The 57,671-nt window shown below is 38.3% G+C and carries 44 protein-coding genes, 1 other RNA gene and 2 pseudogenes (2 of these 47 cut by a window edge); 27 read left to right on the forward strand and 20 right to left on the reverse strand.

The window, feature by feature from the left end:
- The 12 genes from ACFINS_RS06420 to ligA form a co-directional block, all read left to right on the forward strand.
- Nucleotides 1–904, forward strand: partial view of an FtsW/RodA/SpoVE family cell cycle protein gene (locus ACFINS_RS06420; protein WP_375638336.1) — the 3' portion only. Its footprint begins 251 nt before the window's first position; only the last 904 of its 1,155 coding nucleotides appear in the window; its start codon lies beyond the left edge, outside the window; it ends in the stop codon at nt 902–904.
- On the forward strand, nt 897–2,033 hold the full coding sequence (murG, locus tag ACFINS_RS06425; RefSeq protein ID WP_375638335.1) for an undecaprenyldiphospho-muramoylpentapeptide beta-N-acetylglucosaminyltransferase: 1,137 nt from the start codon (nt 897–899) through the stop codon (nt 2,031–2,033). Before ACFINS_RS06420 ends, murG begins: the two co-directional genes overlap by 8 nt.
- Nucleotides 2,017–3,444, forward strand: coding sequence for a UDP-N-acetylmuramate--L-alanine ligase (murC, locus tag ACFINS_RS06430; protein WP_375632331.1), 1,428 nt, complete (start codon nt 2,017–2,019; stop codon nt 3,442–3,444). Before murG ends, murC begins: the two co-directional genes overlap by 17 nt.
- A complete protein-coding gene (gene murB, locus ACFINS_RS06435) occupies nt 3,422–4,399 on the forward strand; it encodes a UDP-N-acetylmuramate dehydrogenase (protein WP_375705995.1) in 978 nt (325 codons plus the stop codon). The genes murC and murB overlap by 23 nt, the downstream gene beginning before the upstream one ends.
- A gap of 238 nt (nt 4,400–4,637) precedes the next feature.
- Nucleotides 4,638–5,558 (forward strand): D-alanine--D-alanine ligase, encoded by a 921-nt coding sequence (locus ACFINS_RS06440; protein ID WP_375628832.1) that lies wholly within the window; start codon nt 4,638–4,640, stop codon nt 5,556–5,558.
- A complete protein-coding gene (locus ACFINS_RS06445; RefSeq protein WP_375646507.1) occupies nt 5,546–6,457 on the forward strand; it encodes a cell division protein FtsQ/DivIB in 912 nt (303 codons plus the stop codon). Before ACFINS_RS06440 ends, ACFINS_RS06445 begins: the two co-directional genes overlap by 13 nt.
- Entirely contained in the window at nt 6,454–7,755 is a 1,302-nt protein-coding gene (ftsA, locus tag ACFINS_RS06450) for a cell division protein FtsA (RefSeq protein ID WP_375646510.1), read from the forward strand. Before ACFINS_RS06445 ends, ftsA begins: the two co-directional genes overlap by 4 nt.
- Before the next feature lie 63 nt (nt 7,756–7,818).
- The gene (gene ftsZ, locus ACFINS_RS06455) at nt 7,819–9,591 is read left to right on the forward strand and encodes a cell division protein FtsZ (RefSeq protein WP_375681982.1); all 1,773 of its coding nucleotides are present in this window, start codon (nt 7,819–7,821) and stop codon (nt 9,589–9,591) included.
- 214 nt (nt 9,592–9,805) lie between these two features.
- A complete protein-coding gene (gene lpxC / locus ACFINS_RS06460; protein WP_375705996.1) occupies nt 9,806–10,690 on the forward strand; it encodes a UDP-3-O-acyl-N-acetylglucosamine deacetylase in 885 nt (294 codons plus the stop codon).
- A 157-nt stretch (nt 10,691–10,847) separates the two neighbouring features.
- Entirely contained in the window at nt 10,848–11,741 is an 894-nt protein-coding gene (locus tag ACFINS_RS06465) for an outer membrane protein assembly factor BamD (protein WP_375612003.1), read from the forward strand.
- 6 nt (nt 11,742–11,747) lie between these two features.
- On the forward strand, nt 11,748–13,409 hold the full coding sequence (gene recN / locus ACFINS_RS06470; RefSeq protein ID WP_375705997.1) for a DNA repair protein RecN: 1,662 nt from the start codon (nt 11,748–11,750) through the stop codon (nt 13,407–13,409).
- A 112-nt stretch (nt 13,410–13,521) separates the two neighbouring features.
- A complete protein-coding gene (ligA, locus tag ACFINS_RS06475) occupies nt 13,522–15,681 on the forward strand; it encodes an NAD-dependent DNA ligase LigA (RefSeq protein WP_375650987.1) in 2,160 nt (719 codons plus the stop codon).
- 597 nt (nt 15,682–16,278) lie between these two features.
- On the opposite strand, the gene ACFINS_RS06480 is transcribed toward ligA, so the two are convergent.
- From ACFINS_RS06480 to ACFINS_RS06490, 3 genes are read right to left on the reverse strand one after another with little or no spacing between them, the layout of a single operon-like run.
- A complete protein-coding gene (locus ACFINS_RS06480) occupies nt 16,279–18,105 on the reverse strand; it encodes an aminopeptidase P family protein (RefSeq protein WP_375675612.1) in 1,827 nt (608 codons plus the stop codon).
- Nucleotides 18,106–18,127: 22 nt separating this feature from the next.
- Nucleotides 18,128–18,997: a 50S ribosomal protein L11 methyltransferase gene (locus ACFINS_RS06485; RefSeq protein ID WP_375705998.1), complete on the reverse strand. Its 870-nt coding sequence runs from the start codon at nt 18,995–18,997 to the stop codon at nt 18,128–18,130.
- Nucleotides 18,998–19,023: 26 nt separating this feature from the next.
- Nucleotides 19,024–19,605: an SCO family protein gene (locus ACFINS_RS06490; protein ID WP_273790767.1), complete on the reverse strand. Its 582-nt coding sequence runs from the start codon at nt 19,603–19,605 to the stop codon at nt 19,024–19,026.
- A 136-nt stretch (nt 19,606–19,741) separates the two neighbouring features.
- On the opposite strand from ACFINS_RS06490, the gene ACFINS_RS06495 reads away from it, so the two are divergent.
- On the forward strand, nt 19,742–20,371 hold the full coding sequence (locus ACFINS_RS06495) for a DapH/DapD/GlmU-related protein (RefSeq protein ID WP_375612008.1): 630 nt from the start codon (nt 19,742–19,744) through the stop codon (nt 20,369–20,371).
- 56 nt (nt 20,372–20,427) lie between these two features.
- Here the strand turns inward: ACFINS_RS06495 and ACFINS_RS06500 are convergent, their stop codons facing one another.
- The 5 genes from ACFINS_RS06500 to ssrA all read right to left on the reverse strand — a co-directional run bounded on the left by ACFINS_RS06500 (nt 20,428) and on the right by ssrA (nt 24,427).
- The gene (locus ACFINS_RS06500; protein WP_375705999.1) at nt 20,428–22,767 is read right to left on the reverse strand and encodes an ATP-dependent helicase; all 2,340 of its coding nucleotides are present in this window, start codon (nt 22,765–22,767) and stop codon (nt 20,428–20,430) included.
- Nucleotides 22,768–22,886: 119 nt separating this feature from the next.
- Entirely contained in the window at nt 22,887–23,138 is a 252-nt protein-coding gene (locus tag ACFINS_RS06505) for a ribbon-helix-helix domain-containing protein (protein WP_273788067.1), read from the reverse strand.
- Nucleotides 23,139–23,148: 10 nt separating this feature from the next.
- Complete coding sequence (locus ACFINS_RS06510) at nt 23,149–23,331, reverse strand: DUF4169 family protein (RefSeq protein ID WP_375612011.1); 183 nt, start codon at nt 23,329–23,331, stop codon at nt 23,149–23,151.
- Nucleotides 23,332–23,339: 8 nt separating this feature from the next.
- Nucleotides 23,340–23,891: an SspB family protein gene (locus tag ACFINS_RS06515; protein ID WP_375650975.1), complete on the reverse strand. Its 552-nt coding sequence runs from the start codon at nt 23,889–23,891 to the stop codon at nt 23,340–23,342.
- A gap of 179 nt (nt 23,892–24,070) precedes the next feature.
- Nucleotides 24,071–24,427: a transfer-messenger RNA gene (ssrA, locus tag ACFINS_RS06520) on the reverse strand.
- Between the two features lie 96 nt (nt 24,428–24,523).
- Between ssrA and ACFINS_RS06525 the strand changes: the two genes are divergently transcribed.
- Complete coding sequence (locus tag ACFINS_RS06525) at nt 24,524–24,829, forward strand: DUF2853 family protein (protein WP_375706000.1); 306 nt, start codon at nt 24,524–24,526, stop codon at nt 24,827–24,829.
- A gap of 69 nt (nt 24,830–24,898) precedes the next feature.
- On the opposite strand, the gene ACFINS_RS06530 is transcribed toward ACFINS_RS06525, so the two are convergent.
- The 3 genes from ACFINS_RS06530 to ACFINS_RS06540 form a co-directional block, all read right to left on the reverse strand.
- Nucleotides 24,899–26,206 carry an MFS transporter gene (locus tag ACFINS_RS06530; protein ID WP_375612014.1) on the reverse strand — a complete coding sequence of 436 codons (1,308 nt, stop codon included), beginning with the start codon at nt 26,204–26,206 and terminating at the stop codon, nt 24,899–24,901.
- A gap of 652 nt (nt 26,207–26,858) precedes the next feature.
- Nucleotides 26,859–28,169: an MFS family transporter gene (locus ACFINS_RS06535; protein WP_375612015.1), complete on the reverse strand. Its 1,311-nt coding sequence runs from the start codon at nt 28,167–28,169 to the stop codon at nt 26,859–26,861.
- A gap of 952 nt (nt 28,170–29,121) precedes the next feature.
- Nucleotides 29,122–30,429 (reverse strand): MFS family transporter, encoded by a 1,308-nt coding sequence (locus tag ACFINS_RS06540; protein ID WP_375612016.1) that lies wholly within the window; start codon nt 30,427–30,429, stop codon nt 29,122–29,124.
- Between the two features lie 213 nt (nt 30,430–30,642).
- Between ACFINS_RS06540 and ACFINS_RS06545 the strand changes: the two genes are divergently transcribed.
- The 7 genes from ACFINS_RS06545 (at nt 30,643) to ACFINS_RS06575 (ending at nt 39,463) form a co-directional block, all read left to right on the forward strand.
- Nucleotides 30,643–31,437, forward strand: a complete 795-nt coding sequence (locus ACFINS_RS06545) for a thymidylate synthase (RefSeq protein WP_375612017.1) — start codon at nt 30,643–30,645, stop codon at nt 31,435–31,437.
- Entirely contained in the window at nt 31,434–31,943 is a 510-nt protein-coding gene (locus tag ACFINS_RS06550; protein WP_375612018.1) for a dihydrofolate reductase, read from the forward strand. Before ACFINS_RS06545 ends, ACFINS_RS06550 begins: the two co-directional genes overlap by 4 nt.
- 119 nt (nt 31,944–32,062) lie before the next feature.
- On the forward strand, nt 32,063–33,202 hold the full coding sequence (hflK, locus tag ACFINS_RS06555) for an FtsH protease activity modulator HflK (protein ID WP_375612019.1): 1,140 nt from the start codon (nt 32,063–32,065) through the stop codon (nt 33,200–33,202).
- A 2-nt stretch (nt 33,203–33,204) separates the two neighbouring features.
- The gene (hflC, locus tag ACFINS_RS06560) at nt 33,205–34,143 is read left to right on the forward strand and encodes a protease modulator HflC (RefSeq protein ID WP_375638326.1); all 939 of its coding nucleotides are present in this window, start codon (nt 33,205–33,207) and stop codon (nt 34,141–34,143) included.
- 151 nt (nt 34,144–34,294) lie between these two features.
- Nucleotides 34,295–35,818: a Do family serine endopeptidase gene (locus tag ACFINS_RS06565; RefSeq protein WP_375638325.1), complete on the forward strand. Its 1,524-nt coding sequence runs from the start codon at nt 34,295–34,297 to the stop codon at nt 35,816–35,818.
- Nucleotides 35,819–36,523: 705 nt separating this feature from the next.
- A complete protein-coding gene (gene miaA, locus ACFINS_RS06570) occupies nt 36,524–37,396 on the forward strand; it encodes a tRNA (adenosine(37)-N6)-dimethylallyltransferase MiaA (protein WP_375706001.1) in 873 nt (290 codons plus the stop codon).
- A gap of 267 nt (nt 37,397–37,663) precedes the next feature.
- Nucleotides 37,664–39,463, forward strand: a complete 1,800-nt coding sequence (locus tag ACFINS_RS06575; RefSeq protein ID WP_375706002.1) for an acetolactate synthase 3 large subunit — start codon at nt 37,664–37,666, stop codon at nt 39,461–39,463.
- 1,194 nt (nt 39,464–40,657) lie between these two features.
- Here ACFINS_RS06575 and ACFINS_RS06580 read toward each other — a convergent pair.
- The 3 genes from ACFINS_RS06580 to ACFINS_RS06590 all read right to left on the reverse strand — a co-directional run bounded on the left by ACFINS_RS06580 (nt 40,658) and on the right by ACFINS_RS06590 (nt 43,498).
- A complete protein-coding gene (locus ACFINS_RS06580) occupies nt 40,658–40,879 on the reverse strand; it encodes a hypothetical protein (protein ID WP_375612023.1) in 222 nt (73 codons plus the stop codon).
- Between the two features lie 1,035 nt (nt 40,880–41,914).
- Nucleotides 41,915–42,343 (reverse strand): MFS transporter, encoded by a 429-nt coding sequence (locus tag ACFINS_RS06585; protein ID WP_375638323.1) that lies wholly within the window; start codon nt 42,341–42,343, stop codon nt 41,915–41,917.
- Nucleotides 42,344–42,571: 228 nt separating this feature from the next.
- Complete coding sequence (locus tag ACFINS_RS06590; protein WP_375613391.1) at nt 42,572–43,498, reverse strand: D-2-hydroxyacid dehydrogenase family protein; 927 nt, start codon at nt 43,496–43,498, stop codon at nt 42,572–42,574.
- A 1,039-nt stretch (nt 43,499–44,537) separates the two neighbouring features.
- Here ACFINS_RS06590 and ACFINS_RS06595 point away from each other — a divergent pair.
- From ACFINS_RS06595 to ilvC, 3 genes are all read left to right on the forward strand, one after another.
- Entirely contained in the window at nt 44,538–45,659 is a 1,122-nt protein-coding gene (locus tag ACFINS_RS06595) for an ATP-dependent RecD-like DNA helicase (protein WP_375613392.1), read from the forward strand.
- Between the two features lie 86 nt (nt 45,660–45,745).
- Complete coding sequence (locus ACFINS_RS06600) at nt 45,746–46,480, forward strand: pyridoxine 5'-phosphate synthase (protein ID WP_375706003.1); 735 nt, start codon at nt 45,746–45,748, stop codon at nt 46,478–46,480.
- A 1,069-nt stretch (nt 46,481–47,549) separates the two neighbouring features.
- Entirely contained in the window at nt 47,550–48,569 is a 1,020-nt protein-coding gene (gene ilvC / locus ACFINS_RS06605; RefSeq protein ID WP_375612028.1) for a ketol-acid reductoisomerase, read from the forward strand.
- A gap of 115 nt (nt 48,570–48,684) precedes the next feature.
- Here ilvC and ACFINS_RS06610 read toward each other — a convergent pair whose 3' ends face one another.
- From ACFINS_RS06610 to ACFINS_RS06625, 4 genes are all read right to left on the reverse strand, one after another.
- Nucleotides 48,685–50,076, reverse strand: a complete 1,392-nt coding sequence (locus ACFINS_RS06610; protein WP_375612029.1) for an amino acid permease — start codon at nt 50,074–50,076, stop codon at nt 48,685–48,687.
- A gap of 1,004 nt (nt 50,077–51,080) precedes the next feature.
- On the reverse strand, nt 51,081–52,481 hold the full coding sequence (locus tag ACFINS_RS06615) for an amino acid permease (RefSeq protein WP_375612030.1): 1,401 nt from the start codon (nt 52,479–52,481) through the stop codon (nt 51,081–51,083).
- Between the two features lie 782 nt (nt 52,482–53,263).
- Nucleotides 53,264–53,743: a LysE family translocator gene (locus tag ACFINS_RS06620; protein WP_375612031.1), complete on the reverse strand. Its 480-nt coding sequence runs from the start codon at nt 53,741–53,743 to the stop codon at nt 53,264–53,266.
- Nucleotides 53,744–53,893: 150 nt separating this feature from the next.
- Nucleotides 53,894–54,502: a fumarylacetoacetate hydrolase family protein gene (locus ACFINS_RS06625; protein WP_375612032.1), complete on the reverse strand. Its 609-nt coding sequence runs from the start codon at nt 54,500–54,502 to the stop codon at nt 53,894–53,896.
- A gap of 51 nt (nt 54,503–54,553) precedes the next feature.
- On the opposite strand from ACFINS_RS06625, the gene ACFINS_RS06630 reads away from it, so the two are divergent.
- The 3 genes and pseudogenes from ACFINS_RS06630 (at nt 54,554) to ACFINS_RS06640 (ending at nt 56,833) form a co-directional block, all read left to right on the forward strand.
- A complete protein-coding gene (locus tag ACFINS_RS06630; RefSeq protein ID WP_375706004.1) occupies nt 54,554–54,688 on the forward strand; it encodes a hypothetical protein in 135 nt (44 codons plus the stop codon).
- 422 nt (nt 54,689–55,110) lie between these two features.
- Nucleotides 55,111–55,541 (forward strand): annotated as a pseudogene (locus ACFINS_RS06635) (DEAD/DEAH box helicase family protein); the annotation flags it as partial.
- Nucleotides 55,542–55,567: 26 nt separating this feature from the next.
- The gene (locus tag ACFINS_RS06640; protein ID WP_375612033.1) at nt 55,568–56,833 is read left to right on the forward strand and encodes a hypothetical protein; all 1,266 of its coding nucleotides are present in this window, start codon (nt 55,568–55,570) and stop codon (nt 56,831–56,833) included.
- Nucleotides 56,834–57,077: 244 nt separating this feature from the next.
- On the opposite strand, the pseudogene ACFINS_RS06645 reads toward ACFINS_RS06640, so the two are convergent.
- Nucleotides 57,078–57,507, reverse strand: a pseudogene (locus tag ACFINS_RS06645) (phage antirepressor KilAC domain-containing protein); the annotation flags it as partial.
- Nucleotides 57,508–57,560: 53 nt separating this feature from the next.
- Nucleotides 57,561–57,671, reverse strand: partial view of a hypothetical protein gene (locus tag ACFINS_RS06650; protein WP_375612034.1) — the 3' portion only. The gene runs 75 nt beyond the window's last position; 111 of the gene's 186 nt are visible here — the last part of the coding sequence; its start codon lies off the right edge, out of view — the gene reads right to left on this strand; the stop codon is at nt 57,561–57,563.

Below are 57,671 nucleotides of genomic sequence, written 5' to 3' on the forward strand. Positions count from 1 at the left end.
ATGTGCTCTTTTGCTCATTGTAACGCTTGCTCTTATGGTTGCAACCTTATTTTGGGGTCCAGAATTAAAGGGAGCACGGAGGTGGATTCTACTATTTGGTTTTTCTGTACAGGCTTCAGAGTTTATGAAGCCAGCTTTTGTGGTTATGTCCGCTTGGCTTTTTTCGGAACAGATACGCAAGAGGGGCATTCTGGGTTATACGTTAGCGATTCTACTTTATGCCATTTGTTGTGTGCTTCTGGTTTTGCAGCCTGATATTGGACAAACAGTTTTAATAAGTGCAACATGGGGGGGGCTGTTTTTTATTGCTGGTGTCCCTCTTACTATTATTTTTCTCTTTCTCATTTTAGGCGTTGTAGGAATTATTTTAGCTTATCTTTTTCTGCATCATGTGCGCGAGCGGATCAATGGTTTTTTGACAGGTGAAGGGGATACGTTTCAAGTGGATGTGGGACGTGAGGCTATTTTGAATGGTGGTTGGTTTGGGCAAGGTCCTGGGGAGGGCACAGTAAAACGTATCATTCCTGATAGCCATACAGATTTTGTATTTTCCGTTGCTGCTGAAGAATATGGTATTATTCTTTGTTTATTAATTATGATGCTGTTTGGCTTTATCGTTATGCGTTCATTGTATATAGCCATGAATACACGTGATTCCTTTATACGTCTTGGTATTACTGGCATAGCAATGATGATTGGCTTTCAATCAGCTATTAATATGGCCGTTAATCTTCACTTAATTCCTCCAAAAGGTATGACATTGCCTTTTATTTCTTATGGTGGTTCTTCGATGGTGGCGATTGCGTTTTCAATGGGCATTTTGCTTAGTTTAACACGTCGTTGGCCAGAAGCGCGCCTTTCAGCTTTTTCTTCCTCTTCTGTCTTGGATACCCCTTATGAATGATAAAAAAGTTATTATTTTGGTGGCTGGTGGTACAGGTGGACATCTTTTTCCTGCTGAAGCCCTTTCTGTTGAATTAAGGCAGCGTGGATATGATGTTCATTTAATAACAGATGAAAGAGCACGCCCTTTTGTTCGGTGTTTTGATGAAGAGCATATTCATATCGTTTCATCGGCAACATTTACACGACGCCATCCTTTTGCTCTGATAAAGACGTTTTGGTCTTTGCTAAGGGGTATGGGGCAATCGTTGGCGTTGTTTTATAAATTACGTCCTGTTCTTGTTGGAGGATTTGGGGGGTATCCGAGCTTTCCTCCTCTTTTTATTGCGGCTTTAACGAGGCGTGTGACATTTATTCATGAACAAAATGCTGTTATGGGGCGTGCCAATCGGGTGTTGGCAATTTTTGTGCGTGCAATCGCTGGTGGTTTGTTGTCGCCAAATGGCGCTTATGCTCATAAAATACTTTTGACGGGGAATCCTGTCCGTGAGGCTGTGTTGAAGGCGGCCAAAATTCCTTATCATTCTTCAGAGGGAGAAAAGCCATTTAATTTTTTGATTTTTGGAGGTAGTCAAGGGGCTTCTGCTTTTTCACATATTGTTCCAGAAGCTATTGCTTTATTTGATGATAAGAACCGTAAACGTTTACGAATTGTACAGCAAGTCCGCGGTGAAGCAGGAAGGTTGATCAAAATCTATCGTGATATGGGGGTACAAGCAGAAGTTGCTCCTTTCTTTGATGATATGGCTGAACGTATGGCACATGCTCATTTTATTTTGTCGCGCGCTGGGGCTTCGTCCGTTTGTGAGATAGCGGTGATTGGTAGACCTGCTCTGCTTGTTCCCTATCCCCATGCTTTAGATCATGATCAGGCTGCCAATGCAGCTTTGCTTGCTCGTGTGGGGGGAGCACAAATTATATCAGAAAAAGATTTAAATGCACAAAAGCTTTCTTCTCTTTTAATGCACGCTTGTTGTGCGCCCCATTTATTGGAAAAACAAGCGCTTGCTGCAAAAAAAGTTGGACAACCTCATGCAACCCGTCGCCTTGCTGATATGGCTGAATCCTTAACTGCAGGGCGATTGTTGTCAGATATAAAAGAGGAGCTTTTTAATGAAAATGCCACTTGATATAGGCGTTATCCATTTTATCGGAATCGGGGGGATCGGTATGAGTGGAATTGCGGAGGTTTTTTATAATCTTGGCTATAAAGTTCAAGGGTCAGATCAAGTTGAAAGTGCAAATGTTGAACGTTTGCGGAAAAAAGGAATTAACGTTCATATAGGTCATTGTGCTGAAAACTTAGGGAATGCAGAGGTTGTTGTTTTTTCTACTGCCGTTAAAAAAACAAATCCTGAGTATATTGCTGCAAAGGAAAGACATTTGCCGCTTGTCAGACGTGCAGAAATGCTGGCGGAGCTGATGCGATTTCGGCGTGCAATTGCAGTGGGTGGTACACATGGTAAAACAACAACCACATCAATGGTCGCAGCCCTTCTTGATGCTGGTCATTTTGATCCAGTGGTGATTAATGGCGGTATTATTAATGCTTATGGTACGAATTCTCGTACGGGAGATGGCGATTGGATGATTGTTGAAGCTGATGAAAGTGATGGTACATTTTTAAAGCTGCCTGCTGATATTGCTGTTATTACTAATATTGACGCTGAGCATTTGGATCATTATGGAAGTTTTGATGCTGTGCGTGAGGCTTTTCGGCAATTCGTAGAAAATGTTCCTTTTTATGGTTTTGCTGTTTTGTGTCTTGATCATCCAGAGGTTCAGTCATTGGCGGGCCGTATTGATGATCGTTGGGTGATCACTTATGGTGCAAATCCACAAGCGGATGTTCGTTTTCTTAATCTTTCGATGGATGGTCAAAAAACGCATTTTGATGTTCTTGTTCGCTCACGCAAAACAGGAAGAAAGATTGAGTTGAAAAATTTGCTTTTGCCCATGGCAGGGCAGCATAATGTTGCCAATGCAACGGCGGCGATTGCTATTGCGCATGAACTTGGCATTTCAAATGAAGCTATAAAAAGGGGCTTAGCAGAATTTGGCGGAGTAAAACGGCGTTTTACGCGAACAGGAAGTTGGCGTGGCATTGAAATATTTGATGATTATGGACATCATCCTGTTGAAATAAAGGCTGTTTTGCGTGCTGCACGTGAGAGTGCAAAAGGGCGTGTTATTGCGATTGCACAACCCCATCGGTATTCGCGTTTGTATCATTTATTTGATGATTTTGCTGCTTGTTTTAATGATGCAGATACAGTGTTGATTACGCCCGTTTATGCGGCTGGTGAAGAGCCTATTGTAGGATTTGGTTCTCAAGAATTGGTAGAGCATATTAAAATGGCGGGTCATCGTGATGTGCGCTTGATACATGGTTTGGAAGATGTTGTGTCTCTTGTCTCAAAATTTGCTCAGGCAGAGGATTATGTTGTTTTTCTTGGTGCTGGCAATATCACACAATGGGCTTGTGCTTTGCCTCATCAGTTAGCGGTATTGGATGGTCATGATAAATTTTCAGCACATTGATGGTGAGGCGCTATTGGCGCAATTGCAACCACTGTTAGGTGGCGTGAGAGGAAAGCTTACACCTAATGTTGAGATGCGTAAGGTAACGTGGTTTCGCACGGGCGGGTTGGCAGAGCTTTTTTATCAGCCTGTCGATGAAGAAGATTTGGCTCTCTTTCTTCAAAATTTGCCTGAATTTGTTCCTGTAACAATTGTCGGTATTGGTTCTAATCTTCTGGTGCGTGATGGGGGGGTTCCTGGTGTTGTGATTCGTCTTTCGCCAAAAAAATTTGGGCAAGTGAAGCAGGTTTCTCCAAAAGGCTTTTTAGTTGGTGCTGGTGCGGCGGACAAACATTTAGCTGCTGCCGCTTTAGAAGCTGAGATTGCAGGTTTTCATTTTTATCATGGCATTCCTGGAGGTCTTGGAGGAGCTCTCAAAATGAACGCGGGTGCAAATGGTGTTGAAACCGCAGCACGTGTTGTTGAGGTTTATGCGTTGGATCGTAAAGGGCAACGTCATATCTTGAGTGTGAAAGATATGCATTATTCCTATCGCCAGTGTGATATTCCTGAAGGTTTTATTTTTACTGCTGCTTTATTGGAAGGGGAGCCTGGTAATAAAGATAATATTCGTGCTGCTATGGATGAAGTTGCCCTCCATAGGGAAACAGTGCAACCTATTCGTGAAAAGACCGGTGGATCAACTTTTAGAAATCCTGAGAATGGATCTGCGTGGCGCGTGATTGATGAAGCAGGGTGTCGTGGTTTACGGATTGGTGGCGCTCAAATGAGTGAAATGCACTGTAATTTTATGATCAATACAGGGCAAGCAACAGGATATGATCTTGAAGCATTGGGAGAAACAGTGCGTGCGCGTGTTTTTGCAAATTCAGCCCACCTTTTACAATGGGAAATAGAGCGTATTGGTCAATTTGAGCGTGGTCGAAGTGTTCCTCCTTTTGATCCATTTCATTGATTTATTGTTCACTAAAAAAGTGAAAATAAAAAATTGAGTCATTTCAAAGAGATAATAAAAAATTTCTATTAAGAATCAATAAATTAACAAAGAATCTCTTGCATCAAGCTTTTGAGTCTGATTCATTATGCAAAATGCTAGGTTATTGATTCGCAAGGATAAACTTTGTTTTTCCTGTATGTAGTGCTGATGTATTCTATATAGACTACATATAGTATGCGAAAGAGGGTGATTTATTATGAAAGATAAACATATAGCTGTGTTAATGGGAGGTTTTTCTTCTGAACGGTCTATAAGTTTATCTTCAGGGGCGGCGTGTGCTGATGTTTTAGAGGTGCAGGGGTATCGCGTGAGCCGCGTGGATGTTGATGCTCATATTGCTTCTGTTCTTGAACAGTTGCAGCCCGATATTGCCTTCAATGCGTTGCATGGTCCATTTGGTGAAGATGGCCGGATTCAGGGGATTCTTGAATATTTAAAAATTCCTTATACTCATTCTGGCGTGATGGCATCTGCTTTGGCAATGGATAAGGGACGTGCAAAAATTATCGTTGCAAATGTTGGGGTTTGTGTTGCTCCTTCTCGTATCATGAGCCGCTTTGCTTTGGGTCGAACGCATCCCATGGAGCCTCCTTATGTAATTAAACCTGTGTGTGAAGGATCAAGTTTTGGTGTTGTCATTGTTCAAGGAAATGAAATTGCACCGCCACATAATATTGGGGGAGCTGAGTGGGGGTATGCCGATGAGGTGATGATTGAAAAATATATTCCTGGTCGTGAATTGACTTGTGCTGTTTTGGGGAACGAAGTGCTGGATGTGTGTGAAATTCTTCCCGATAAACACTTTCCATTCTACGATTATGACTCAAAATATAAAACGGGTGGTTCTCTTCACATTTGTCCTGCACAACTTTCACTAAATATTTACCAAAGTGTGCAAAGAATGTCTTTAGCAGCCCATCAGGCGATAGGGTGTCGAGGTGTTAGCCGTTCTGATTTTCGTTTTGATGAAAAAACGGGAGAATTGGTTTGGCTTGAAATTAATACGCAACCAGGTATGACCTCGACGTCTCTTCTTCCTGATATTGCAAAAGCGAGCGGCCGTACTTACGGCGATATTGTTCAATGGATGGTGGAGGACGCATCATGTATGCGTTGAATGTTAATAAAACAAATGTTCCGATGGAGGTGCTTTCAGTGCCGGCTTTGCCACGTCTTTATCGTCGTTTTCTTCGGTTTATGTTTGAGTTTGTTTTTGTCAATATTCATATTCCACGCCATTTTGGCTCTTTTGCTGTTGTGTGGTTTTTCTTTGTTACGGCTTTTTATGGACTTTCATCAAGTGGTCAGATGGCTGTGATCGTAAATACGATCATATTGGATAGTAGTTTTGTGGTCACTCATGTCGATATAAGCGGTAATAAGCGCTTGGCAAAGCAGGATATTTTTAAAATTTTAAAACTTGATGTTGCGCCTTCTATATTCACTTTTGATGTTGAAAGAGCGCGTTCTCTGTTGGAAAAACAGGCTTGGGTGCAATCGGCTAATGTTCAGAAAATTTATCCCAATAGAATGCGCATTTCCATCGTGGAGCGTGAACCCTATGCCATTTGGCAACATGATGGCATAATGGATATTGTTGATAATACAGGTCGTGTCATTGTGCCTTTTAAAGGAGAAATTGTTCGGGATTTACCTCTTGTGGTTGGGCAGGGTGCACAAAATGCTGCTAAAGTGTTTATTCAAGCGCTGTCAGTCTATCCGGAAGTATATGATCGTATTCGTGCTTTTGTGCGGGTAGGTGATCGACGTTGGGATCTTGTTTTGAATAATGGAATGCGCGTTATGTTGCCTGAAAATGGTGCTCTTGAAAGGCTTTCTTCTCTTTCTTCGTCCGGTACAATGCAAGATCTTTTATCTCGCGATATTCTCAGTGTTGATTTACGTCTTGCTGATCGAATTACTATTTCTTTATCAGATGAAACGTTGGAGCGTTATCATGCTACTGTAGCAGAAGAAGAACGTATTTTAAAAGCGCGAAAGGCAGGAAGCCTATGATGCTACTCAGATCACATCATTTGAAGGGGCGTAAAACACGTTTTTTAACGGTACTTGATGTCGGTTCAAGTAAGATTGTTTGTCTTATTGCTTGTTTGCGTCCTTTGAAGCATGCACACTATTTACATGGTCGTACACATTCTACGGAAATTCTAGGCTTTGGAGTGCAGCGTTCACGTGGTATTAAATCCGGTGTTGTCATGGATATGTTTGCAGCAGAACAATCCATAAGATTGGCTGTTGATGCGGCAGAAAAAATGGCGGGTTTGGTGGTGGATTCAGTGATTGTGAATTTTTCCTCAAGTCGATTACAAAGTGCTTTGATTAATGGAAAGGTTCATTTGAATGGTCGTGAAGTCACCAAGCGTGATATGCGTATGGCCTTTTCAGATGTTTCGCGTAAAGCCTTTAATGCTGAACGTCATGTTATGCACTCAGTTCCAGTTTCGTATGTATTGGATGGAGATAAAGGAATTTTTGATCCTATTGGCATGGCAGGGGAAACATTTGGTGTCGACGTGCATGTGGTAACAGCAGAAACAGCCTCTTTGCGTAATTTGGAAACTTGTATTAATCGTGCACATTTGAGTGTTGAAGCAATGGTTGCTACTCCCTTTGCAAGTGGTCTTGCTGTCTTGATGAATGATGAGGCGCGTTTAGGGGCTGCATGTATTGATTTTGGTGGTGGAACAACAACATTTTCAGTGTTTTTTGAGGGGAAATTTATTCATGCAGATGCTCTTGCTGTTGGGGGGCATCATGTCACTCTTGATGTTGCGCGCGGATTTTCTATGTCTTTAACAGAGGCGGAACGTTTAAAAGTTGTTTATGGTTCAGCACTTTTAACAAGTGCTGATGAGCGGCAAATGATTAATGTAGCAGAAATTGGGAGTGAACAGCGTGAAACTCAATATCCTCGCGCGGTTCTTGGGCGTATCATTCGTGCGCGTGTTGAAGAAATTTTAGAAATGGTCCGTGATTGTTTAAATCGTTCTGGTTTTGGTCACATCATTGGTAAACGTGTTATTTTGACTGGGGGAGCAAGCCAGTTAACAGGATTGCCAGAAATGGCACGTACTATATTAGGAAGAAATGTTCGTATCGGGCGGCCTTTAGGTATTTCGAGGCTTCCTTCTCTTGCAAAAGGGGCGGCGTTTACATCTGCTGTTGGGTTGTTAATTTATCCGCAATTGGTGGGTTTTGAAGAAAAAACAATGCAGGCGGCAGGAAATCATTTATCGATGGGCACGCGTGGATATTTTCAGCGTGTTGGTCAGTGGTTGCGTGAGAGTTTTTAGTTAAGTCTAGTTGGATAAATTTCATCGCTTTGGCTTGCGGTGTCTTATGAGAAGGAAAAGAAAATGACGATTAATCTGCATCGGCCAGATATCGCGGAATTGAAGCCACGCATTACCGTTTTTGGTGTTGGAGGTGGTGGCGGGAATGCCGTGAATAATATGATAAATGCTGGTCTTCAGGGAGTTGACTTTGTTGTTGCAAATACGGATGCACAGGCTTTGGCTATGTCAAAGGCTGAACGTGTTATCCAACTTGGGGCAGCTGTGACAGAAGGTTTGGGTGCTGGGGCTTTGCCTGAAGTTGGACAAGCGGCGGCGGAGGAATGTATTGATGAAATTATTGATCATCTTGCAGACTCTCATATGGTTTTCATTACTGCTGGTATGGGGGGAGGAACTGGAACAGGGGCTGCTCCCGTTGTTGCTCGCGCAGCGCGTGAAAAAGGTATTTTGACTGTTGGTGTTGTGACAAAGCCGTTTCAGTTTGAAGGCGCACGTCGTATGAAAACGGCAGAGGCTGGTATTGAAGAATTACAAAAGTCTGTCGATACATTGATTGTTATTCCCAATCAAAATCTTTTCCGTATTGCAAATGATAAGACAACGTTTGCTGATGCTTTTGCTATGGCTGACCAAGTGCTTTATTCTGGTGTTGCTTCCATTACGGATTTGATGATTAAAGAGGGTTTGATTAACCTTGATTTTGCTGATGTTCGTTCTGTTATGCACGAAATGGGTCGAGCCATGATGGGAACGGGTGAGGCATCTGGTGATGGGCGTGCTTTGGCTGCGGCTGAAGCTGCTATTGCAAATCCATTGTTGGATGATACCTCTATGCGTGGGGCGCGTGGTTTATTGATTTCTATTACGGGTGGTCGTGATATGACTCTCTTTGAGGTTGATGAAGCTGCTAATCGTATTCGTGAAGAAGTAGATGCTGATGCGAATGTGATCTTTGGCGCTATTGATGATGAGTCATTGGAAGGTGTTATTCGTGTTTCTGTGGTTGCCACCGGTATTGATCGTGAAGTTAGTGATGTGGTTCAGTCCTCTCATCCTCAGATTCAAAGACCTGCTTCTTCAATACGCAAGAGCGATCCTGGAACGTCACACAGTTCTTTTCATGTTCAGTCATCGCCTCTGCGTTCTGAGTCAATGGTAGAAGTGATCGAATCACTTGAAATAGAGAAGGGTAAATCAACCGGAGAACAGTTCCGTCCCAAAAGTCAAATTTTTGCACAACCTGCAGAAGCAATGACGACACGAAGTGCCACGAATGCTGTTGCGTATGGTTCAAATGCTGTTCAGGAACAGAGATCCAATGTGCCTCGTATGCAAGTAAGCCGTGGTTCTCAACAGGCGATGACGGCTCCTGTGAGTATGGAGGCAACAGCACATGTTCTTGATGAGATGACAGGGGTTGTGAAGCAAAAAGAAAAGCCAGTGCAACCAAAACAAATGCAACAAATGCAAGCGCGCGCTCCAATGCGTATGCCTGAGTTAAAGGATTTTCCACCTGTTGCTCATGGACAAAGTCAAAGAACATTTGTGACTGATCAAGGTCCTCGTAATCTTTGGCAGCGTTTGAAACAGAGCTTGACACATCGTGAAGAAGCTGAGCCAGAAGCGAGGCTGGAGCCTGCTGTTAGATCGTCTCAGCAGAAAGATTCTCATGTTTACAATAAAAACTCTCAGGCGCTTTCTCAAGATGCTTCTGTTTATGTTCCACGTCGTTCTGGTGAGCTGCATCCTCAGGTACCACAAGATCAGCGTACTTTTATAAGTGAAGAAGATCAGTTGGAAATACCAGCATTTTTACGTCGTCAGGCAAATTAATTGATGAAAAATGAGGTAAAGTAAGAAATTTTATTATTTCTTTAATGCTCAGTCAAAAATTATACAGTAAAATATATTACTGTTTTTTGGATAAAATACTTTGTTTTAAAAAGACCGCTTACAATAAGCGGTTTTTTTTTATTATTTACTATGAATATTTTTTATAGTTTTATAAATTTTGTTAAAAGATGTACAAGCAATTTAATAAAATGATATGATGAATTTAGTACCAAAATATCAGTCTACTCTTAAAAAAGCAGTAACATTTAAGGGGATTGGCGTTCATAGTGGCTGTTTGTCAGTGGTAAAGGTTTGTCCAGCGGATGTTGGGTGTGGTATTGTTTTTAAGCGTTGTGGATTAGACGGAACAGAGAAAATATTTCAAGCCCATGCATCGCAAACAGGAGAAACTGAATTATCAACAGTACTTGGAGATGGAGATGTAAGGGTTGAAACAATTGAACATTTGATGGCGGCAATTGCTGCTTATAATTTGGATAATCTTGTTATTGAAGTGTCACATAATGAGATTCCTATTTTGGATGGTTCAGCGTGGCTATATTGCCAAGCTTTTGAAGATGTTGGTATTGTACAGCAAAATGCGTTGCGTTCTTATTTCATTATAAAAAAGCCCGTGCGGGTTGAAGGAGCTCATGGTGTTGCAGAGCTTTTGCCATTCGATGGACGTCGTTTTGATATAACGATCTCTTTTCCTTCTTCTGCTATTGGTAAGCAACATTTCAGTTTTGATCTTACCACACGAGGGTTTAGGGATGATTTGTCACGTGCGCGCACTTTTGGTTTTATCAAAGACGTGGAAGAATTAAGGCTTTCTGGAAAGGCGAGAGGCGCTTCTTTGGAAAATTCTCTTGTTATCGACCTTAATGATAAAATTTTAAATCCCAATGGTCCTTATTGGGAGAATGAATGTGTTCGGCACAAGATGCTTGATGCGATTGGTGATACTGCTTTGCTTGGGGCACCTTTTATTGGATTATTTCGTTCTTATTGTAGTGGGCATAGAATTAATGCGCAATTGGTGAAGGCTGTTTTGGCAGACGAATCATATTATGAAAAAAGCTTTTTAGAGAAAAAGTAAAAAAATTGGCAAGATTTTTTTATCGTTTATTTGATTTTTAAGGGGATGATTGACCTAAACTGCTAAATTGGTTATGTGGATTTTAAAGTGATATGGTATAAACCTTTGATAAATTGTTTTTGCTACAAGGTGATATTCTGTGGAGGCCGGAAAAACTATGAAAAAATCTCATGTGTGCATTGGAAATATGACATATAGAAAATCTAACATTGTACGCAAGATATTGGGGGTGGTGCTTTTGGGAAGCACCTGTATGTTAGCGGGATGCCTCTTTAAAGAGAAAAATACCCTTGATCCATCTGCTTATGTTTTGAAAATAGAGCCACCAGATGTTTTATATAATCAGGCGCTTGCTAGCCTTGAAAGTGGGCGGCTTGGGGATGCATCGAAGAAGTTTTTGAAGATTGAAAAACAGTACGCTTATACAGACTGGGGACGTAAATCTTTGGTCATGGGTGCTTTTACTAATTATCGACTCGGAAAGTATGATGATTCAATTAGTATGGCTCAACGCTATATTACTCTTTATCCAGGGTCGACTGACTCGGCTTATGCATACTATATTATTGGTCTTTCTTCTTTCCGTCGGATTCCTGATGTTACGCGTGATCAACGTGACACGAAACGTGCTATTGCTGCTATGCAGCTTCTTATAGAGCGTTATCCTAATTCTGAGTATGTCAAGGATGCTAAGGATAAAATCCGTTTTGGTCGCGAACAACTGGCTGGTAAAGAAATGCAGATTGGCCGTTATTATGAAGAGGGGCGGCGCTATCTTGCGGCAAGTAGACGGTTTCGTACCGTAGTTGAAGAGTATTCTGATACAAATCAAATTGAAGAAGCACTTTTCCGCTTGACTGAGGTTAATCTTGCTCTCGGCTTAACGGCGGAAGCACAGACGGCAGCAGCTATTTTAGGACGTAATTATCCCAAAAGTGAGTGGTATAAATTTTCTTATAATCTCTTGCAGAAGAATAAAATATCACCACGTGAGCATAAATCTTCTTGGATCTCAAATGCTTTAGGTGGTGACAAGAAGAGGGTACGTTGATTCTCTATGTTGGTACAGCTTTCGATTCATAATATTGTTTTGATCGAAACGCTCGATATTCATTTTACAGCGGGGTTGACGGTTTTAACTGGAGAAACGGGTGCGGGGAAGTCTATTCTCCTTGATGCTTTATCACTTGCTCTAGGGGGGCGGGGTGATGCTTCGCTTGTGCGTCATGGGGCTGACCGCGGGCAGGTCACAGCTGTTTTTGATGTGTCTGTTTCACATCCTGCACGTCAACTTATTCGTGAGAATGGTCTTGATGACGAGGGTGATATTATTTTACGGCGGGTACAATCAAGTGATGGACGTAGCCGTGTCTTTATCAATGATCAGGTGTCTAGTGTTGCATTGATGCGAAGTGTTGGCCGTTTGCTGGTTGAAATCCATGGACAACATGATGATCGTGCACTGATTGATGTTGCTACACATCGCCAATTATTAGATGCCTTTGGTGGACTTGAGAATGAAGTGGAAAATTTGCGTCAGTGTTATCACACATGGCGTGAATTTGAGGAGCGTTTGCAACGGCAGCGTCTTAAAGTAGAGAGTGCTGTACGGGAGGTTGATTATCTTCGTGCGTGTGTAGAAGAGCTTGAAAAGCTTGATTTTAGAGTTGGTGAAGAGGAAGCTCTTTCTCTTCGTCGTGCTGATATGCTTAAATTAGAAAAAATAGCGACAGATATTAAAGAAGCGGATGATCTTTTAACAGGTCAAAAATCACCAATCCCAGTGCTTTCTAATTTGGTGAGGCGTTTGGAGCGGAAAATTCCTGAGGCGCAAGAACTTATTGCACCAGTGGTGAAATCTATTGATGAGGCATTGCATGCACTTGCAACAGCACAAGAAGGTATTGAGACGGCAATACGAGCATTAGATTTTGAACCTGATGAATTGGAACGGATAGAAGAGCGTCTTTTTGCTCTTCGGGGTTTTGCTCGTAAATATCAAGTTTCTGCGGATGAATTGGTTCAGTTACGCGATAAAATGGATGCTGAACTGGCTGACTTTGAAGAGGCTCAGACCATATTGACACGTTTTGAAGATGAGGCAGAGCAGGCAAAGAAAAATTATGATACATTGGCGCAAGCCTTAACAATAAAGCGTCGGGAGACAGCAAAGCATTTATCTGAAAGTGTTATGGCTGAGTTGCCGGCATTGAAGTTAGAGAGGGCTGAATTTATTGTTGAAATGCAAAGTGATATGGAAAAGCGGAGTGCAGAGGGATGTGATCGTATTGAATATTGGGTGCGGACAAATCCTGGAACACGTGCAGGGCCGATGCTTAGTGTGGCTTCTGGCGGTGAATTATCCCGTTTTTTGCTAGCATTAAAAGTTGTTTTATCTGATCGAGGATCAGCACCGACGCTGATCTTTGATGAAATTGATACAGGCGTTGGGGGGGCTGTTGCAGCTGCTATTGGACAACGATTGCAACGCTTATCAGAACGTGTTCAGGTTTTTGCTATTACACATGCACCACAGGTTGCATCGAAAGCGCATGGTCATTTTCTTATTTCAAAAATTGAGAGTCATGATAAAGGACGCTTTGTTACTGCGATTCATAAAATGAAAGAACATGAGCGTGCAGAAGAAATTGCCCGTATGTTGGCTGGAGAACAGATTACTGAAGAAGCGCGTGCAGCGGCTCAAAAGCTTCTAGCATAAAGGTAATTAGTCAGCGATAAAAATACTGGAAAGCTTGTATTTATTGAGATTCACTTGATGAGGATGCGTGTGGAAATCCTTGTGGCAGTGCTTGTAATTTGGAATAGATTTTATGAACAAAGATGCATATAAAAATCTCACAGCTGTTGAAGCAGAACGTGAATTAGAGTGGTTGGCAAAAGAGATTGCACGTCATGATGTGCTTTATAATCGTGATGATCAGCCTGAAATTTCTGATGCAGAATACGATGCTTTACGTCGTCGTAATGCAGAAATTGAAGCTCTTTTTCCAGAGCTTATACGTATTGATTCTCCTTCACATAAAATTGGAGCACCAATTTCTGAAAAATTTGAAAAATCTGTTCATGCACAGCCTATGCTTTCACTTGATAATGCGTTTAGCTCTGAAGATGTTACTGAATTTGTTGAGCGTATTCGTCGTTTTTTACGGCTTCCAGAAACACAAGTGTTGGAAATAACAGCGGAGCCAAAAATTGATGGTTTATCTTTGTCTTTGCGCTACGAAAAGGGGCAGCTTGTGCGTGCGGCAACGCGTGGGGATGGAACTGTCGGTGAAAATGTGACGGCAAATGCCCGAACAATTGCTGATATCCCACAAGTTTTGCAAGGTGATTTTCCTGATATCATTGAGGTGCGTGGTGAAGTTTATATGGGGCGGGAAGATTTCCAAGCACTGAATATCAGCCAACAAGAGAAGGGCAAGTTAACCTTTGCCAATCCTCGAAATGCGGCGGCTGGTTCACTCCGTCAGCTTGATTCACGGATAACCGCTAGCAGAAAACTTCAATTTTTTGCTTATGCTTGTGGTGAGGTGAGTGAAATATTGGCAGAAAGTCAAATGGAGATGATGAAAAAGCTAAAAGAATATGGCTTTGTTATCAATCCATTAACAAAAGTCTTTAAGAGAGTAGAAGAAATTATTTTCTATTATCGTGATATAGAAGAACGCCGTCATTCTTTAAGCTATGACATTGATGGCATTGTTTATAAGGTTAATGATTTGATGCTCCAAAAGCGTTTGGGGTTTGTTTCTCGTTCGCCGCGTTGGGCTATCGCCCATAAATTTCCAGCAGAAAAAGCGATAGCGCTTTTGGAAGATATTGACATTCAAGTTGGTCGCACGGGAGCTTTGACACCTGTTGCACGTCTTACGCCTATTACTGTTGGTGGAGTGGTGGTGACCAATGCTAGTTTGCATAATGAGGATTATATTAAGGGAATTGGTCATAAAGGAGAGCCCATTCGTGAAGGACGTGATATCCGTGTAGGCGATAGCGTGATTGTACAACGTGCTGGTGATGTGATCCCTCAAATTGTTGATATTATTGCTGAAAAACGTCCAAAAGATGCTTCTGCTTTTGTTTTTCCTCATCTGTGTCCCGCTTGTGGGAGTCATGCTGTTCGTGAAGAGGGAGAAGCCGTGCGTCGCTGTACAGGGGGGCTTATTTGTCCGGCACAAGCGATTGAACGTATTCGTCATTTTGTTTCACGCAATGCGTTTGATATTGAGGGCTTGGGTAAAAAACAAGTGGAGTTCTTTTTCCATGTTCAAGATGAAGCGCTTTGTATTCATACACCAGTTGATATCTTTACTTTAGAACGGCGCCAAGAAAAGTCTTTGATCCGTTTGGAAAATATGGAAGGTTTTGGTACTGTTTCAGTGCGGAAATTGTATGATGCCATTAATGCGCGCCGAGAAATTCCTTTGAGCCGTTTTTTGTTTGCATTGGGGATTCGTCATGTTGGCGAAGTGAATGCACGCCGCCTTGCACGTGCTTATAAAAATTATACAGCTTTTGAGACTGCGGCTATGGAAGCATTTATGCCATGTGATAAGGAAAATGAAGAAGGAAATGAGGCTTGGATAGAGCTTACCAATATCGAAGGAATTGGACCACAGGTAGGGAGCGCAATTGTTGATTTTTATCAAGAAGAGCATAACCGTGAGATTTTATCTGTTTTGCTTGAAGAAGTAACTCCTCTTGATGAGGAGCCTATCATAGCAGATTCTTCACCAATAGCGGATAAGATTATTGTTTTTACAGGAACTTTGGCGCATATGTCACGTGATGAAGCAAAAGCATTGGCAGAGCGATTGGGGGCTAAAACATCTGGTTCACTTTCTAAAAAAACAGATCTTCTTGTTGCAGGACTTGGAGCGGGCTCCAAATTGGCTAAAGCTGAGGAATTAGGTGTTGAGGTTATCGATGAAGAGGCTTGGCTACAGCTGATTGAGAAACATAATGTTTAGAGGATGTCTTCTAGAAGATCGTATGCTGTTTGTATGATTATCTCTCTTACATTTTTTGGGGGATGAAATCAAAAAGAGGGATAATAGGGGCTGTTTTTTGCAAAAACAGAGCGCCATATATTTTAATATTTATTACGTTATTTAAAATAATTAACGTTGAGCTTAAATATTAAACTTAAACTATTATGATGAAGAATATACAAGGTTATTATTAGTACAAAATATAAATTATTACTGTGAAGCAAGGTAAAAATTGTAAATAAATATGTATAATTTAATCCAAAATGCCGTAATAAACCAATTATAATGACGTAATAGAAATATAACGCGGAAAATTACAAAATATAACGAAAGTTTCCATATAAAGGAAATAGGGATATAATAATGTCTGGATGGAGATCGCCAAGATAAGTATTACCACGTATAGGTGTATCTCATCTTGCTTCACCTAGGTTAGCGTTTACCATACCAGCAAAAAACTTGAAGTATCTTGTAGAAATATTTTTTGTGTTTGCTGATGGTAAATTCGCACTTCTCTCTTTAAAAGAGAAGGGTGTAGTGTTTTGTAGAAAGGGTAAAAGTTATAGGTTGCTTCATTTAAAGGGGCATTGTTGCTTCTTTTGCCCATTTTTTATCTTCTTCATTTAAGTAAGGTGCATTCATCTGATAAACGCGCGCATGGTAATCATTGAGCCATTGTCGTTCTTCTTGTGTCAAAAGCTCTGGAAGGATTAACCGTCGATCAATGGGGCAATGTGTAAGTGTTTCGAACGAGAGCATTTCTATATCTCCACCATCAATTTTTTGTGCTGGCTTCACAATCATCAAATTTTCAAGACGGATACCAAAAGCGCTTTCGCGGTAATAACCTGGCTCGTTTGAAAGAATCATACCGGAGATGAGTTCTTGGCACCCTTTACGAGAAATATTTTGCGGTCCTTCATGGACAGAAAGATAAGATCCAACACCATGACCGGTGCCATGGGCATAATCAAAACCAGCTTTCCACAATGCAATGCGTGCAAGAGCATCAAGGTCTTGTCCACGGGTTCTTTTGGGAAAGCAAGCAGTTGAAAGAGTAATCATGCCCTTGAGAACAAGAGTGAAACAGCGTTTTTCTTCTTCTCCAATATTCCCAATTGCTACTGTACGTGTGACATCAGTCGTGCCATCACGATATTGTCCACCTGAATCAACGAGGTAAAGTTCACCGGCTTTGAGTTGTTTATTTGTTTGCGTTGTTACACGATAATGAATAATGGCACCATTTTCTCCTGTTGCGGAGATTGTATCAAAAGAAAGATCTTCAAGTTTTTCTCCCATTTCTTTTGCTGTATTTATGCGAAATTCTTCTAATTTTTGAGCAGCAGAAATTTCACTTATTGACCCTGGTATTTGTTTATCTAACCAAGAAAAAAAACGGGTTAGGGCAACACCATCGCGTAGATGCGCTTTGCGTGCGCCATTGAGTTCTGTGTCATTTTTAATGGCACGTGGTAGAGCAGCAGGATCGGTAAGTGTGATAAAAAAGCTATTTTTTTCTTCAATAACAGTTCGTAATTTTTCGCATGTTAGCTGTGGATCTAAGGCAAACACTGTCCCTTTTTGAACATACTCTTTGATCTTGGGAATAAGCTGTTCTGGTTCATATAATTTTGCATAACGTTCTAGATATTGTTTCTGTTCTACACCAAGTTTTTTGCTGTCAATGAATAAAGCTGGTGTTTTGTTAAGTGGAATGAGAGCAAAACAAAGGGAAAAAGGCGTGTTGGAAACATCATTGCCCCGTATATTGAATGTCCATGCAATGGAAGAGGGGTCTGTAAAAATAAAAGCATTTGCATGAGTTTGCTGTATATCTTTGTAAATCAAAGCGAGTTTTTCATCTGTATCGCACCCAGCATATTTGAGAGGGTGAATTGATAAGGCAGATTGTGGTAATTTTGGTTGATCATGCCAGAGCAGATCAATGGGATTATGTTGAACTTCTACAAGTTTTCCACCTGCTTTCATTTCTAATGCGTTTTTTAATGCATCGGTGGCAGCAATCGTGTGGAGCCATGGATCAAAGCCAATAGAAAGTTTTTGACCATTTTTTTCAAGCCATTGTGAGGGAGGACAAGTTATGAGATCTTCATAATTAAAAATATCAGGATCAGTTTGTTGGCGAACTTGGAGCTTATATCGCCCATCTGTAAATATGATGGCTTTGTTTTTTAAAATCAGTGCAATCCCAGCTGATCCAGTAAAGCCGGTTAACCAGCTAAGGCGTTGAGCATGAGGAGGGACATACTCTCCTTGGTGTTCATCGCACCGCGGAACAAGAAAACCATCGAGTCCAAGGTGATCGAGTTCTTTACGAAGGCAAGAAATGCGTTCTGCTGCATAAGCAGGATTTGTTGTCGCCTCAAAAGATTGATACATAACGACGTCCTTTTCTTTTATTTTATTTCAGGTGTATCGTAACCCATCCTTGCCGGTGGTATGTTTCGATATGCTTCAGTCCTTGTTTTATATAAGTCTCCAAAACATGGGCATGTTGTTCTTCAAGAATTCCAGAGAGTATAAGTGATCCCCCTTTTTTAAGGGCTTTTACCATTTCTTGCGCAAGTTCAATAAGCGGATTAGCAAGGATATTGGCAACGATGAGATCAAAAGGCGCACGTGTTGCAATGTGTTCATGGGTAAAACTTGTTGCTGTAACAGCTGTAATATACTCTTTTACGCCATTAAGCTCGATATTATGTTGTGCAACTTGAATAGCAATAGGATCAATATCGGAGGCGAGAATACTAATGGGCTTGAGCATTGCTATGCCAATGGCTAAGACTCCACTACCAGTTCCAAGATCAAGGGCATTTTGTGGATTTTCGTGTTTCATGACTTTGGCAATCATTTCCAAACAACCAGCTGTTGTCCCATGATGTCCTGTTCCAAAGGCTTGATTTGCTTCAATTTCAATAGGGAGAACATTTGCTGGAATGGCGTTTCGGTTGTGACTTCCATGAAGGAAAAAAGGACCGGCTTGCACAGGTTTTAGTCCTTCTAGGCTTTTTTGTACCCAATCAATGTTGGGTAAAACTTCCATATTAATATTATCAAAATCTATAGAAAGGATTTGAGCAAAACGTTTCAATGCGTTCTCTTGATTGTCTTGATCGACATATAGAGAAAGCTCATATACAGCATTTTGTTCATCTATCTCTGTAAGAGCAAGAGGATACCCTTCTTCGTCAAAGGCTGTTTCTATAAGGGTATAGAACCGTTCTGCTTCATTTTTAGAAGCAGTATAATAGAGGCGAATTTGTTGCGACATGCTGTTCTTTCTTTTGATCGGTTTTTTTAGTTTAAGATGAGTTTTTTTAACCGTTCAATGGCGATTTCATCTTTTAATTCGCTATCGCTTTCTTTCGTGTCATAACGGATAACGCCAGCTAATTTTCCACCTTTTTTGAGTAAAAAAATTGCTGCTGTATGGTTATATGTATAGTTTCCATCTGTTTCAGGGACTTTTTCAGCAACGATGTTGAAAGAATTGACCATTTTATGAACTTTTTCAGGATCTCCGCTGATGCCAACAATTTTATTGTTAAAATTACTGAGATAATCATGGAGTACTTTTGGTGTATCACGTTCAGGATCAACAGTCACAAACCATATACCTAATTTATCAGCTTCAGGCCCAAGGGCTGTAAGCCATCGATCAAGATTCATCAGTGTGGTAGGGCAGCTTTCAGGACACATAGTGAAGCCGAAAAAAATTATTGAAGGCTTGCTTCGAACATCAGCCTCAGTAATATTTTTTCCATTAGAATCAGTGAGAGTAAAGTTATCACCTAAAGGCTTATTTGTCAGCGTATCATAAATAAAAACACCTGCAAGAAATATGATTGTCAGCCCCAAGATGCGTATTACATTTTTCATAGTTTGACTCTCTTAGATAGATCGAGAAATTGTAACATCGGCAGGTTTGTTTTGCAATGTTTGTTTCATGGTTGATTTTATTGGCTTGATTGGTATGTCTTTCCATATCTATTGATAAAACATTGGTGAAAGATGTATGAATATTGAGAAAGATCTTCGATTTCATGAAAGTGAACCTCGTATCCATACGACAGCGCGGCTGCATGGTTGTAAATTAGGGCGCTATGTGGAAATTAATGAGCGGGTGATTTTACGGGATGTAACCGTTGGAGATTTTTCTTATTTAGAGCGTAATAGTGAGGCTATTTATAGCGATATTGGGCGTTTTTGTTCTATTGCATCTCATGTACGGATGAATGCGTTGGAGCATCCTATGGAGCGCGTTTCAACGCATAAAATAACCTATCGTCCAAACGAATATTTTCGTTATATGGCATTAGATAGTGGTTTTCGTGAAAGGCGTTGTGCAAAACGTGTTATTATTGGGCATGATGTGTGGATTGGACATGGTGCGGTTATTATGCCTGGAGTGACAATTGGTCATGGCGCTATCATTGGCGCGAACGCTGTTATAACGAAAGATGTTATGCCTTATACGATTGTCGTTGGGGTGCCTGCTAAGCGATTGCGGATGCGTTTTCCCAATCATGTGATAGAATGCCTTTTAAATATGGCTTGGTGGGATTGGCCACTTGATAAAATTCACGACGCATTGCCTGATATGCAAAATCTGCCCATTGAAGCCTTTGTTCGTAAATGGAAATGATAGTCAGAATAAAACAAAGTGGTTTCTTGAAAAAACTGATCGTGGTTTACTTGTAATTAAGCTTTGTTTACAAAATTGTCTAGTACACGCTTTTCTCCGGCTTTTTCGAACATTATTGTCAATTTATGATCGTCTATTGCTGTAATATAACCATAGCCAAATTTTATGTGAAAAATCCGATCATTGACAGAAAAATCTGATGGTGCATGAGAGATTGATTGAGAGATAACTTTCCCTTCAATATTCTTGTTTTTTTGTGCACGCTTTTGTCTTGCTGTTGCATAGTCAGTATAAAAGGAATCGTGATGTTGAAAGGAAGATTTTCCATAACCACCATAGGATGTTTCCATTTCTACAACTTCTATATGTTCTGCTGGTAATTCATCTAGAAAACGGGAGGGAAGAGCAGGTTGCCAAAGTCCATGAATTCTTCGATTCGATACAAACCATATATGCAAATGTTTTTTTGCTCTTGTTAGACCTACGTAAGCAAGACGCCGTTCTTCTTCTAATCCTGAACGTCCACCTTCATCTAATGAGCGCTGGTGGGGAAAGAGTCCTTCTTCCCAACCTGGAAGAAAAACTGTTTCAAATTCAAGTCCTTTGGCTGAATGAAGTGTCATGATGTTGACTGCATCCATATTTTCATTATTTTCCGTTTCCATAACGAGTGCAACATGTTCCAAAAAACTTTGAAGATTTTCAAATTGTTCCATGGAACGAATCATTTCTTTAAGATTTTCTAGTCTTGTAGGAGCCTCTGGTGAGCGATCTTCTAACCACATGGTTGTATAACCAGAATCATCAAGGACGATCTCGGCAAGTTCTCTATGAGGAGTGTCTTGAAGCATATTTTGCCAGCGGCGGAAGTTTTCAATGAGGCTTCGTAACGCACTGCGTGCCTTAGGCTTTAATTCATCTGTTTCAATGATGTCTGCGGCAGCAGAAAAGAGAGGAACAGCACGTGCACGTGCACTCTCATAAAGAATGCGCAGGGTTGCATCTCCTATGCCGCGTTTGGGTGTATTAATAACACGCTCAAAAGCTAAATCATCAGTAGGTTGGACAACAACGCGTAAATAAGCCATGGCATCACGTATTTCCATTCGCTCATAAAAACGAGGACCACCAATGATGCGATAATTAAGGCCAAGTGTTACAAAGCGATCTTCAAATTCACGCATTTGAAATGATGCGCGTACCAATATAGCCATATGATTTAATGCATGACCGGTTTGTTGTGCGCGTTCGATTTCTTCTCCGATTGCTCGTGCTTCTTCTGCCGAATCCCATGCTGAATGAATTTTTACCTTTTCTTCCTCACTCTTTATTTGAGCAGAAAAAAGGACTTTTCCCAGTCTTTCTTCATTATGAGCAATGAGATGGGAGGCGGTTTTAAGAATATGAGATGTTGAGCGATAATTGCGTTCTAGACGAATAATTTTAGCAGAAGGAAAATCTTTTTCAAAACGTAATATGTTTTCGACTTTTGCACCACGCCATCCATAAATGGATTGATCATCATCGCCAACACAACAAAGATTAACATGTTGACCTTGAGGATGTTGGGCCAAAAGCCGAAGCCAAAGATATTGTGCTGTATTTGTATCTTGATATTCATCGACAAGAATATAACGAAATTGAGAATGATATTCGCGAAGAATATCTGGATTATGTTGGAAGATAGAGATAGAATGAAGTAGAAGGTCACCAAAATCACAAGCATTAAGATCTTTTAATCGATTTTGATAACTGTGATAAAGTTCACGTCCCATGCCGTTACCAAAGGAATGAGCATCACTTTTTGAGATATGTTTTGGTGAAAGTCCTTGATTTTTCCAAGAATCAATCATCATGGCAAGGTTTCGTGCGGGCCAACGCTTATCGTCTAATCCTTCAGCTTGAATAAGTTGTTTTAAAAGTCGAAGAACATCATCGCTATCAAGAATTGTAAAGTTTCTTTTTAAATCAACAAGCTCTGCGTGACGGCGTAAAATTTTAGCTCCAGTGGAATGAAAGGTTCCAAGCCAAGGCATACCTTCAACAACTTCTCCAATAAGTTCACCAATACGTATTTTCATTTCACGTGCTGCTTTGTTGGTGAAAGTGACAGCAAGTATTTGCTGAGGAGAAGCAAGTCCAGAGCGTAAAATGTGAGAAATACGGGTTGTTAAAACGCGCGTTTTTCCTGTACCAGCACCTGCAAGAACTAAAAGAGGCCCCTCAGTATTCATAACAGCTTGTTGCTGTTCTGGATTGAGTTGTTCTAAATAGTCTGTGTTATATGATTTTTGTTCTTTTAGAGTATGGGAGAAAAAACCAGAGCTCTTCTTATCATGGTCTGGAGGGGAATCTTCTTCAAAGAAAGGTATGGTATGATCAGAAAAATTACTCATTATCTCTCTTTTGTAGTCTTTTTTTTATTGAAGTTCTAGATTAAAAAAACTTCTCTTAAAAAGTCACAACAGTTTCAGTTGAACAGACAGAAAGAGAACGTAAAAAATAAGCACAAACATTAAAGGCGTTGGGTGAGAACGCTTTGAAGGGCATAAACGCGTAACGAAGCCGAAAGATTTACTTGTTGTGGTCTTTTGCTATCAATATCGGTAATAATAAAGGCTAAAGATTGTCCTTTTTTGCGGGCTATATCTTTTAGAATATCTAAAAATGGTGGTTCTAAAGAGACGCTTGTTGCGTGTCCATCAACGCGAACAGATATCTTTCGTGGAATGACTTTTGACCAATCGATAGAATTATTTTCGTGCATTTTTCCACCTTTATTCGTCGTTTCGCAAACGATTTTGATCAAGAAATTTTTGCATTTTTAAAGATTTTTGCTGCTCAAAATTTTTTTCAGTTTTTGTTCGTCCAAAACGATAACGATTTTGTTCAGCACAAAGAGATTTTTCTGTACGTTTTTTTTGTTTTCGAAATTGGCGAAGATTAATCAATTCAGTCATGAGAAAAATTATTTTTTCCGAAAGGAATCTAAAGAGACAACATCAGCACTTTGATTTTGTTTTGCATCGTTATTTAAAGGTTCTTTATTTGTACTGAGATTTTGTTCTTTTGTAAGCGTATTTTCTTTTTTTTGTTTGTTTGATAAGGTAATAGGCGTCGTTGAGGTATTTTCTGAATTTTCACTTTCTCCAGAGGTCAGATTTGAGGGCAGATCAAATGCTGCTTCAAATGCTGCTACAGGATCGTAAAAGACCTGAATGGAAGTAAAAGGAATCACGAGCTTTTCGGTTATTTCCCTGAAAGAGAGAGTTACTTCGAAAGCTGTTTCTGAAACACTGAGATCTCTAAATTGATGTTGTAAGACGATTGTCATTTGCTCGGGATAGCGATTTTTTAGCCGAGGAGAAATTTTAACGCCTAGGGCATTTGTCAAAAAAGTTATAAAAAAATGATGATTCCCCGGAAGACCTGCTTTGGCAACTTCCGATAAAACTTTACGGATAACTCCACGAAGCGCATCCTGAACGAGAATATCGTAACGGATTTGATCTTTAACCATCGAAGTTTATTCCTTTTATTTCACGTAGCAGAATGGGGCGTATTGATATTGTGTGACAGAATATATTTTAAATTAGCAGATTTTTTCTACGATGCACCTCAATAAATCGAATAAATACGAAACTCTATGGTAAATAATGTCTGATAATGTCTGAAAGATCAATCAACAACATTTAAAAAAGTGAAGGCTTCTGTTGCCAGGTGCCTCCGAACCCCGCTTAAACCTGCGACGGTTTAAGACTTAAATTGAAACATTCACACCACCTTAAGCGGCGAGACGTGCTTCCGCATAGTTGTCATTTGCAACTACTCATTTAGCCCGATAACGGTGGTACAATGCCGAGTAAAAGAGCGATCTTTACACCCTTGTCGATCCTATTTCGCCCCCACCAAAATATAATTTTGGTTTCTTATATTTTGGTGGAGGCGCCGGGTACCGCCCCCGGGTCCAATAGGTTTATTTCACCGTCCATTTATTACCATAGCTGGTGAACCAGCCCTCTAAATATAGATGAAGAACAGTCTTAGGAAAAGGGGGGTTGTTAATATTTTTAATCCTCTAATTATTTATGGAGCTATATGATGCGGCTGTAAAGTATAGTCCGCTCATTTTTGGAGAGGAGATGATGCAAAATGACAAATAATCTAGCAGATATTAAACTATATGATTTAAATCCCGATGAAGCAGCAGTAGAACGACTTAGCCGTCGTTTAGCTTTAGTGATGAAAAATAAGGATGCAGCGCTTGTTGCTACATCGGATCCAAAAGAGTTAGAACGTGTTGAAAAATGGGTTCAACATGTTTTAGAAGCCGATGAGAAGAGTGCTAAAATGGCTGTTTCAAAAGTGGCTGAGATGATGTCTGGAGAGCGTAGAAAAAGTCGTGTGACTTTTTATTATCTAGTTGCTAAGCAACTTAATGCACTTCATAAAATTTAAACAATATTAAATTTGTGATAATGATAAAAAAAAGCCCAATTTCTTGGGCTTTTTCGTTGATAAAAAGGGTTAATGTTTTTCATCCTCTTGGAGGTAGCCTCCTTTACGCATACTCGGGACAAAGAGAAGAGCAATGAATGCCATGATCATCACGACGGTTATATAAAAATAAAAGAGTGATTCATGACCGTACTTTTTTAATCCAAGCGCAACGTATTCAGCAGAACCACCAAATAAGGCGTTGCCAATGGCATGAGAGATGCTAACGCCTAATGCGCGTATTGAAGAGGGAAACATTGCTGATTTGACGACACCAGAGATGGATGTATACATGCTCATAATGAAGAGCAAGCCAATAATGACGGAAAAGGCAACCCATATACTATGCGTATTACCGATTATCCAGAGTCCAGGAAATGTAAAGATGACAGAGAGTATACTCCAAATGATAAGTAAAGTTTTTGTTCCAATTTTATCGGCTATGATACCAGCTATGGGTTGGAATAGGATGAAAATAAATAGTACAGCTGTCATAATCGTTGTTGCGGTATGTTTATCAAAGCCGGTGGTTGTGATCAGATATTTTTGCATATAAGTCGTAAAGGTGTAAAATGTGAGTGATCCTCCTGATGCAAAGCATGCAATTACGACAACGGCTTTTGTATGCTTGGTGAGAAGTTCCTTAAGACTGCCAGAGTGTTTGTGAGAGCGGCTTTCTTTCGTGGTTGTTTCGTGGAGAGAACGACGCAGATAAATCGCAATCACTGCCCCGAAACCACCAATCACAAAAGGAATGCGCCATCCCCATGCTTTTAACTGATCTTCAGAGAGATAAGATGCTAGAATAAATATAATGAAGCTGGCAAGAAGTTGACCTGTAATAAGGGTAGCTGATTGGAAAGAAGCAAAAAGCCCACGATGTTTTTTGAGGGCAACTTCGCTCATATAAGTGGCTGCTGTACCATATTCACCACCTGCTGAAAGTCCTTGCATCATCCGAGCTAAAAGTAAAAGGATTGCTGATGTTACTCCTAAGGTTTCATAGGTGGGAAGTATGGCGATGAAAAAAGAGCCACCACACATCATAAAAATGGATATAAGCATCGAGCGTTTACGTCCATAACGATCGGCGACAAACCCTAAAAACCAAGCTCCAATAGGGCGCATAAGAAAGCCAATAAAAAACACACCTGCGGTTTTTAACAGTGGCGTAATCGTATCACCATCGGAGGGAAAGAATTGTGATGCAAAATAAATTGATGCAAATGAGTACACGTAAAAATCATACCATTCTACGAGATTTCCTGATGCGCTTGCTATAATAGCAAAAACACGTTTTCTTGCATCCTGTGATGCTGAAGTTGTTTCATTTTTCATGAATTGTTCCCCTTTTGGATTTATAGTTCATATTTTCTAAACATAATTGTTTATGATTTCCAGAAAAATTCAATGGTATTATAACAATTTCTTAGGGAAACTCTTTAAGATGATTTATTAGAGTTATGTTGTCATTCGTTTTAAGATTTTTACTTGTGTTATAGAATAAAAAGTTATCACGTTGCATTTAAAGGGAGAGAACATTGAAAAGTAGATCAAGATACCTTTAAACTTTATGATAAGAATGCAATATTGGCATCATACCGGAAGATCATAGAAGAGATGGTCTTTATGAGCAGAAAGCCCCAAAACTGAAAATATTTCATAAAGCTTAAATAATGTAAAAGGGGATTTTGTGTCCTCACTTATCTTATTGTATCATAACACATCATCATTTAGGAGGGTGAGGTAAGCCTCAGATAAGGTTTTCCGTATGAGGTGTTTTTTAGATATCGTGATAAATATTTAGGGTAGGGCTGCCCATAGAATCTTATCAAGTAAATTACATAAAGAGGGCAGTAACTATAGACAATTTAAGAGAAACTGAGTTGTTTGTAAGACGAATGCGGGGCGAGCTTTTCGTTCTTTACTAGGGTGGAGAGGGGATCAAAAAAAGCCCAATTTCTTGGGCTTTTTTATCCAGAAAATAAGTTTAATGAAGTCTATCGTCTTTATCGAGATATCCTCCTTTATCTATATCGGGCATAAGAAGAATAGAAATGAGTGCAATGACCATCATACCAACGATGTAAAAAAAGAAAACAGATTCGTATCCCATATTTTTTAATCCAAGCGCTACATATTCAGCAGAACCGCCAAAGAGTGCGTTGCCAATGGCAAAAGCAAATCCAACACCAATTGCTCGGATTGAAGCAGGGAACAATTCTGCTTTTATGATACCAGCAATGGACGTATAAAAACTCATAACACAGAGTATTCCAATAATAATTAAGAGTGCTGTCCATGGATTATGGGCATTACCGATCATTTTAAGTACAGGAATGGTGCAGATAATGGATAATGCCCCCCAACTAATGAGTGAAGCTCTTGCTCCAATTTTATCGGCTAGGGAACCAAAAAGGGGTTGGAGTAGCACAAAAACAAAGAGGGCGGCAGTCATTATCGTTGTTGCGGTTTGTTTATCAAAACCAGTGGTTGTGATCAGATATTTTTGCATATAAGTGGTGTATGTATAAAATGTGAGAGATCCACCAGCTGTAAAGCCAACAACCAAAAAGAAAGCTTTTTTATGATTACGAAAAAGTTCTTTAAGACTACCAGCGTGTTGTTCAGAGCGGCTTTTGAGGGTTGTTGTTTCATGAAGCAAGCTACGCAGATAAATTGCAACGATTGCTCCAAAGCCACCAATGACAAAGGGAATACGCCATCCCCATGCTTTTAACTGATCCTCGTTAAGGTAAATGGCTAAAATAAATATTATAAAACTTGCCAGAAGTTGACCTGAGATCGTTGTTGCATATTGAAAAGAAGCAAAGAGACCACGACGATTTTTGGGCGCAACTTCACTCATATACGTTGCTGCTGTACCATATTCACCGCCAACGGAAAGCCCTTGAAACATACGGACTAAAAGGAGAAGAAATGCTGCTGTTATTCCCAAGGTTTTATAAGTGGGAAGTATGGCAATGAGAAAAGAGCCACCACACATCATAAAAACAGAAATAAGCATTGAGCGTTTACGTCCATAACGATCCGCAATGTATCCAAAGAGCCATGCTCCAATTGGACGCATAAGAAAGCCAATAAAAAAGATTCCTGCCGTTTTTAACAGTTGTGTAACAATATCTTCATCTTCAGGAAAAAATTGTGAGGCAAAATAAACCGATGCAAAGGAGTAAGCATAAAAGTCGTACCATTCTACCAGATTTCCTGATGCGCTGGATATGATAGCAAAAATACGTTTCCTTGTATCATGTGGATCTAAAGTTGTTTGATTATTCATGAAGTATTCCCCTTTTAGATTTATAACTTTTCTTCTTTTTAAAGCTATTTACGATGTGCATTATAAAAACGCCATTGTATCATGATAATTTTTTAGGGAAACATAAAGATTTTTTCTAGAGCTATCAGTGGTGTTTTGGGCTCATGGTGTTGTTACATTGCGTAAATCATACGCTTTTTACTATCCTTAAGGAAATATTATTTTTTGTTTGATTGTGAATTATTTGCATATGCAGAGTGTTTATGAAGATATGATACTCTTTAGTTTATATGCTTGATGCTGTTTCGTAAAATGATGTTATTGACTATTTCATGCGAGGTTGGTGTATCTGTTAAAATACTTTTTAGGAATGAGCTTAAGTGTTAAGGGGGAGTACAATATTAAGAGTTCATCAAAAGTATAATGATAGCGGCTTGCACTTTTATTAAGTGTAAAGAGAGTAATGTTCATGTTTATATTTTACGGGGCTTTTACGTTATGTCATTCACGGGTGCCGTTGTGAAATGGAGTTGGGTGCATTGAGAAATGTTTCTCAAAAAAGTGTGCGAATTCATAATATAATGGTATTTTCTATTTTCATGAAAGAATTTGTTTTGCATGAGGGGTACCATTAAGAACGTATTAAACAAAATCATGAGTGTAATCTTTATTATTGATAAAATTATCTTGAAAGATAATCACTTTTCTTCGATTTTGAGTGGGCATGGGAATATTAAAATAAATCAAACGTTTTTTATCTTCAGTGAATTAAATTCAGCTAAAGAAGTATTTATTACATAATAATATGAAGCCATTTATTTTTATAAGCGGCGTGTGCAGGAGGGAACATTGCTTCTTTAGAGTGTTTGAAGGGATAAAAAATTGTGAGCTTTAAACTTCTATCGGAAAGAATATAAAAAAGCCCAGTACTCTGGGCTTTTTTGTTAAAATCCTTGTTTGTTAACATTAAAGGTTAATGAATATCGTCTCCTTGTAAATACCCTTTTTTGCGAGCATCTGGCATTAAGAGAACAGCAATGAATGCAATAATCATCATGCCGGTTATATAAAAATAGAAGACAGATTCATATCCAAGATCTTTTAATCCAAGTGCGACATATTCAGCAGAACCGCCAAACAGTGCGTTGGCAATAGCATAAGAGAGCCCAACTCCTATTGCTCGTACTGAAGCAGGAAACATTTCTGATTTTACAATGCCAGAGATAGATGTATAAAAGCTCATAATGCAGAGCATTCCAGTAATGACTGATAAAGCAATCCATGTACTATCAGTACTACCAATCATATTAAGTCCAGGAATGGTAAAGATAATAGATAAGACACTCCAAATAAGGAGTGAAGTTCTTGTTCCAATTTTATCTGCAAGAGCACCAAAGAGGGGTTGGAGTAACATGAAAACAAAGAGTGCAGCTGTCATGATTGTTGTGGCTGTATGTTTATCAAAGCCAGTGGTTGTGATCAGATATTTCTGCATGTAAGTCGTATAGGTGTAGAATGTGAGCGATCCTCCAGCTGTAAAGCCAATAACCAGAAAGAAAGCTTTTCGGTGGTTGCTCAGAAGTCCCCTAATACTACCAGCTTGTGCACTAGAACGACTTTCTTTGGTCGTTGTCTCATGGAGTGTGCGGCGTAGATAAATCGCAACAATTGCGCCGCATCCACCAATGGCAAATGGAATACGCCAGCCCCACGCTTTTAGCTGATCTTCGGTGAGATAAAGCGCTAAAATGAATATAACGAGACTGGCTAGAAGTTGACCTCCAATCAGTGTGGTATATTGGAAAGAGCTAAAAAATCCGCGGCGATTTTTGAGGGCGATTTCGCTCATATAAGTTGCTGTTGTACCATATTCACCACCGACAGAAAGCCCCTGAAGCATTCTGAGTAAAAGTAAAAGAATTCCTGCTGCCATTCCAATGGTTTCATAGGTAGGAAGTAGGGCGATTAAGAACGAACCACCACACATCATAAAAACAGAGATAAGCATTGAGCGTTTGCGTCCGTAACGATCGGCAATGAAGCCAAAAAGCCATCCGCCGATTGGGCGCATAAGAAAACCAATAGCAAAAACACCCGCCGCTTTTAAAAGTTGCGTAACGTCATTGCCATCTGAGGGAAAGAATTGTGATGCAAAATAAATAGATGTAAAGGAATAAACATAAAAGTCATACCATTCTACTAGATTACCTGATGCACTGGACACGATAGCCCAGATACGTTTTCTTGTATCATGTGGTTTTAAAGCTTCTTGTTTTTCCATAGTCGATCCCTTTATTTGATGTTCATCCATCTTTGTTCATTTATGTCATTTTTTTAGAAGCTGTCTATAGTATTTTATCTTTTGCATCAAAAATTTAGTTAGATCATGATAATTTCTTGTGTAAGATGTTTTTGGAAAAAGATTTGAATTATGTTTGTACGGATTTTACAGTTTTTATTTTCTATAATAAGAAGAATCGGACATAATACCCTCATGAAATCATATCTTGCTCTTTTATCTCATGTTTTAAATCAGGGTATTGATCGGACAGATCGAACGGGTGTTGGAACGCGATCTATCTTTGGATATCAGATGCGTTTTGATTTACAAGCAGGATTTCCGTTGTTGACAACAAAGAAACTACACTTACGTTCAATTATTTATGAACTTTTGTGGTTTCTTAAAGGCGATACAAATATCGCTTGGTTGAAAGAGCATGGTGTGTCAATTTGGGACGAGTGGGCTGATGAAAAGGGAAATCTTGGTCCTGTTTATGGTTATCAGTGGCGTTCTTGGCCCGCTCCTGATGGACGCCATATTGATCAAATTAACAATCTTTTAACGATGATTAAGGAGACGCCAGATTCTCGTCGCTTGATTGTATCAGCTTGGAATCCTGCATTAATAGAGGAAATGGCGTTGCCTCCGTGTCATTGTCTTTTTCAATTTTACATTGCGGAGGGGAAATTATCTTGTCAACTTTATCAGCGTTCGGCGGATATTTTCTTAGGTGTTCCATTCAATATTGCATCCTACGCATTGCTAACGATGATGATTGCGCAAGTAAGCGGTCTTAAAGTAGGCGATTTTATTCATACTCTGGGAGATGCTCATCTTTATTCTAATCATTTTGAACAGGCAAAATATCAATTGTCTCGTAGACCAAATGCTTTGCCATGTATGCGCATAAATCCAGCGGTAACAGATCTTTTTTCTTTTCAATTTGAGGATTTTGAGTTGCTTAATTATGAAGCACAACCCCATATTAAAGCGCCGGTAGCAATATGACGATTTCCATTTGTTTAATTGCTGCTGTTGCAGAAAATGGTGTTATCGGTCGTGAAGGTGTAATGCCGTGGCATTTATCAACGGATTTGCAACGCTTTAAAGCTTTGACATTGGGTAAGCCCATTGTTATGGGGCGAAAAACTTGGGATTCTATTGGGAGACCTTTACTAGGGCGTACAAATATCGTTATTACACGTGATTGTACCTTTTGTGCTGAAGGGGCTGTTGTTGCTCACTCTTTATCGCAAGCTTGTTCTCTTGCAACAAATGTTGCTTCTCAAAATGATGTAGAGGAAATTTTTATTATTGGTGGTGGTGAAATTTTTCAACAAGGGTTGCATATGGCTGATAAAATATTCCTTACAGAAGTTTTAGCTTCTATAGAAGGTGATAGTTTTTTTCCTGTTTTTGATAAAGAAAAGTGGACTATTGTGCAAACACAAGATATTCCAAAAGGGGATAAAGATAGTCATCCGACACGTTTTGTTGTTTATGAGCGGAAATAATTTTTTGTAATATGAAGTGGAAGGGTTTATCAGTTGTATTGTAATGAGGTAAGAGACACCCTATAAGATCAAGCAAATGGTTGGTGTTCGAGTAGTGGTAATCAGTTAAAGAGGTGATAATGCCCTGGACAAATCAAAATGGTGGTGGCCCGTGGAGTGGCGATAAAAACAGTGGTGACAAAAAAACACCAGCTAAGAATCTCTTTGGTTCTGGTGGCGGTAATGGTGGCGAAAATGGTCCTAATCTTAATGAAATTTTGCGCAAAGGGCAGGATCAATTTAAACAATTCGGGAGAAGCAGTTTTTCTGTTTTATTCCTTCTGCTTATTGTGTTTTTTTGGCTATACCAGTCAATTTATATTGTTCAGCAAAATGAACAAGCGGTAGAGTTGCGCTTTGGCATCCCTAAAGAAGGCATTATTGGTGATGGGTTGCATTTTCATTTTTGGCCAATTGAGACCTATATGAAAGTCCCTTTAACGGAAAAAACAATCGCGATTGGTGGGAAGCCCGGTCAGGCGCAACAAAGTGATGGTTTAATGCTTTCGAGTGATCAAAATATCGTTAATGTTAATTTTTCCGTTTATTATCGGATTTCATACCCTAGTCAGTTTTTATTCAATGTGAATGATCAAGAGGGAACTGTCCGCCAAGTTGCTGAGAGTGCAATGCGTGAGGTCATTGGTTCGCGGCCGGTTGATGATGTTTTACGCGACAAGAAAGAAGAAGTTGCTAATGACGTTAGAAAGATTATCCAGTTGACTGTGGATAAATATCAACTTGGTGTCGAAATAAGCCGTGTTTCTATCAGTGAAGCTGCTCCTCCGACAAAGGTTGCTGCTGCGTTTAATTCTGTTCAGCAGGCGGAGCAGGAACGTGGAAGAATGATTGAAGAGGGGAATCGTGTTCGTTTTACGAAAATTGGTTTAGCAAATGGTGAAGCTTCACGCACACGGGAAATCGCAAAAGGTGAAAAGGCACAAATGGTTGAAGAGGCAACAGGGCGTGCTGAACGTTTTCAGGCGATAGCTCGAGAGGCTGCGATTTCACCAGAAGCTGCTCGCTACCGTCTCTATATGGAGACGATGGGGCGAATTCTTTCTTCACCAAATAAGCTGGTTCTTGATCAGGCAAATTCTCCAGCGGTGCCTTATTTACCTTTGAATGAATTGTTGCGTAGCAAGTCATCGGAAAAAGTAAAGGCAACAGCAGCGCGTCCTGCGTTACTCTTAGATTCTCGTATTTCTGGAGGAGATTAATTATGCAGCAATCTCGCTTTTTGTTTGTTTTTAGTGCTATAGTGTTTGTTTTGATGATTTTGTGGATGTCCGTATTTATCGTCTATCCTCGTCAACAAGTAGCAATTAAGCGTTTTGGACAAATTGTTCAGGTAGAATCTAATCCTGGAATCTATTTCAAGGTGCCCTTTATCGATAAGATGATCATTGTTGATAATCGGTTATTGCGTTACGATGTTCCTACACAATCTGTACAGGTTCGTGGTGGTGCGTATTATGAGGTGGATGCGTTCTTTATTTACCGTATTACAGATCCTAAGTTGTTTTTACAGCGCATTGCTTCTGGGCGTCCACAAATTGCGGCACGTGAAAACCTTGCACCACGGTTTATTGACGCTTTGCGTGCTGTTTATGGTAAGCGAGAATTTAAAGCAGCCTTATCGGATGAACGAGGCGCGATGATGGCTGAAGTACAGAAGCAATTTTCTGTAGATGCAGGCTCGTTGGGTATTACCATTGTTGATGTGCGTATTCGTAAAACCGATTTGACTGATGCTGTTTCAGAAGATGTCTATCGGCAAATGGCAGCTGAACGTGAAGCTGCTGCGGAAAATATCCGGGCTCGTGGTCAGCAGGAGCGAGATCGTATTGTGGCAGAAGCTAATCGTGAATATGAAGAAATTGTAGCAGCTGCAAAGCGTGATGCTGAAATTACCCGTGGTGAAGGTCAAGCTGAAAGTATTCGTCTTCTATTGAATGCGAGGGAGGCTAATCCGTCTTTTTACGATTTTTGGTTGGCGATGGAACAATACAAGAATTTAGAGAAAACACCGATGGTGATTTCTCCAAATGAGGATTTCTTTTTCTATTTTCGTAATCCGCCGCAGGCAAATAAAGCATTCTTACCGACAATGAATACTGGCCTCAGTAAAACTGATCCAAAATCGGGAGAGAATAGATAAAATAATGGATTGCAGATACGAGATTTTGCATGAAAAGAATGATCTGTGACCATTTTCTTTTATGGTAAAAGTGGTAGAGAGTATCGAGCCGTGCTGGTTTTACGTAGATAAATTTAGTGGGGCTCTTTGCATCTTTGATTAAAGGCATGTCATGGATAGAAGTATCGTGAGTAAAAATACGTTTTTAAAGTTTTTTATCACAAGAGTTGTTTTTTGTGTGACTTTGTTTCTATCAGGATCAGTGAGTTTGTCTTGGGGAGCCGAGACAAGCAAGGCATTGCTTTCTATTCCTGATTTAGCTTCTGAGCTTTTGGAAACAGTTGTGAATATTTCCACGGCGCAGACTGTTGAAGGAACAGAACAGGATGCAAACACCTCGGTACCCGTTATCCCAAAAGATTCATTGCTGGAGGAATATTTCAGTGATTTTTTTACACCCAAGGATGGTCAAAAAGATAGTCAATTTCAAAAGGTGCGTTCTTTAGGCTCTGGTTTTGTGATTGATGCGCAAAAAGGGATTATTGTTACAAATTATCATGTTATTGTAGATGCTGATGATATTGAAGTTAATTTTACGGATGGTACAAAACTAAAGGCAAAGCTTCTTGGAAAGGATAGCAAAACTGATTTGGCGTTGCTTCAAGTCGATGCAGGAAGTAAAAAATTAAAAGCTGTGCGTTTTGGTGACTCAGAAAAAGCACGTATTGGTGACTGGGTTATGGCTATTGGTAATCCTTATGGTTTTGGTGGAAGTGTGACGGTTGGTATTATTTCTGCACGTAACCGTGATCTTAATGCTGGTCCCTATGATAATTTTATTCAAACAGATGCAGCAATTAATCGGGGAAATTCTGGTGGGCCGTTATTTGATAGAAATGGTGAAGTCATTGGCATTAATACAGCAATTGTTTCACCTTCGGGAGGATCTATCGGTATTGGATTTGCTATTCCATCGGATATGGCTCTTTCTGTTATCAATCAATTGCGTGATTTTGGAGAAATAAGGCGTGGTTGGTTGGCTATTCGTATTCAGCCGGTAACAGAGGATATTGCAAAAAGTTTAAAATTGGACAATGCTGTGGGAGCATTGGTGGCTGGTAAAATAGAACAGACGGAAGAAAATAATGTAGATAATAGCCAGTTACAAACTGGAGATGTTATTCTTTCCTTTGGTAATTCCAAAATTAAGCATGCACGTGATTTGCCGCGTTTAGTTGCAGAAAGTTCAGAAGGAAAAGTGGTGGACGTTACTATTTTACGCAATGGGCAAGAAGCAACAGTAAAAGTTAAGCTTGGACGTTTGATTGAAACAGATCCAAATGAAGATACAGAAGAAGTTGATGATAAAAAAAATCAAGATCTGTCGAAAAACGTGACAATGCAATTTATGGGAATGACGTTATCTGAACTGACAGAGGATTTGCGTCATCGTTATTCAATTTCAGATAAACTTCGAGGACTAGTGGTGACATCTGTTGCACAAAATAGTGCCGCGGATAAAAAGCGTATTCGCGTTGGTGAAGTGATTGTTGATATCAATCAGAGTTCTATCACAACAATTGATGAGGCTAAAAAACGTATTCATAAATTACGTGAAGCTGGACGCAAAAATGCTCTATTTATTGTAGCGCGTCCAGATGGAGAGTTACGGTTCGTAACGCTCCTAATGGATTGATCCTTAAAAAATTATTTTTTGTTTTTTATCAGCCTTAGTGTGTGGGATATTTTGCAAGTCAGCCATGTGATGTCCAATATTTCTCAAGCTCATTTCACGATAGAGAGTATGGGGTGTGCAATATAAAATCCATTGGAAATTATTATATCTTTATGCTGAATATCAAAGTATAAATTGGTGTCATCATAGTATTTTTCAGTTCTCAATATTGTAACAGCCTAGACTTTGAAATGCTGCATAAGAGATATTGGTACACCTTTCTTAAGTCCATTTTTATCTCTGCTTGTGATGCGCAAGTAAATGGTATTGATATGATACTTTATGAGGCTCTTATTATAAACCGGCGTAGCATGCTATTTTTATAGGAAAAAATAAAGCTATTTGATTGTATAGATTAAACTTAGTATTATTTTCATAAATGATGACAAAGAGTATATTTTTAATGGCCTTAACGGACAGAATTATTATAGCTGTGGTTTGTTATTGAATTATGATAGCAAAAAATGCTTGGAAATTCCTTTGGTGTTGTTATTAAGTCCATTTTTTCTTTTTTATAAGTTTCATAAGGGGCTTTGTCTTAAGGGGAATTTGTGTTCGTATTTTTGTTTGAAGTATTTACTCTATGATAATGGAGAGAAAATACAGGAAGGCTTTGGGGGTGTCTGCATGTTGCAATAAGTTATTGATTGGGAGAAATTGCTATTCATGACACAGAGAACAGTTACATTAATAGCAGGGCCAACGGCAAGTGGGAAGTCAGAACTTGCCTTGCAAATGGCTCAAGAAAAAAATGCTCTCATTATTAATACTGATTCAATGCAGGTTTATGATGTTTTAAATATTTTAACGGCACGGCCGAGGGAGGCTGACACCGCGATTGTTCCCCATTATCTTTATGGTCATGTGAGTCCTACTTTGAACTATTCAGTAGGGCAATGGTTGTGTGATGTCGAGAAGCTATTGGCTACTTTTTCTTTAAGATCAGTTATTTTTGTTGGTGGAACAGGACTTTATTTTCGTGCTCTTTTAGAGGGGATTTCGGAAATCCCTCATGTTCCAGATGTTGTGCGGCAGAAGTGGCGTTTGCTGCTTGATAAAGAGGGACCTGAAAGTCTTTATCGCCAGTTGTTGCAGATTGATGCTGTTGTTGCTGAAAAAATTTCTTCGCACGATAGACAGCGTATTGTACGTGCTTTGGAAGTTTATGATGCAACCGGTAAGTCGCTCAGTTGGTGGCAGAAACAAAAAACAACACCTCTCATTGCGCCAAATTTGACCGAAAAAATTCTTCTCATGCCACCACGTCCTCTGCTTTATGAACGTATTCATAAACGCTTGGATTCTATGATTGAAAGAGGAGCTTTAGAAGAAGTGGTGGCTATGAAAAAACTTAAACTTTCCCCTTCTTTACCAGCAATGAAGGCTATTGGTATACCTGAATTTATGGCTTATTTGGATGGATATAGAAGCTTTGAGAATGCTCTTGAAGCGGTAAAAATACAAACGAGGAGATATGCAAAAAGACAAATGACATGGTTTCGTAATCAATTTGATGAAGAATGGATGCTTACTTTTTGATGAAAAACTGGAGCTTTGCAGAAAAATTGCGAAAGATAAAAGATAATTCGTGAAGGAGAAATTTTTTAGAAAATATAATTTTTTATTGACGAATGGTATCAATGGAATTAAAAATCTTTCTATAAGGAATGTTTTTATATACTTTATGCGTTGCAATAGTGGGGTGATCATACAATATGTGTTGTGTAATAGGCTCCTTGGGAGTCTTTTTTTATGGGCTCCGTTAGGGGCTTTTTTATTGTCCTATCAAGTAGGTGAGTGGGAAAAATGAGAAATGATCCAAGAAAGCAAGAGAGTACAGATGGAAAAATAATGTCTGGCGCTGAAATAGTGGTTCAGGCTCTTATAGATCAAGGGGTTAAACATATTTTTGGTTATCCTGGTGGGGCTGTTTTACCTATTTTTGATGTTCTTTATCATCAAGATACACTCCAGCATATTTTAGTGCGCCATGAACAAGCCGCAGGGCATGCAGCTGAAGGCTATGCACGCAGCACAGGGAAGGTAGGGGTTATGCTTGTGACGTCTGGTCCAGGGGCAACGAATGCTGTTACACCTTTGCAAGATGCTCTTATGGATTCGATACCTCTTATTTGTTTTTCTGGGCAGGTGTCAACAACGGTGATTGGAACAAATGCTTTTCAAGAGGCTGATACAGTTGGAATTACAAAGCCTTGTACGAAGCGTAATTGGCTGGTTAAAAATGTCAATGATCTTGCGGCTATTATTCATGAAGCTTTTTTTCTTGCTCAATCAGGTCGTCCTGGGCCGGTTTTGATTGATATTCCTAAGGATGTTCAATTTGCTTCAGGATTTTATAGAGCACCTCAAGTTCAGGAGTCTTTACATTCTTTTCCATCGTTGAAAGGGAATACTAAGGCTATTGAATCTGCCGTTTCTCTTTTAGTTGAGGCAAAACGCCCTATTATTTATTCTGGTGGTGGTGTTATTTCATCGGGGATGAAAGCTATACAGCTTTTACGTAATTTGGTTCAATTGGGGGATTTTCCGATTACTTCAACATTAATGGGACTTGGTGCTTATCCTGCTTCCGGTAAAAATTGGCTTGGAATGCTTGGAATGCATGGAACCTATGAGGCTAATATGGCCATGCATGATTGTGATGTCATGTTAGCTGTTGGAGCACGATTTGATGATCGTATCACCGGGCGCCTTGATGCATTTGCACCTCATGCGCGTATTATTCATATTGATATTGACCCTTCTTCTATCAATAAAATTGTAAAAGCAGAAGTTCCAATTATTGGTGATGTGGCTTGTGTTTTAGGAGATATGACGCAACTCTTAAAGATACAGCAACCAGCGTTTAACAGTGAAGTCCGTGAGGCGTGGTGGACGCAAATTAACCGTTGGAAAGCTCGTAATTCATTGGCATATGCGGAGAAAAAAGATGTCATTATGCCGCAATATGCTCTTGAACGACTTTATGCTCTGACCAAAGATGTCTGTCCTTATATTACAACAGATGTTGGACAACACCAGATGTGGGCAGCGCAGTATTATCACTTTGATGAACCAAAACACTGGATGACTTCTGGTGGTCTTGGAACGATGGGATATGGTTTACCTGCTGCTATAGGTGTTCAAATAGCGCATCCTGATGCGCTTGTTGTGTGTATTTCTGGTGATGCCTCCATTCAGATGAATATTCAAGAGCTTGCAACAGCTATTCAGCATGACACACCGGTGAAAATTTTCATTTTAAATAATCAGTATATGGGAATGGTCCGCCAGTGGCAGCAATTGCTGCATGGTAATCGTCTTTCTCATTCTTATACGGAATCTATGCCTGACTTTGTGAAATTGGCACAAGCTTATGGAGCCGTGGGAATTCATTGTTCAAAACCCGATGAACTTGATGATAAAATTCAGCAGATGATTGACTGTGATAAGCCTGTTCTTTTTGATTGTCGTGTTTATCATTTAGAAAACTGTTTTCCTATGATCCCATCGGGATGTGCTCATAATGAGATGTTATTACCCGATGAGGCAAGCGAAGAAGCTATTGCAAATGCTATTTCTTCCGAGGGAAAGATTCTTGTATAAAATGAATACAAAATGGTGAAGGATGGTGATGATGAAGTCTTTGGAGTCTTCATCTCTGTCACTTCTTTGTGGAGAGTTCCTATTATCCTTAGAGCTCATTTTATGATTTTCATTCTTTGTTTAAAGACATGGGGTGTATTATTATTTGTTCATCTAAAAAATGTTATAAGTCGTGTGCACAATTATGTTTGAATTTATTTGTACGCGATGTTTGTTTTTTTAATTCATATGTTCACATTAATAGCTATTTCGTTGCATTTTTTAGATAATACATTGAATTATCTGTTATAAATTAATTATGTTGTCTCATATATGAATGATTTCATCGTGCAAGAAAAAAAGCCACAGTGCTTGAAGGGTGCAACCATGCAAGCCGTCGTACTTGTGAAAACAATAGAAAAGTTTGTTACTATGTTTTGGTTTTGCATTATGAAATTACTCCAAATAGCTCTTTCAGGGGCTTGATAGGAAAATCCCCTAGCGGTTTGAAAGGAAGGGAAAAAATAACAAAAATCAAATGCAGCCATAGAAAACCAATAGGTCACCATAGCTTATAATCAGGTATGATTATGCGGGAGAAACCTATACATATGAGATGTATCGTCAATATATAAACCAGAATAATACTCAACATCATATCATTATCAGGATATTAACATTGAAAATTAAATACTCTTTCTTTTATTTGTTCTATATATCTATGATTCCATAAATCTGCAGACACAAACACTCTTTGAATCCACCGCATTGGATTTTCATAACTATCAAATGATCCAAAAAATTTATCTCTAGAGTGTAGGGTCATTCTGTTATCAATGTATAATAATCTTTCTGGTTGTACATCAATTCCAAAAGATACAGCCTTAATAGCTTCATAAAAATGATCTGAAGCTTTCTTGGCTTTTTTGACTGTGGCTCTAACATGCCTAGATAAAAAACAGCGCTGATATCTGGGAATTCACCGTCCCCTTGAACTAGGGGCACTTTACTTGTAGAGGTTACCCCATTTTTTCTCCATCTATAGGGAACATTAATTATATATAAATTATCCCTTAAGCTCCTCAAATCCTCCTCACTTAAAAGTTTTAAGGCTAGACGTGCATCAGATATTCTCGTTAACGGGCCATCAACACCATTGCGAATACCAGATAAAAGTATCACCTTTAGGAGATAAATTTAAATCCGTTATAAATTTTAGTGCAGCATTTTCATATGAAAATCTAACTCAACTTCAGATCCTAATCCTGTATAATCTTTTTTATTATCCTCTAAAGGAACTAGGTTATTTACTATATGTTCGCCTTCAAACTTAATTGAATAAGGCTCTCCGATCAATAAAGAAAACATTATAATTAAATTTTCGCTAATATAGCCACTTTTACAAGACACATCTAAATTGTAAGGATTAGGTGACATAATTAATTTGTTTATCAACAGGAAGGTTTTCAAAGATTAAATATGGTCTAGGGGTAATAGACACCTTTTGGTTCATAAGAATTGTCAATATTCTATGGGGTAGCAGCGAAAATGCTATTTTTTTAACTCAACCGAATATTCAATACCACCGTATGGATCATAAATAACATGGTCTAAAGCCTCTCAAAGTTTGTCTCTTTCGACATTGCTCAACTAAAAAGTATTTTCCATTTATCATTATAATTTCCCCAATTATATTTCCCTACTTTTTTATTAAAAAAGTGAAAAAACAATAATTAAAATCAGCTATGTTAGTAAATAAGTGTCTGTAAAATCTTGGATTAATCCAAATAATGGTGGAGTAGTAATAATTGCGATTTGATTTACAGATATTGCTAAACCCAGAGAAAACACAACGCTTTCTTTCGGTTTAAGAGTCTACAATATAAGCAGCTCAAGGGCCATACCATTCCATTCCCAAAAAACTAACCAAGCAGATAAAATAGTTAAATAAATTATGGATCCACTCATGCTCAAAATTAATATTAAAAATCCAAAAACGATTGCAATCATGCAAAACAAGACAGGAAAAAATCGTCCTTTTCTACAATGATCACTCCACGCTGCTAAAATAATTCTTCCTAAGGCACCAGAAGCCTGTGAAACAAAAAATAAATAAGCACTTTTATCTAGAGACAGGTGATAGATTCTATAAAAATAAATCGTTATAAAAATGGTTAAAACATATTAAATGATCACAAGTGAAACGTTTGAAAAAATATTATTCTTCATATGCGGCGCAGCCACATCGCAAGACGTGACCTTACATTTGCATAGAACGAAACTTTTGCCTTGCTTTCTGGAACGATAGTGATAACTTTTGCTGGTGAGTGATAAAAATAATAAAGATACATCCACCTAAAAAAGAAACTATGGTACCGACCAAAAACGCACCTTGTATGCCATAGACAAGGGCACTCGCAGGAATAACTATACCCAGCTAATGCCCTCTACCTAATGGTAGCCCCGCCTGCCTTATTCCCATTGCAAATCCGCGTTGCGATTGTGAAAACCATGAAGAAACGGATTTAGTACTACCGAGTTGAGCAGAATTATAAATCCCCCTACAATTAGCAAACAAACCAAAAGGGAAATATAGTTATCTGCGATTGCTTCCAACAAAAGAGCGACAGAAACGCCGATCGCGCCAACTCCAATAATATAGTGCTCGTTAAACTTGTCTAGTAATTCACCAGCTACAAGTAATCCAATAATAGGTAGGAACTGCGCTGCTGAAGATAGTAAACCTATCTGAGAATCACTAAGCGAGAAATCCTTCTTAAAAAATTCAGCTAAAGGACCAATCCCTTGAACAAAGAAGCAGGCTGATGCTTGAGCGATAGTGGCAACAAGCAATATAATCCATCTATAATAATTCTTTTCTATAAATTTATTATTGCTCACTCCGCCCCCCTCCAATTAAATTGTATTCCAATGAGGTAGCCTTTTTTAATGATTGCAATAATAAATTGTGTATTTTATGCTGATTACATAAAAATCTGTCCATACTATTGGTATTAATATGAAAACTAAGGAATATGCTTAATTTAAGGAAATAAGCTATTATGTGTCGTGCAAATTTGATACGCTAGCGATATAAGATAAATTTTACAAACATTGGCTCAGCCGGCATTAAGCGCTCTTCATAAAAGATGCTATATTTTGGCAAGCTTTTTCAATATAATTCTCAAAGCTTTCTTCAGTCACATAGCCCAGATGTGGCGTGCAAAGAACTCTATCTGATTGCAATAATTTGCTCCCATATACTGGCTCGCTGTCATAAACATCCAGTGCAAAGTAAGTTGAATTTTCCAAATTTAGTATTTTTTCTATCGCCCCTTTTTCAACCAAAGCTGAACGCGCTGTGTTAACAAAAATAGCATGTGGTTTCATGCTCAATAGATCATCTAATTTTATGATTTCTCTGGTTTTATCGCTTAAACGTAAATGTACGGATATAATATCAGGACGTGTAAAAAATTCATCTTTTGAATGCGTAAAATGATAACCTAAATTTTTTGCTTCTTGCGTTGAACGCTCGCTCCCATAAACTAAAATGGACATGCCAAAAGCTTGAGCATATTGAGCAACCATTTTACCAATACGCCCAAACCCGAATATTCCAAGAGTAGCCCCTTTCATTTGGTTGCCAAATGTTGTTTGCCAGCGTCCTTTTTTCATATCAGACACAGATTTATAGAGTTTTCTACGCGCAGACATAATTAAGAGCCAGGCAAATTCAGCAGCAGAAGTTGGATCTCCACCACCGTCTAATATTTCAATTCCTAAGTCTCTACAAGCTTCTATATCAATATGTGAACCTATAGGGCCTGTTTGGCAGATTAATTTTAAATTTGGCAGTTTCAGGAGAAGATTTCTATCAACTATAGTCCGCTCTCTAATTAAGATAAGAATATCTATCTCTTTGAGCTTATCTTCTAAATTACATTCTTTAGCTAAATTATTTATAACCAGCACTTCATGCGATTTCATTAATTTTGTAATAGACTGTAATGTTAGAGTGGCTTTTTGATAGTCATCTGGAATTAATATTTTCAATTTAAACCTTCCGTTTCATTCATCAATATTTGAGCTCATTATTTCATTTCTAAAACAACCAAAAAGCAATCTCATCGCTGATATTTTGACATAACACCAAGCCTATTAACAAATTATACCCCTTGATTTATTGTTATTTCTAGCAATAAGAATAGCATTAATCAGTTAGTTTTTATAAACTTTAAAACATTGCGACAAAAAGAAAAAGTTTAACTCAATAGATGGAGAATTGCGCTTTTCTCATATTCTAGAGGACGAACCTGAAGCGCTACGCTGGACTGAAGCCATGTCCCAGTTTTCTATAATAGACTACCAAGAAGGCCATACTTACGAACCATATTTTATTGTTGAAACAGAAAAAGCTACATATTTGTGCGAGATAAAGCGTGCTTCATATAAGTGTGATGTCTCTCTTTATTCGTTGAGATATCACTTATTTGTAGCATGAAGAGTAAATTTATTAAAATCATGATGAGAGGGAGATAGGAACTTTATAGGTGTATCATCATAGGATTAAGTCGTTTTGTTGAGAGCTATTTTTATTTCTGCTAAAAGGTTTTTGATATATTTAATTATTATTTCGTAATAGTGGATGTACTTTATTTTTATGTGCAAGAAAGCTGATTGATTGTGTAAAATAGCGTTCAAAAATTACATTATTTTTATCCTGTTAAGGACATTTTTTCTAGTGAGGGTTTTGCAATTGCAATGCTCTTTTTCTCATTCTAAATTTTGGTTAGAAAAAGCGTATATAGGTGTTATTTTAAATTTAAGATATGCATCTTCCATTGTTGGTGTTACTGTTGTAAAAAATGATATTTTATTTGATACGCATAAGGTGTTACCAAGAAGATCGATGTATAGATAAAATTTAGATTGTTACAATATCTTGAAAAAACAATGGGTAAATAATTGATAATTGTGCTACGAAAGTTGTTAGATGGGCGTGTGTCAGCAATTCTTAATAAAAAGGTTTTTCTTGATAGTCGTTTTTTTTCAAAATACTGCTCTTTTTATGCAAATCTTATGTTGGTAAGCTATGCAGTTTTCGCCGGAACAGGATAATGCATTGAAGGCTGTTGCCGCGTGGTTGAAGGAAGGGCGTTTTCCTCTTTTTCGCCTTTTTGGCTATGCGGGGACGGGTAAGACGACGCTTGCACGCTATTTTGCAGAGACAGTTGATGGTTCTGTTCAATTTGCTGCTTTTACAGGGAAGGCGGCGCAGGTTTTGCGTTCTAAAGGTGCAAGCAATGCTTGTACGATTCATTCGCTGATTTATTGTCCGCGTGGAGAAGAGGAAGTTTCCGATGAAATAACAGGAAAAAAGTCTATTGCTCCAACATTTATGTTAAATCGAAGAAGTGCTGCTGCACAAGCTAAACTCATTATTGTTGATGAGTGCTCGATGGTAGATGAAAAATTGGCCCGTGATTTAATGAGTTTTCGAACGCCAATTCTTGTTCTTGGTGATCCAGGTCAATTGCCTCCTATATCAGGTGGAGGCTTTTTTTCTAATGGAGAACCAGATTTTCTTCTTTCAGAAATTCATCGGCAAGCGCGAGATAATCCGATTATACGTCTTGCTATGGATGTACGTGAAGGACGCGATATTGCTTATGGTGACTATGGAGAAGCGCGCGTTGTGACACGTAAAGAGGTCAATCAACAATTGGTTTTGGATGCTGATCAGGTCTTGGTAGGGGTTAATCGTACACGCCACCTTTATAATCAGCGTTTGCGTGTGTTAAAGGGATTTACAGCAGATTATCCACAAGCGGGAGATAAGCTGGTGTGTTTGCGAAATGATCCGATTAAAGGTTTGTTGAATGGCTCTTTATGGAAGGTGATGACTTCACAGAAGGAGACCGTTAAACCAAGTATTAATCTTCTTGTGAAACCAGAAGAAAGTGAGCGTGGGGTAGCAAAGATTAAACTTTTAAAAGCAGCGTTTGAAAATCCTGATCAAGAAATTTCATGGCAATTAAAAAAGCGATATGATGATTTTGATTATGGGTATGCATTAACGGTTCATAAGGCGCAAGGTTCTCAATGGAATAATGTCGTTTTGTTTGATGAAAGTTTTGCATTTCGTGATATGTATGCGCGCTGGCTTTATACGGGAATTACCCGCGCAGCAGAACGTTTAACGATTGTTCGATAGAAAAAAGATGTGTATATCATCTAAGTTTCAGATGGAAAATGCCTTTTTTCTATCTTGTTACACACTATAAAAAAATGGAAATGGGCATGGCGGTAAAACTTTCGGTTAATCTTAATGCTGTTGCTGTTTTGCGTAATCGACGTAATCTTCCGTGGCCAAGTATAACGAATATTGGGCATATAGCGCTTGCTGCTGGAGCAGCAGGTTTGACGGTTCATCCGCGCCCTGATGAAAGGCATATTCGTTTTGCGGATTTGTCAGATATATACTGTTTAATAAAGAACAATTTTCCTACGGCTGAGTTTAATATTGAAGGTTATCCCAGTGATCAATTTTTGGATATCGCTAAAAACTATGCGGATCAGATTACCCTTGTTCCTGATGATCCAGATCAGTCAACGTCTGATCATGGTTGGAATTTTTCTCATGATGCAGAATTTTTAGCACCTATTATTCAGAATTTAAAAAACAGAAAGATTCGTGTATCCCTTTTTGCTAATCCTACTGTCGATGGTCTTGATATTGCTAAAGCAATGGGCGCTGATCGTGTGGAATTTTACACGGGACCTTACGGTGGTGCATTTCAGGATAAAACAAAACAAGATCAAGAGCTCAATAAACTTGTTTTAGCAGCAAGAAGAGCAAAAGAATTGCAGTTAGGTATAAACGCAGGGCATGATCTGACACTTATGAATCTTCCTGCTCTTGTCAAAAATATTCCTTGGCTTGATGAAGTTTCTATTGGCCATGGGCTCATTGCTGATGCATTAGAGTATGGAATACATGAGACTGTTCAGCGTTTTATCCGGTTATTATCGTAATCTTTTTCTCTCTATAAAAATTGGAAAAGAAATTTTTATAGAGGTTTGCCAATTTATCTTAAAAAACAATTTTATATATGTTGATATAAATAGCACTATTATCGTGCATTATAAATATTCTATTGTTCCTCTATTTATTGGTTGCTTTCTATCTTTTGTTTTTGAGTGCATGCGATGTTTTTTATTTGTACTATCCATTATGAGGAAGTTTTAAAATCTTCTTATTATAATTTCTTTGAATGGAGAAGAAGTAGGGTTTTGAAAGTATTTCCCTTATAAAAGGAGTGCGTAGGATTTTAATGGATTAATACACAAATTTTCTTGATATTTGAGCTCATTTTTGGGTTATCTGTAAATAGTATAACGTAAAATCTCCTTATGAATAAGCTTAATGCAATAGGAGCTGTTAAATAGAATGATGATATCGACTTGTAGCTTTATGAAGTAAAGAGAGTGATGTGCAATAAATCTTACACTATTATAGGGAATTTTTGAAAAGGGCTTGAGCATATTAAAATTTTTTTATAAGGCGCCATAAATGGATAACATAATAGCCGTATGGGGGCTTCTTCGTGTGAGAGGCGTGGGTATTAAAAGAACGTAAAAAGTAAAAACATCCTCTCTATTATTCTAAAGATATTGTTGTATATGCTTTTGAAGGTTGTATTAAAACAATACTTGTTATTTTGTAATTTTTCTTGCTATCCGTATTGATTTGGTTCATGTTAAAAATTGTATGTTGTATCTTAATTTTTAGAATATAGCGTTTTGTTGCACGATAAAAGAGTAGAATATTAGCTAAATTTTCTTTAGAAATCTTATTTTGTGTAATTATTGTTTTTGTAGAATAGCAGTTGAAGTTTATTTGGGGATCCGTATATGTTTTAGAAATGTTTGGGGACTACAGTTTTTTCTATGCAATATGTAAACTTTAAAATTATTCAATTGCTGTGTTCTTATAAGCGGTTTTTTTTTGTCTTTATAAGTGTGTGATGCACTGTAGATAATGTTTCTTATTGAATAAAAGTAATCTGAAATCCAGTTTAAATAGAGAAAGAAGGAATTTTTTATGCGTGTTTATTATGATCGTGATGCGGATGTTAATCTCATTAAAGGGAAAAAAGTAGCCATTGTTGGTTATGGTTCTCAAGGGCGTGCGCACGCTTTAAACTTGAAAGATTCTGGTGTTAAAAATGTGCAAATAGCTTTGCGTTCAGGGTCGGAAACAGTAAAAAAAGCCATGGCTGATGGTTTTGAAGTGGTGAGTGTTGCTGAAGCAGCAAAATGGGCAGATCTCATCATGATGGCAACACCAGATGAATTGCAAGCTGATATTTATAAGGAACATATTCATGATCATTTACACGATGGGGCAGCGATTGCTTTTGCGCATGGTTTGAGCATTCATTTTGGCTTGATTGAACCTAAAAAAAACGTTGATATTGTGATGATTGCTCCTAAAGGTCCAGGGCATACAGTTCGTCATGAATACCAACGGGGTTGTGGTGTTCCTTGCTTAATAGCGGTGGCGCAAGATGCTTCAGGGCATGCACATAATGTAGCATTATCTTATGCATGTGGACTTGGTGGTGGACGTGCTGGGGTGATTGAAACAACATTTAAAGAAGAGTGCGAAACTGATCTTTTTGGTGAACAAGCGGTTCTTTGTGGTGGTCTTGTTGAATTGATTCGAGCAGGTTATGAAACATTAACACAAGCAGGTTATGCGCCGGAAATGGCTTATTTTGAGTGTTTGCATGAGGTTAAACTGATTGTTGATCTCATGTATGAAGGGGGCATTGCAAATATGAATTATTCGATTTCTAATACAGCTGAATGGGGTGAATATATGTCTGGTCCACGTGTGATTACGGATGAAACCAGAGCAGAAATGAAACGTATATTGAAAGATATTCAAACGGGTAAATTTACATCGAATTGGATTCAAGAATATAAAGCTGGTGCTGCTCATTTTAAAAGTATGCGGCGTTTAAATGATAATCATCCTATTGAAGAAGTTGGTAAAAAACTTCGTTCTATGATGCCTTGGATAAAATCGAATGCTTTGGTTGATAAAGAGCGTAATTGAAGATTCTACAGAGATATTTTGTCAATAGCTTTTATAATTTTATAGATAAATATCAAAAAAAGGGTAACTTTAGTTACCCTTTTTTATATGTTTTTGGAAACATAAGCTTTATTTTTTAATTTTTTGCATAATTCTTTTTCCCAAAAAGAAAGTATACAATTCCTAAAAATATGAACCATGCTGGAGTGTATTTTAAAGCTATGGCAGTGTCAGCTTCTAATGACAATAAATAGATAATGAATGCAAAGAAAACAAGAAGCGCCCAACACATAACAACACCTCCTGGCATTTTATAAGGAGAGACAGTATGCTGGAGAGGACGATTGCGGCGATAGACGATATAGCTGATCAAAATGATAGACCATACAAATATAAACAAAGTTGCGGCAATTGTCGTAACAATTGTAAAAGCAGCTATGAGTGTTTGAGATAACGATACAACGGCATAACCAAATAAGATGCATATACATGAAAAGAATAATGCGTTGGCTGGAACGTGGTTACGAGAAAGTTTTCCTAAAAATTTAGGAGCACCTTTTTGTGTTGCTAGCCCATATATCATACGGCTGGTAGAAAAAATTCCACTATTTGCTGAAGATGCGGCAGCTGTGAGGACAACAAAGTTCATCAAACCTGCAGCAGTTGGGATACCAATAAGTGCATACATTGTTACAAATGGGCTTTTTTCTGGACTGATTTGATCCCACGGCGTCACAGACATAATCACAAGAAGAGAGAATATATAAAAGAATACAATGCGGATTGGTATTGAATTAACAGCCTGTGGTAAAGCTTTTTGAGGCTCTTTTACTTCAGCAGCAGCTGTTCCAGCGAGTTCAATGCCAACAAAAGCAAAAATAACAATTTGAAATCCAGCAAAAAAGCCTGTAATTCCTCGCGGAAAAATATTCCCACCGTTCCATATATGGCTAAGAGAAGCAACCGTACCGTTTGGAGAGACAAAACCGGTAAAGATCATATAAAATCCTACAACGATTAGGACTAGAATTGCTACGATTTTGATAAAACCAAACCAAAACTCAAGTTCGCCAAATAGTTTTACGGCGACGAGGTTAAGAATTAAAAAGGACATAAGACCAATTATAACAGGAATCCACGGATTGAGCTCAGGCCACCAAAAGTGTGTATAAGTGACAATAGCAATAATTTCAGCAGTTCCAGTGACAATCCAACACAACCAATATGTCCAGCCGATAAAGAATCCGGCACATGGCCCTAGAAGATCGGTTGAGAAGTCAATAAAAGATCGGTATTGTGTATTAGAAAGCAATAACTCTCCCATAGCACGCATGACAAAGTATAGAGCACAACCAATAATTGCATAAACGAGTAGAATTGAGGGGCCTGCTACACTGATTGTTTTTCCTGATCCCATGAAGAGACCTGTTCCGATCGCTCCACCAAGGGCTATAAGTTGTATGTGTCGGTTATGTAGTCCACGTTGCAATTTCTTCTTAGGTTTTTTTTCTAAATTTTGTTTGTTCATTTTTGGGGAGTTCTCCTTAGTTATTTTTAAATAAAAATTACCCTAAAAAAGGTAATTCCTTCTATCGGAACACGCTATGGTTAAGGAGTAAAGGAATTTTTTTCTATGACTATATGTGAATAAAGCAAAAACATTATTAATTAATGGAATAATTATTTTATATATAAGAAAAAAAAGATAAATTGTATTATATTTTTTTGATTTTTTATGTTTTATACATAATTAATATATATAATATAATTTATATTATATATTATTATATGTATATAAATAATAATTTATATTTTATGTATATTTATTTATAGTAAATTTTTATATAAATATATTTATATTTAAAATTATTTATTTATAGATATTGTTATCTATATAAAAATATAAATAAAATTGTAAATTTATTAAATATAAAACTTTGTATATAAATAAAATAAGTTTAAATAGTTAAACTATTATTTAAAATATTAAAAAATATATTTAAAATTTACATTTAAGTATTAATATTTAAAATTTATTACAAATAGAAAAATATTTTCATAGAATCTTTTTTTATTGCAGATAGCTATTAAGATATATTCTGTTTAGAGCTATATTTTTAATTTTGATAAAAAATTGAATATAAATTTTTTGGGGGGGAAGTTTTAGATAAATCTCATGTTTTATTAGTAAACAATGTCAGTGAAGTTTATAGAGAATTTTTTACAGAATAGCTCGTTTCTTATCCTATTGTGCAGTAAAATACTGTTGTGTAGAGTAGTGATATAAAGCATATAACGTTTTACGCATTAAGTATTTTTAGAATGGGTGGTGAGTGTTCAGGGCAGGGCTAGCCCATAGAGCCTTATGTAGGTGAACCATATAAATGATCAGCAGCATTCCCCCTTAATAAGCCGGTTTGTTTACAAACCGGTGCCGGTAGGAGTCGTCGTTTTTTGATGTTTGGGGAGGAGGTTAAGTAGAAAAAGGGTAACTAAAATTACCCTTTTTTGAGATGTTTTTATGTATAGACTTTATTTGTTACCTTGAGTTATTTTTTTCTTTACAAACATAAAATACATTATACCTAAGAAAACAAACCAGAATATACTATATTTTAAGGCTAGTAGAGTATCAGCTTCTAATGTCAACAAATAGAGCATGAAAACAAAGAAAACTAAAATTATCCCACACATGATAACACCTCCTGGCATTTTATAAATGGATTCAGCGTGTAGATGAGGGCGATTGCGACGATACACAATATAGCTAATCAAAATTACAGACCATACGAATAAAAATGCAATAGCTGAAATGCTTGTCACAATTGTAAAAGCACTTATGAGGCTTGGAGAGAGTGAGGCAATTGTATACCCTATTAAAATACATAAACAGGAAAAGAATAGAGCATTGGCTGGAACATGGTATCTGGAAAGTTTACCTAAAATTGGAGGGGCACCTTTTTGTGTTGCAAGTCCATATATCATACGGCTGGTAGAAAAAATACCACTATTTGCTGAAGAGGCAGCTGAGGTGATAACGACAAAGTTTACCAAGCCAGCAGCTATCGGAATGCCTGCAAGCCAAAACATCGAGACAAAGGGGCTTTTATCTGGAACAATTTGATCCCAAGGTGTGACAGACATAATTACAGCGAGAGAAAAAATGTAAAAGAGTACAATACGGACCGGTATTGCATTAATTGCTTTGGGGAGCACTTTTTTAGGTTCTTTTACTTCAGCAGCGGTTGTTCCAGCAATTTCTATACCAACAAAAGAAAAAATAGCAATTTGAAATCCAGCAAAAAAACCTGTCATTCCTCGCGGAAAGATATTTCCATCGTTCCATACGTGATTGAGAGAAGCAACCGTACCATTGGGAGAGGTAAAGCCCGTAACGATCATATAAAATCCCACAACAATTAATGCTAAAATTGCGACGACTTTGATAAGACCAAACCAGAATTCAAGTTCACCGAATAGTTTTACGGCAAAGAGGTTAAAGATTAAAAAGACACTAATGCAGGTAAAAACGGTAAACCATGGATTGAGTGTTGGCCACCAAAAGTTCATATAAGTGATGATGGCAATAATGTCAGCAGCTCCAGTTACAACCCAGCTCAACCAATAGCTCCAGCCAACAAAGAAAGCGATTCCCGGTCCTAGCATATCGGTTGAAAAATCAATAAGAGATCGGTATTGTGAATTAGAAAGCAACAATTCTCCCATAGCACGCATGACAAAGTATAGAGCAAAACCGATAATAGCATAAACGAGTATGATGGAAGGACCTGCTACACTAATTGTTTTTCCTGCCCCCATGAAGAGACCTGTTCCAATAGCACCACCAATGGCTATAAGTTGTACATGTCGGTTGTGTAGTCCACGCTGTAACTTATTCTGAGAATTATCTTTTAAATTTTGTTTGTAGCTCATTTTTTGGGGGTTCCCTTTAATTATTTTGAGATTAAATTACACTAAAAAAGCATTATTTTGTATCGAAGCATGATATAAATGAGGTGTAAAGGAAAAAAACGTTTTTTATGATTTTGTGTGGATAAAGAAAAGAATATGTTTTAGGAATATGCTTTTGAAAAAAGAGAATGTTGTCCTCTTAAATAACGTAACAGATATTTGAATGGGGAGCTTTTTATTGTTATGAATAACAAATTAATTGTTCATTAAAAGACGTGGGGCTTTTAAAATTATTTCAGAAAGTTGTCAGGAGTTTTTATAATTTTTTGAAACTTATTATTTGTAATCAGTGCATTATTTATTATTATTCATAATGGTGAGAGTTTACTTTTTGCTCAAATAGCACTCGAGAGTTCTCATCTTAGTTTAAGAAACAATTTTTAATGGAAAATTAAAATGATTTTTAAATCATTTTTTTGTTTGTATGGTGCTATCATAAATCAAAAAGTTACTTTTGTTTCATAAGCGAAAAGAGGAATATCATAGCTTATTTTTTTTAAAGTGATGAATAAGGATTTTGTTTAGATATTGGTAACATTTTATAAAATATTGCGAGAAACTCACATTGTTTACACAAACGCCCTTGAGAGTATGATAAAGAAATGCAACGTAATTCAGTTATATAAAGAAAAAAAGAACTGGGGATTGTATAAGCTCTGTTAGAGATTGAGCTATTCATAGTGAGAGACAGAATCAGGAAAAGATTGCTCTATTAACTTTACAATTTGTTATCAAAGATAAAACTATCCAAAGAAAATGAAAAAAGAAAACAGAGATAAAACTGTTCCTGTCGCAATGTTAATCGAGCCTTTTACCCGCTGCTTTTTTAAGGCGGTACTGGCAAATGATATAAAAATGGTCATTAAAGTAAACCATGCAAAGATGTTGAAAGAATGTATTGTGACAAGTTCAAAACCTTTTTTAATGCTACCTCCAGAAGCTAAGAATTTTGGAAAAGCTGCTATATAAAATATAGATACTTTGGGGTTTAGTATTTGTGTCAGAAAACCGTCCATATAGCTGGTTAAAAGCTTTGTTTCACTCGTAGCATGCTTTTCATTCGTTGAACTTCTTTCTTTTGAATTTAAGCTGTGTATTCCAGATTTAATTGATTTAAAGCCCATGTATAATAAATAGCTGCCACCCATGAGTTTTACTAAAAAAAACAGCGTTTTGTTGTTGAGAATGAGCGCTGATACACCTAGGTGTGGAAAATGCCCCATGCACATATGTTGCTGTACACAATCCTAAAACGTTTACAAATGCGTTCTTTCTTCCCAATCTCGTTGCATTATCGATGATAAGGGCCATATTCGGCTCCGGTGAGATGACTAAAAAAAATGAAACAATGAAAAAGGTCAGTATTTGATGATTCATTTTACTTTTAGCTCTGAAATTAATTGATTTTCGAGATACAATTCTATTCTGTCAAACTGAGAAAGTTTTCCTACACCCTGTGGAGTGCCTGTGTATATGAGATCACCACGTCTTAGCTGAATGTAGTGACTTAAAAATGAGATTATCTTCTCAAAGTTAAAGATCATATTTTTCGTATTGCCAACTTGTCTTGTTTCGCCATTTAACTTCATTGCAAAGGTTATTGGGTTGTTTATTTTTTCCTTGTTTATGAAGTCAGAGACGTATGCGGCGCCTTTAAATCCTTTCGATAAAAGCCAAGGAAGCTTTTTTTCTTTCAGTTTTGTTTGCAAATCCCGCGCTGTGAGATCAAGACCTATTGCTACGGCATCATAGCATTCTTCTGCTTCTTCCTCCATGATCATGAAAGCGTCCTTTGAGATTTTGAGTACAATTTCGGTTTCAAAATGTATTTCTTTGGAAAAATTAGGGAGATAAATTTCATTGCCTAAAACGAGTGAACTTTTTGGCTTGCTAAAGATAACGGGTTCATCTTCAACAACATTACCTAGTTCATGAACATGTTCAACATAATTGTATCCAACACAGTAGATGTCATTTATCATAGGGCGCCCTCCAAATTTTTCATTTTCTCTTTGTATAGGCAAGAGAGAACTTTGCAAACAACATTTTTTCTTATATCGCGTTGTGCGGTTTCTGAAAAAGAAGCATTATGTGGGTTGATGATTAACCATGATGACAGTTCTTCGCATTATCCTCTTTTGAAGAGTGCCCAATCTTATAGTCTTTGAGATTATTTTAATTTTGATTGCCAATTTCCCGAAATTACTTTATTATTTAAAGAGTGATTTTGCTCGTCTACGCAGCGATCAGTAGGGGTTGAAAGCCCTAAAGTTCGATCATAAATGAGCCCACTCTGTGGGTGTCTCGGAATTATGGGATATTTTTCTATGTCTAGGTGCGGTGAGCACTAAAAGCAAAAAATCTGACTCGAACTCAGTACTTTCAGGCTCTCGGAATACTAATGCGAGGGTGCTCGCACCCAGCGGGGGACTTGAAAGTGAAAAGCAAAAAGCCACATTTTAACGACATTTCTATAGGCAAAAAATCGCTTTCAAAAAAAATGCTGGGAATGTCGTAAAAGCAATTAGGGCACCAATTAGGGATAACTTTTCAACAAATCCAAAAGTATGAGAAAGTCTGTGATGGTTAAAAAGAAGCAGACCGTGGCAAACTTATTATGGCATTTGGAACGGAGAAGATTTTTACCAGCTTTAAGATAGCACAACAAATATCCGGAACTGGAGAGCGTGTTTTGTTTCTCGTGCCTTTTCTGGCTTTGATGTCATAAACAATAAGAGAATGGACACGCTATACAGAAGTGCCGTTTCGTTCCTTTGCGGTGTATTCTGATACATAAGTTGGCAAGCGTCGAAAAACAAAGATGCTGTTGTCGAACTTGATGTTTCAGATATTGCTCTATCAGCTACCAACGGATGTTCAAAAGCTTTGAAAAAAACAAATAAAGTCTTAGCGAATGCAATGACCGTGGTGTTTGCTACTTACCAATTAATCCAAGTGATTGCGGATGCGCAAAAGAAATACGGTTTACCAGAATTTGATCTGATCATTCGTGAAGCAGCACAGGCTAAGGCAGTAAGGTAGAACCTTTGGTTGTAGAAGCCAAGGAAGTAGCTGAGACTGCGAAGACAACAGCGGAAGAAGCGATGAATGTTGCGGAGCAAGCAAAAGAAGAAGCTGATACGACGAAGCAAGGGCTTGGAGAGGTCAAGAGTTCATTAGACACGGTGACAGCAACAACAAATTCTGCGAATATAGCCGCCTCTGAGGCAAAAGTGTTAGCGGAAGAAGCGAAGAGTGCATTGATAGAAGTTCAAGAGAAGGCACAGAGGAACAGTGACAGTCTTTCTGAGCTTCAAAGTAAGGTAGGTTCTCTTGCCACTAGTTATTTAGAGGATGTGCGTTTTCATCAACCTGACAGAATTCTGGAAGTCGATTCGAAAAATAGAAAAGGTCTTGTGATCAATGAAGGGGCATGTTTTCGCTTTTATCATGGTGGAGAGAATGGGGATAGGTCCATCTTTTACAGCGTTCCAGGGCGTGGAAGGATGACTTTTGACGAAGATCTTGAAGCAGGAAAGGATTATTATATATATCTCATCTTAAAAGATCAGACGAATGAGCTATGCTTTGAGCTTTCGCAAAATCCGACGGCTCCTGATGGCTATACAAAGGATAATTCTGAAAAGATCGGTGGATTTCATACGCTATGTGCGGATGTTGGTGAGATTGAAGGTCATCTCTTATCGGGTTACCAAGCGGGGGATGTTTTGCCCAATTCTGTTTGGTGTTTAAATCACTGTCCGAGGACTGATCCAGAGGGAATGGTTTACGATCCGTGGAAGAATATTTGGGTTGATATTTATCTTCAATCAGGGACAGATGCAAATGTAAAGTTGGCATATGGTGTTCCGATTACGACCAATCGTAGCTATGCGGATCATGCATTTGATTTTTGGTCTGTTAATAAGAGATTTTTGACGAGTGATGAGTTTTCGCCATGCATGTATGGAAGTAATCAAGCAACCAGTATTGTCGGCAATCAAGCGCCTTCTCTTAAGACGTCTGGAGGACACGTTGATACAAACAATAGACGGATGATTTCGCATATCGGTTGTGAGGATGGTTGCGGTTATGTTTGGCAATATTTGTCTGGTTGTTATCCAGTGACTAAATGGCATACAGGGGAGCAAGGAAGCAGTTTACGTGTAGACATAAATGTTATGTTGGAAGGAGGCGATTGGACTGGTGGCTCTAACAATGATCATCTTGTACGGAATTTTGCGCATTCTCGTTATGTAGAAGATGAAAAAATAGGCGCCCGTGGATGTAGCGAGCCACTTTATTATAATTAACGCGAGATTGATTAGAACATCATTTTATCCAGCCCCACTTTTGTGGGGCTTTTTTTATGGAGCGTCAGATGAGAAAGATATCGAAAGAAGGATAGGCACTTCATCTTGAAGTTTTAAAATCAAAGCTTTTTCTACTAAACTCATGATGTCAACCAGAGCAGTACAATCTTATCACTCATATTTTCATGTCTAGAAAATTGAGATAATGCCATCCATAAATCGCATAAGAAGTTAGAATCTACCTTCATTGCACACCTCCGTGGACTTGTTCTCTCAAACATGCCGCCAATCCTTTAGGTGTGATTTTTGTTGAAGGCAGCACCTTTTCTGTTCCATCCGATTTTTGAATGGTGATGGCAGAACAGTCCATGAATCCTTTGTTGATTTTATCCTGATTAAGGTAACAATGGACCACGTCGATACACCCAATCATTTTTACGTAAGTAATCTATTAAATCCTTTGGTCTTATCTCCAACATCTTCGCGGCTTCAATCAAACCAAACAAACCATCAGAGCGTTTTAAGCCTTCTAAAGCTTTTGCTTTTGGTGCTAATTCTGAAATAACATGGTTTTTCTGCTTAATTTGATTTTGTAGATGATTTAAGGCGCCAAGTAATACCTCGGGTTTGGAGTAATCAATTTGTGGAATAGCTACTTGTCTTTCCAACTCTTTCCAACGGTCAATTATCTTTGCTCGTAAGGCAGTGCTGTAACTAGAAACAAGAATTAAGCATTCACGCTTTGGCAGGTTATAACAGGGCGGCTTTCACTTTTGTTATCAAGGTAGTGCCCACCAAAATCAACCTCCTCAAATTTGAGGGCGTTAAGTTCTTCAAG

It is taken from the genome of Bartonella sp. AA2SXKL (assembly GCF_042197205.1).
Classification (GTDB): domain Bacteria; phylum Pseudomonadota; class Alphaproteobacteria; order Rhizobiales; family Rhizobiaceae; genus Bartonella.

Excerpts from the sequence above, each read along its gene's own strand:
- murG (WP_375638335.1), top strand. The coding sequence starts at position 897 with ATGAATGATAAAAAAGTTATTATTTTGGTGGCTGGTGGTACAGGTGGA.
- murC (WP_375632331.1), top strand. The coding sequence starts at position 2,017 with ATGAAAATGCCACTTGATATAGGCGTTATCCATTTTATCGGAATCGGG.
- murB (WP_375705995.1), top strand. The coding sequence starts at position 3,422 with ATGATAAATTTTCAGCACATTGATGGTGAGGCGCTATTGGCGCAATTG.
- ACFINS_RS06440 (WP_375628832.1), top strand. The coding sequence starts at position 4,638 with ATGAAAGATAAACATATAGCTGTGTTAATGGGAGGTTTTTCTTCTGAA.
- ACFINS_RS06445 (WP_375646507.1), top strand. The coding sequence starts at position 5,546 with ATGTATGCGTTGAATGTTAATAAAACAAATGTTCCGATGGAGGTGCTT.
- ftsA (WP_375646510.1), top strand. The coding sequence starts at position 6,454 with ATGATGCTACTCAGATCACATCATTTGAAGGGGCGTAAAACACGTTTT.
- ftsZ (WP_375681982.1), top strand. The coding sequence starts at position 7,819 with ATGACGATTAATCTGCATCGGCCAGATATCGCGGAATTGAAGCCACGC.
- lpxC (WP_375705996.1), top strand. The coding sequence starts at position 9,806 with ATGATGAATTTAGTACCAAAATATCAGTCTACTCTTAAAAAAGCAGTA.
- ACFINS_RS06465 (WP_375612003.1), top strand. The coding sequence starts at position 10,848 with ATGAAAAAATCTCATGTGTGCATTGGAAATATGACATATAGAAAATCT.
- recN (WP_375705997.1), top strand. The coding sequence starts at position 11,748 with ATGTTGGTACAGCTTTCGATTCATAATATTGTTTTGATCGAAACGCTC.
- ligA (WP_375650987.1), top strand. The coding sequence starts at position 13,522 with ATGAACAAAGATGCATATAAAAATCTCACAGCTGTTGAAGCAGAACGT.
- ACFINS_RS06480 (WP_375675612.1), bottom strand. The coding sequence starts at position 18,105 with ATGTATCAATCTTTTGAGGCGACAACAAATCCTGCTTATGCAGCAGAA.
- ACFINS_RS06485 (WP_375705998.1), bottom strand. The coding sequence starts at position 18,997 with ATGTCGCAACAAATTCGCCTCTATTATACTGCTTCTAAAAATGAAGCA.
- ACFINS_RS06490 (WP_273790767.1), bottom strand. The coding sequence starts at position 19,605 with ATGAAAAATGTAATACGCATCTTGGGGCTGACAATCATATTTCTTGCA.
- ACFINS_RS06495 (WP_375612008.1), top strand. The coding sequence starts at position 19,742 with ATGAATATTGAGAAAGATCTTCGATTTCATGAAAGTGAACCTCGTATC.
- ACFINS_RS06500 (WP_375705999.1), bottom strand. The coding sequence starts at position 22,767 with ATGAGTAATTTTTCTGATCATACCATACCTTTCTTTGAAGAAGATTCC.
- ACFINS_RS06505 (WP_273788067.1), bottom strand. The coding sequence starts at position 23,138 with ATGCACGAAAATAATTCTATCGATTGGTCAAAAGTCATTCCACGAAAG.
- ACFINS_RS06510 (WP_375612011.1), bottom strand. The coding sequence starts at position 23,331 with ATGACTGAATTGATTAATCTTCGCCAATTTCGAAAACAAAAAAAACGT.
- ACFINS_RS06515 (WP_375650975.1), bottom strand. The coding sequence starts at position 23,891 with ATGGTTAAAGATCAAATCCGTTACGATATTCTCGTTCAGGATGCGCTT.
- ACFINS_RS06525 (WP_375706000.1), top strand. The coding sequence starts at position 24,524 with ATGACAAATAATCTAGCAGATATTAAACTATATGATTTAAATCCCGAT.
- ACFINS_RS06530 (WP_375612014.1), bottom strand. The coding sequence starts at position 26,206 with ATGAAAAATGAAACAACTTCAGCATCACAGGATGCAAGAAAACGTGTT.
- ACFINS_RS06535 (WP_375612015.1), bottom strand. The coding sequence starts at position 28,169 with ATGAATAATCAAACAACTTTAGATCCACATGATACAAGGAAACGTATT.
- ACFINS_RS06540 (WP_375612016.1), bottom strand. The coding sequence starts at position 30,429 with ATGGAAAAACAAGAAGCTTTAAAACCACATGATACAAGAAAACGTATC.
- ACFINS_RS06545 (WP_375612017.1), top strand. The coding sequence starts at position 30,643 with ATGAAATCATATCTTGCTCTTTTATCTCATGTTTTAAATCAGGGTATT.
- ACFINS_RS06550 (WP_375612018.1), top strand. The coding sequence starts at position 31,434 with ATGACGATTTCCATTTGTTTAATTGCTGCTGTTGCAGAAAATGGTGTT.
- hflK (WP_375612019.1), top strand. The coding sequence starts at position 32,063 with ATGCCCTGGACAAATCAAAATGGTGGTGGCCCGTGGAGTGGCGATAAA.
- hflC (WP_375638326.1), top strand. The coding sequence starts at position 33,205 with ATGCAGCAATCTCGCTTTTTGTTTGTTTTTAGTGCTATAGTGTTTGTT.
- ACFINS_RS06565 (WP_375638325.1), top strand. The coding sequence starts at position 34,295 with ATGGATAGAAGTATCGTGAGTAAAAATACGTTTTTAAAGTTTTTTATC.
- miaA (WP_375706001.1), top strand. The coding sequence starts at position 36,524 with ATGACACAGAGAACAGTTACATTAATAGCAGGGCCAACGGCAAGTGGG.
- ACFINS_RS06575 (WP_375706002.1), top strand. The coding sequence starts at position 37,664 with ATGAGAAATGATCCAAGAAAGCAAGAGAGTACAGATGGAAAAATAATG.
- ACFINS_RS06580 (WP_375612023.1), bottom strand. The coding sequence starts at position 40,879 with ATGTCACCTAATCCTTACAATTTAGATGTGTCTTGTAAAAGTGGCTAT.
- ACFINS_RS06595 (WP_375613392.1), top strand. The coding sequence starts at position 44,538 with ATGCAGTTTTCGCCGGAACAGGATAATGCATTGAAGGCTGTTGCCGCG.
- ACFINS_RS06600 (WP_375706003.1), top strand. The coding sequence starts at position 45,746 with ATGGCGGTAAAACTTTCGGTTAATCTTAATGCTGTTGCTGTTTTGCGT.
- ilvC (WP_375612028.1), top strand. The coding sequence starts at position 47,550 with ATGCGTGTTTATTATGATCGTGATGCGGATGTTAATCTCATTAAAGGG.
- ACFINS_RS06610 (WP_375612029.1), bottom strand. The coding sequence starts at position 50,076 with ATGAACAAACAAAATTTAGAAAAAAAACCTAAGAAGAAATTGCAACGT.
- ACFINS_RS06615 (WP_375612030.1), bottom strand. The coding sequence starts at position 52,481 with ATGAGCTACAAACAAAATTTAAAAGATAATTCTCAGAATAAGTTACAG.
- ACFINS_RS06620 (WP_375612031.1), bottom strand. The coding sequence starts at position 53,743 with ATGGGGCATTTTCCACACCTAGGTGTATCAGCGCTCATTCTCAACAAC.
- ACFINS_RS06625 (WP_375612032.1), bottom strand. The coding sequence starts at position 54,502 with ATGATAAATGACATCTACTGTGTTGGATACAATTATGTTGAACATGTT.